Consider the following 57,487-nt stretch of genomic DNA (forward strand, 5'->3'; position numbering starts at 1 on the left):
CGATCAGCCTGATCGCGGGCAGCCTGCCCCTGCAGGCCGGCGCACAGTCGAATCAGCAGCAGAACCGCCGACAGCCGGCCGTGCGCGCGAGCACGCCGGTCACGCTGAATTTCGTCAACACCGACATCGAGGCGGTCTCGCGCGCGATGTCCGCCGCGCTGGGCAAGCCGATCCTGGTCGATCCCCGGGTCAAGGGCACGATGACGCTGACCGCCGAGCAGCCGGTGCCGGTGCAGGAGGCCTACCTGAGCTACCTGGCGGCGCTGCGCGGCATGGGCTTCTCGATGGTGGAGTCCGGCGGGCTGCTCAAGCTCGTGCCCGAGGCCGAGGCCAAGCTGCAGACCGGCGCGGTGACCATCGCCGGCGAATCGCGCGCCCGCGGCGACCAGGTCATGACGCAGATCTTCAAGCTCAACCACGAGAACGCGAACAACCTCGTGGCGGTGCTGCGCCCGCTGATCACGCCCAACAACACGATCAACGCCAACCCGGGCAACAACAGCCTGGTGATCACCGATTACGCCGAGAACCTGCAGCGCATCAGCCGCATCGTCGCGGCGCTGGACCAGCCCTCCAACACCGACATCGAGGTGATCCCGCTGCGCAACGCGGTGGCCTCGGACATCGTGCAGCTGGTGCAGCGGCTCTCCGACGGCGTCGGCGGCGCGCAGGGCGTGGTGACGCCGCAGGGCGCGGCCGGCGGCGGCAGCAGCAGCGTCATGGCCGATCCGCGCAGCAACGCGCTGATCGTGCGCGCGTCCAACCCGGCCAAGCTGATGCAGCTGCGCGCGATGATCGCCAAGCTCGACCAGCCCAGCACCGACACCGGAGGCAGCATCCGGGTGATCTACCTGAAGAACGCCGACGCGGTGCGCCTGGCCACGGTGCTGCGCGCGGCCTACACGAACAATGCCGGCCCGGGCGCGGGCGGCGGATCGAACAGCAACTCGGGCAGCGGCACCGGCAGCTTCGCCGGTGCGCAGACCGGCAGCGCCGGCACCAGCGGCGGTTTCGCGGGCAACAGCTCGTCCTTCGGCGGCAGCTCGACGAGCTCCGGCAGCAGCGGCTCCTCGAGCAGCGGCAGCGCGTCGACGCAGGTCAGCCAGACGGCGCAGGTCAACACCGGCGGCTTCGTGCAGGCGGACCCGGCGACCAACTCGCTGATCATCACGGCGCCCGAGCCGATGTACCGCCAGATCCGCGCCGTCGTCGAGCAGCTCGACACGCGCCGCGCGCAGATCTACGTCGAGGCGCTGATCGTCAAGGTCGACGCCTCCAAGGCCGGCCAGTTCGGCGTGCAGTTCCAGCAGCTCTTCGGCGAAGGCGCGATCGGCACCAACTTCGGCGCCGGCTACGCCAACATCCTCAACCTGACCGCGGCCACCGCCGGCGGCACCTCGGGCGTCAGCACCGCGATCCAGAGCGGCCAGATCCCGACCGGCCTGAACGTGGGCATCATCAAGAAGGTCGGCAGCCTCTACACGCTGGGCGCCATCGCCAACGTGCTGGGCTCGGTCAGCGGCACCAACGTGCTGTCGACGCCGTCGATGATCGTCCAGGACAACGAGGAAGCCGACCTGCTGATCGGCAGCAACGTGCCGGTGCTGACCGGCAACTCGACGACCACCTCGGGCACCACCACCAGTCCCTTCCAGACCTTCGAGCGCCGCGACGTCGGCCTGCGGCTGAAGGTGCGCGCGACCGTCGGCGAGAACGGCACGGTGCGCATGAAGGTCTACCAGGAGAATTCCAGCGTCGTCGCCTCGGCCAACTCGGCCACCCAGGGCCCGACCTTCGACAAGAGCGCGGTGGAGACCTCGGTGACGCTGGAGGACGGCCAGGTGCTGGTGCTGGGCGGCCTGCTCAAGGACGAGTACGTCGACGGCGAGGACAAGGTGCCGGGCCTGGGCGACATCCCGCTGCTGGGCAACCTGTTCAAGAACCAGACCCGCAAGCGGACCAAGTCCAACCAGATGATCTTCCTGCGGCCGGTGCTGCTGCGCACGCCGGAGAGCGCGCTGGCGCTGACGATGGACCGCTACGACGCGATCCGCGCCTACCAGCAGGAGTCGCAGCCCAAGGCGTCCATGGTGCTGCCCGACACCGGCGCGCCGATCCTGCCGGAGAAGCCGGCCTCGGCGCCGCCGGCCCAGCTGCCGCTGCCGGTCTATCCGGCCTCGTCGCCGGTGCCGGGCCCCGCCGCGCCGGCCAGCGCGCCGCAGGGCCGCTGAGCCGGGAGCCGCCATGGCCAGCCGCCATCCCCTTCCCTACGCCGTCGCGAAGTCGCAGCAGGTGCTGCTCGAGGACGACGGCCAGCAGCGCACCCTGTGGGCCACGCCGGCGCTGTCGCTGCCGGTGCTGTCGGAACTGCAGCGCGTGTACGCGCCCTCGCGCATCGAATGCCTGAGCGTGGCCGAGCTGTCGCAGCGCGTCCAGGCGGCCTACGCGGGCGGCGAGGACAGCGCCGCGCTGGTGGTGGGCGAGGTCGAGAGCGCCGTCGACCTGTCGCGCCTGATGCAGGACTTGCCCGCGGTCGAGGACCTGCTCGAGACCGCCGACGACGCGCCCATCATCCGCATGCTCAATGCGCTGCTGACGCAGGCCGCCAACAACGGCGCCAGCGACATCCACATCGAGCCCTACGAGCGCGAGAGCTCGGTGCGCTTCCGCGTCGACGGCACGCTGCGCGAGGTGGTGCGCCCGAACCGCGCGCTGCATGCGGCGCTGATCTCACGGCTGAAGATCATGGCGGAGCTCGACATCGCCGAGAAGCGCCTGCCGCAGGACGGCCGCATCTCGCTGCGCATCGGCGGCCGCGCGATCGACGTGCGGGTGAGCACGCTGCCGTCGGCGCACGGCGAGCGCGCGGTGCTGCGCCTGCTGGACAAGTCGGAGTCGCGCTTCACGCTGGCGGCGCTGGGCATGGACGGCGAGCGGCTGGAGCGCTTCCAGCGCCTGGCGCAGCAGCCGCACGGCATCGTGCTCGTGACCGGCCCGACGGGCTCGGGCAAGACGACGACGCTGTACGCGGCGCTGCAGACGGTCGACACCTCGACGACCAACGTGCTGACCGTCGAGGACCCGATCGAATACGAGCTGCCCGGCATCGGCCAGACCCAGGTCAACGCGCGCATCGACCTGACCTTCGCCAAGGCGCTGCGGGCCATCCTGCGCCAGGACCCGGACGTGATCATGATCGGCGAGATCCGCGATTACGAGACGGCGCAGATCGCGATCCAGGCCTCGCTGACCGGTCACCTGGTGCTGGCGACGCTGCACACCAACGACGCGGTCAGCGCGGTGACGCGCCTGACCGACATGGGCGTGGAGCCCTTCCTGCTGAGCTCGTCGCTGCTGGGCGTGCTGGCGCAGCGGCTGGTGCGCAAGCTCTGCCCGGTGTGCAAGTCGCCGGAGCCGCTGCCCGAGGGCGGCGCGCGCTACCACCCGGTCGGCTGCCCGGCCTGCGCCAGCAGCGGCTACAAGGGCCGGACCGGCGTGTACGAGCTGATGGTCTGCGACGACACCATCCGCGGCCTGATCCACAACCAGGCGGCGGAGTCCGAGCTGCTGGCCGCGGCGCGCGCCAACGGCCTGCGCTCGATGCGCGAGGATGGCGACCGGCTGGTGGCCGCGGGCGTGACGTCCGAAGAGGAAGTGCTGCGGGTCACGCGCGAGTGAGCGCGGCCGATCAAGACCGCGCGCCCTGACGCTACCCCCGACGCCGCACGACGCAGTCAATCACGAGGTTCCCAGCGATGCCCGCCTTCAAGTACGACGCCCTCGACGCGTCCGGCAAGTCCCAGCAGGGCCTGCTGGAGGCCGACACCGCGAAAGCCGCGCGCACGCAGCTGCGCGCGCAGGGGCTGGTGCCGATGGACGTGAAGCCGGTGGCGGCACCGGCCGGCAAGCAGTCGCGCTTCGCGCGGCGCGCCTTCAAGGCGGCAGGGCTGACGGTGTGGACGCGGCAGCTGGCGGGCTTGGTCTCGGCGGGCCTGCCGCTGGAGCGCTCGCTGTCGGCGCTGGCCGACGAGGCCGAGGATCCGCGCCAGCGCGAGCTGATGTCGCAGCTGAAGTCCGAGGTCAATGCGGGCTCGTCCTTCGCACGGGCGCTGGCGATCGCGCCGCGCGAGTTCGACGACGTCTACCGCGCGGTGGTCGCCGCCGGCGAGCAGAGCGGCGCGCTGGGCCCGGTGCTGGAGAGCCTGGCGGACGACCTCGAGGAGCAGCAGCGGCTGCGCTCGGAGCTGTTCGGCGCGCTGGCCTATCCGGTGATCGTCTGCATCATCGCGGTGCTGGCGGTGAGCTTCCTGCTGACCTACGTCGTGCCGCAGGTGGCGGCGGTCTTCACGCAGACCAAGCAGACGCTGCCGCTGCTGACGCGGATCATGATGGGCCTGTCCGACCTGATGCGGACCTGGGGCCTGGCGATCGTGGCGGTGCTGGCGGCGGTGTTCTTCGGCGCGCGCCAGATCCTCAAGCGCGAAGGTCCGCGGCAGCGTTTCGACGCCGCATGGCTGAACCTGCCGCTGCTGGGCCGGCTCTCGCGCGGCTACAACGCGGCGCGGTTCTCGGGAACGCTGGCGATGCTGGCCGGCGCCGGCGTGCCCATCCTGAAGGCGCTGCAGGCGGCGGCCGAGACGCTGTCCAACCAGGCGATGCGCGCCGACGCGCTGGACGCGCTGGCGCAGGTCCGCGAGGGCGCGCCGCTGGGCGCGGCGCTCGCCGGCAAGAAGCGCTTCCCGGGGCTGCTGTCGATGTTCGCGCGCCTGGGCGAGCAGACTGGCCAGTTGCCCGACATGCTGCAGCGCGCCGCGCGCCAGCTCGGCAACGAGGTCAAGCGCCGCGCGATGACGCTGGCCACGCTGCTGGAGCCGCTGCTGATCGTGGCCATGGGCGGCGTGGTGATGCTGATCGTGCTGTCGGTGCTGCTGCCGATCATGGACATGAACAAGCTGGCGGCGCAGTAGCCGGGCGCGGCGCGGCGCTTCGTCCAGCGGCAAGCAGCGGCCTCGGCCGCTTCTGCTGCTTCGGCTGCTTTGCCGCGTCGGCCGCTTCCGACCGCTAACGGACGAACGGCCGGACCGGCTCGGCCGCCGGGACCGCCGCCGTGTCGATCACCTGATCGACGAGATCAGCGAATCGACCCAGCGGGCACCCCCAAGCGCCGCCACACCCGGGTATCGCCACCGGCTTCACGGCCATGTCGCCCGGCGCATCGAAGCGGCCGCGGCGCAGCGCGCTCAAGGTCGGCATCGCGATGCCCAGCCGCACCTCGGCACTGGCCGCCCCGGCGACGAGATCGAAGACCAGCGCGCCGCCTGGCGGATAGTCATCCGGCCGTGCCGGGTCGTGCCAGTCCAGGCCCAGCAGTCCGGCCACCGCCGCCAGGTTGGTGTCGTGCCCGACCAAGAACACCGTGCCGGCGCCCACCCCCTGCGCATCGCCCGCGAGCGGTCGCGCGTTGCCCGCGCGCAGCGCCGCAGAGATCCGCGCCAGCAGATCGGAGGCGCGCCGCCGCGCCGCGACCGGATCGTCCTTCCACTGCTGCGCGAACGCCGCGTTGTGCAGTTCAACGACCCGACCGATGCCGGACTCGTCCAGGCGCCCCCAGGCTGGCGCCGGCAGGCCCTCGACGTACTCCAGCATCAGGTTCTCCGCCAGCGTCCCCATCGGCTTGCGCGGATCCGCCTGGTCGACCAGCAGCTGGTGCCCCGACGCGCGGGCCGCTTGCCGATCCGCTTCGCCAGCGCCGCCGATGAGCACGGCCTGGAGCTCGTCCAGCCCGTCCTTGGGAATGCGGTCCCGGCGCTTGACCGCGTCGGGGGAGACCTCCTCGTCCGACCCGGCGCTGCCCTGGAAGAGCGGATCGTGCTGCCCCGCCGGCAGGCCGAAGTGGCCAGCCTCCGGGCAACCGGGCAGCAGCCCCTCCATCAGCGCCTTCGCGCTCGCGTGGTTCCTGGGCGTGCTATCCGAAATCACGAGCAGCGGCGCCCCGGCACCGGCCGATGCCGGACATCTCGCCGCGAGCCGATCGAGGCCGAGCTCGTTTCGCCACCAGCCGCCCAGGGCCTTCATCGCCGCGATGCCATGCGGCGTCAGCTGTCCCGGCGCGACCGGCCACCGCGCCCAGGGCTCGGTGGCGAAGGGCGCGAGCGCCTCGGGCGACTTCGTCGGCGAGCGCACGCCGTGCCGCATCAGCACGATGCGCAGCACCGGCGCCTGCGCGGGCCGCGAGACCGGCGTTCCGGCGTCCTGCGCCTGCGCCTGCGCCGTCGGCATCGTCAGCATCAAGGCCGCCACCGCGGCGGCGACCGCGCTCGCGACGCGCGCGCCCATCAGAACTTCACCGCCATGTCGACGAACGCGCCCCGGCCCGGCAGGCCGAAGTACAGCGGCGCGCCGCTCACCGACTGGTTGCCGGCGAACGCGGTGAGCTTCCTCGCGTTGAACAGGTTGTTGACGTCGAGGCTGACGGAGAAGCCCTTCGTGCCCCAGGGCCCCTGGTCCGCGCGATAGCCGAGCGAGGCGTCCACGCTGCTGTAGCCCCCCAGGCGCTGGCTGTTGGCGAAGACGGTGGTGCCCTTGGCATCGGTCGTGTTGTCGACGCCGTATTGCGCGCCGACCATCTTGGTCATCAGCGAACCGAACAGCCCTTGCTTGTCGCCGTAGATCAGGCCGATGGCCGCGGTCGCCCGCGGCGTGCCGGCGACCCGCACCGACCCGCCCTTGTAGGTCGCGTGGTTGAGGCTGGCGTTGGCGTACAGGCTGAGCTGGCGCGTGAAGGCATAGGTGCCCTCGACCTCGATGCCCTTGTAGACCGCGCCGCCCGCGTTGACGTACACGCTCTCGCTGCCCGCGCCGCTGTCGATCGTCGTCTGGCTGATGTAGTTGCCGAAGTCGACGCGATAGACGTCGGCGCCGAAGTTGAACTCGCGCGTCGCATAGGCGGTGCCCAGCTGGTAGTTCGTCGTCAGCTCCGGATCCAGCCCGCGCGCGCCGTTGAGTTGGATCACGTTGACCGGCGGCGCGAGGAAGCCCTTGGCGACCTGCGCGTAGGCGGACCAGTCGTGGCTCAGCTGGTCGTGCACGCTGATCGAGGGCAGCCAGGCGTCGTAGGTCGCGCTGGCCTTGAGCGGCGCCGGCGGCGTCGACTTGTTGAGCTCGGCATCGATGCCGCGGCGCACGCTCGAGTAGCGCAGGCCCGGGCTCACCGTCACGCCCTCGGCCGCCTTCCAGTCGTACTGAACGTAGGGCTGGACGGTGTCGGTCGTGTCCTTCAGCCGGTAGTTGTCGGCATAGCCGTACTTCGTGCCGGTGGCCGCGCCCGTGGTGAAGTCGACCGGCGTCTGCCAGCGCGCGTCGTCGTTGCGCTCCACCCAGGCACCGACCTGCAAGCGCCCCGGCCCCGCTTCGCGCGCCAGGCGCAGCACGTCGCCATAGGCATGGAAGCCGTTGTCGGCCCGCTTGCCGGGGACGTCGGTCGCGACCTTGGTGGTCTTCTTTCCCGCCGCGTCGTAGAACTGCACGCCGTTGTGGGACGGATCGGTGTCGGTGGGATCGCTGGTCTTGTCCGACGCGTGGTCGAAGTCGTTGAAGTAGACCTTGTTGTCGACCGTCCAGCCGCCCAGCGTCGAGGTCACGCCGAGGTAGGTGAAGCTGGACCGGTAGCTCGCGCCGTTGTAGCCGGCATAGGTCTGCAGCGACGGGTCGTCGCCCAGGCCGAAGCGCCAGCCGTGCTGCGCGATCTGGTCGAGCGTCGCGCCTTGCACCGTGTTCTGGCGTTCGCGGTTGACGCTGGTGACGAAGGTCAAGGTCGTGTCGTCGCCCAGCGCGCTGACGGTCTTGAGGAACAGGTGCTTGCGGTCATCGCGCGTGTGCGACAGGAAGGTGTCGCTGGACTCCTTGGAGACCTCCGCGAAGACGCCGGTATCGCCGAAGTTGTGGTCCACCGACAGCCCGGCCGCGCGGGTGTTCCAGCTGCCCAGGGTGAAGTACGGCGTGATGCCGTCGACGCTGGCCGGATCGCGCGTGCGCAGTGCGATGGTGCCGCCGAAGGTGGCGTTGCCGATCGACGCGCCGCCGCCCGGACCGCGGTCGATCTGCGCCTGGCCCAGCACGTGGTTGCTGAAGTAGGCCGAGGTGGTGTGATGCAGGTCGCTCGCGTCGCCGAACGGGATGCCGTCGAAGGTGATGTTGAACTGGCCGTCCTGGAAGCCGCGCAGGCTGATGCCTTCGCTCTTGCCCAGGCCGGGGCCTTCCGGCGAGCTCACCGTCATGCTGGGCGCGTACTTGACGATGTCGTCGAAGTTGGCGTTGAAGCGCAGCGCGTCGCGGATGAAGCGCTCATCGATCACCGAGGTCGGCTGGCTGGCATTGAGCGGCGCGGCGCTGGGTGCGAGCGTGTTCACCGAATTGCCGGTGACGCTGACGACGTCCAGTGTCTGCACGCGCTTGTCGTCGTCGGCATGGGCGGACGGCAGGCAACTCAGCACCGCGGCGGCGGCGATCAATCGGCGCGCAGACAGGCGGGCGGACAGGCGGGCGGGGCGGACGAGCGGCATGGAGAGCGTCTGGCGGATGAAAAGCCGGCGATGCTGGGGCGCCCGGATGTCCGGTCGATGACAGTCGGGCGGCTGTCTCGGATCACCAAATCGACAAGAAGTGTCTGATTCATTGCGCCATCAATGCCGCGTCAACGCCTGATCACGACGACCTCACGCCGCCATGTCCGATCCGGCGGCGGCCCCCGGGACCCCTATCATCCCCACCCATGCCCGCCTCCCTCGACGGCCGCCTGGTGGTGGCCCTTTCCTCCCGCGCGCTGTTCGACTTCGAAGAGGAGAACCAGCTCTTCGAGAACAGCGACGACCGCGCCTACATGCGGCTGCAGCAGCAGCGCCTGGACGAGCCGGCCAAGCCCGGCACCGCCTTCTCGCTGGCGCGCAAGCTGCTCGCCTTCAACGCCCTGGGCGAGACGCCCCGCGTCGAGGTCGTCGTCCTGTCCCGCAACGATCCGATCTCCGGCATGCGCGTGTTCCGCTCCGCGCAGCATTACGGACTGACCATCGAGCGCGGCGTCTTCACCCGCGGGCAGAGCCCCTGGCGCTACCTGCGCCCGCTCAAGGCCGACCTGTTCCTCTCCGCCAACGAGGACGACGTGCGCTCCGCCCTCGCCGCCGGCGTGGCCGCGGCACGCGTCTTCCCGCAGTCGGCGCGCGCCTCGGCCGCCTATCCCGATGAGCTGCGCATCGCCTTCGACGGCGATGCCGTGCTGTTCTCCGACGAGGCCGAACAGATCTACCAGCGCGATGGCCTGGACGCCTTCCAGGCCCATGAACGCGAACGCAAGCTGACGCCCTTGCCCGCCGGTCCGTTCAAGGAAGTCCTGCACGCGCTGCAGCGCCTGCAGGCCGCGCCCGCCGCGCCGATGCGCCTGCGCACCGCGCTGGTCACCGCCCGCAGCGCCCCCGCCCATGAGCGCGCCATCCGCACGCTGATGGACTGGGACGTCGAGGTCGACGAGGCGATGTTCCTCGGCGGCCTGGCCAAGGGCGAATTCCTGCGCGAGTTCGAGCCCGACTTCTTCTTCGACGACCAGCACGGCCACATCCAGAACGCCGTCCCCCATGTGCCCGCCGGCCACGTCACGATGGGGGTGACGAACCGCTGACGCCCCGCCCGGCGCCAGAATCCGCGCCGCATGACTTCCGGCTGCCGTCCGGCCGGTTCCCTTCTCGTTCCAACGCTCCGTCCCCGGACTCCCACAAGGAAGACCTCGATGCGCATCACGCTCCGCCGCCTGGCCATCGCCTCGGCCTGCTCGATGGCCACCCTGGCCATCGCCGCAGAATCCACCGCCACCTCGGCCGCGACCTCGGCTGCCGCCCTCGGCGCCGCCGACGCCGTCGCCCGCGGCGCGGCCGCCCGTGCGGCGCTCGTCGATCCGGCGCTGGGCTTCTACCGCCAGCCCGCGCTGCGTGGCGACCGGCTGGTCTTCGTGGCCGAGGGCGACCTGTGGCAGGCCTCCGCCGCCGGCGGCACCGCCCAGCGCCTGACCACCCATGGCGGCGTCGAGACCTATCCCGCCCTGTCCGCCGATGGCCGCTGGATCGCGTTCACCGGCCAGCAGGAAAGCGCGAGCGACGTCTTCGTCATGCCGGCCGCCGGCGGCGTGCCCCGCCGCCTGACCTGGGACACCGGCGCGGTGCGCGTCTGGGGCATCACCGCGCAGAACGAGGTGCTCTACACCGGCAACACCGAGCGCGGCGAGCCCGGCACCCAGTTGCACCTGGTCGACATCGCCACCGGCAAGCACCGCGCGCTGCCGGTCGGCCAGGCCAGCGACGGCGCGCTCAGCGCCGACGGCAAGACCCTGTACTTCACCCGCAACGGCCTGCGCGGCGACAACGCCCGCCAGTACCGCGGCGGCGCCCTGGCCCGGCTGTGGGTGATGGACCTCACCGGCAGCGCCGAGGCCCGGCCGCTGGTCCCCGAAGGCGCCAACGACCGCCGGCCGATGCCCTACGTCGACGCCGGCGGCAACGCCCGCATCGCGTTCCTGTCCGACCGGGACGGGACCTTCAACCTCTGGTCGGTCAAGGCCGACGGCTCCGACCCGCGCCAGCACACCCGCCTCAAGGGATGGGACATCCGCCATGCGAGCCTGGACGGCGCGCAGGCGGTCTTCGCCGTCGGCGCGGACCTCTACCGCCTCGACCTGAACGGCAGCGCCGCCGAGCAGAAGCTGTCCATCGCCCTGGGCGGCGACTTCGACCAGCAGCGCAAGCGCTGGGTCAGCCGCCCGCAGGACTTCCTGACCGCGGTCTCGCTGTCGCCCAATGGCGAGCAGGTCGTGCTGACCGCGCGCGGCCGCCTGGCCACGCAAGGCGTCGGCCCGCTGCGCCGCGCCGAACTGCCGGTGCCCGCTAGCCTCGGCGACGCCGGCCGCTGCCGCGACACCGCCTTCAGCAGCGACAGCCGCGACGTCTTCGCGCTGTGCGACTACAGCGGCGAACTCGAGATCTGGCGCCTGGCCGCCAACGGCGCCGGCCAGCCGCGGCAGGTCACCGAAGGCGCCACCGCGATGCGCCGCAGCCTGTCGCCCTCGCCCGACGGCCGCTGGATCGCCCACACCGACAAGGAAGGCCGCCTCTTCCTCACCGACCTCAAGAACCCCAGCCGCGCCGCCGCGACCCGCGAGGTCGACCACGACACGCTCGGCGACGGCGCGGCCTCGCTGTCCTGGTCCGCCGACGGCAAGGCGCTGGCCTTCGTCCGCGCCACCAGCAACCCCTATCGCGAGCAGCTGATGCTGCTGACCGTCGCCGACGGCAAGGTCCACCAGCTCGGCAGCGACCGCTACGCCGCGACCGCGCCGGCCTTCAGCCCCGATGGCCAGTGGCTCTACTTCCTGTCGCGCCGCAGCTTCGACGTGACCGGCAACCCCGGCCCCTGGGGCGACCGCAACATGGGCCCGTTCTTCGACAAGGGCTGGAAGGTCTACGCGCTGGCGCTGCAGCCGGGCCTGCGCTTCCCGTTCGCGCAGCCGGATGAGCTCCAGGGCCTGAAGGCCAAGGAGGAGGCCGAGGTCCGCGAGCAGGAGAAGGACAAGCCCGACAACAAGGAATCGAAGCAGAAGGTCGACCAGGCCAAGGCCGCCGCGGTGAAGGAAGAGAAGCCCGCGGCCAAGGGCAAGCCCGAGATCCAGATCCCCGGCCTGTCGCTGCGCCTGTTCGAAGTGCCCATCGCCGCCGGCAACTACAGCGGCCTGGCCGTGGACTCCAAGCGCCTGTACCTGCACGAGGGCACCACGCTGCGCCAGCTGCCGATCGGTCCCGGCGAAACCAAGGTCGAGACCTTCGCCGAACAGGTCGGCGCCTTCGACCTGAGCGCCGACGGCAAGAAGCTGCTGATCCGCCGCCCCGCGGCACCAGGCGCCGCGCCGGAGATCCTGATCGTCGACGCCGGACCGAAGATCCCCGGCGACCTGGACAAGTCGCGCGTGCGCTGGACCGACTGGCAGATCGCCGTCGATCCCAAGGCCGAATGGCGCCAGATGTTCAACGACGCCTGGCGCATGCAGCGCGACTTCTTCTACGACAAGGACATGCACGGCGTGGACTGGACCGCGATGCGCGCCAAGTACGCGCCGCTGGTGGAACGCGTCACCGAGCGCAGCGAGCTGGCCGAGGTCATGGCGCAGATGGTGGGCGAGCTCAGCCTGCTGCACAGCCAGGTCGCGCCGGGCGAGCTGCGCAAGGGTGCCGAGGAACCCGGTTTCGCCGGGCTGGGCGCGCAACTCGAGCGCGACGCCAAGGGCTGGAAGATCGCCCGCATCTTCAGCGGCGATCCGGAACTGCCGGCCGACGCCGGCCCGCTGGCCGCGCCGGGGCTGAACATCCCGGTGGGCAGCGTGATCACGCAGATCAACGGCCGCGACGCGACCCAGGCCCCCGATCCCAGCGAACTGATGCGCGGCCAGGCCGGCAAGCAGGTGCTGCTGCAGGTGCGCGAGCCCTCCGGCAAGGAGCGCCCCGTCGTCGTCACGCCGGTCGACCTGCGCCGCGAAGGCCAGCTGCGCATCAACGACTGGCGCTACGGCCGCGCCCGGATCGTCGACACCGCCAGCAACGGCAAGATCGGCTACCTGCACCTGCGCGCGATGACTCGCGACGACATCGGCGACTTCGCCCGCGAGTTCTACGCGCAGAGCGAGCGCGAGGGGCTCATCATCGACGTCCGCCACAACAACGGCGGCAACATCGACAGCTGGATCCTGCAGACGCTGCTGCGCCGCGCCTGGGCCTTCTGGCAACCGCGCTCGCCTTACGGCAGCAAGCCCTATCCCAACATGCAGCAGGTGTTCCGCGGCAAGGTCGTCGTGCTGGCCAACGAGGAAACCTACTCCGACGGCGAAACCTTCTCCGAAGGCTTCAAGCGCCTGGGCCTGGGACCGGTCATCGGCAAGACGACCTCGGGCGCCGGGGTGTGGCTGTCCGACCAGAACCGGTTGATGGACAACGGGCTGATGCGCGCTGCGGAGAACGGACAGATCACCGTCGACGGCCAGTTCCTCGTCGAGGGCAAGGGCGTGACGCCGGACATCGAGGTCGACAATCCGCCGCGCGCGACCGCCAATGGGCAGGATGCGCAGCTGGATGCGGCGATCGCCTGGCTCAAGGATGCGATCGCGAAGGATCCCGTCAAGACGCCGAAGCCGGGGCCTTATCTGCGGCCGATCAAGCAGTGAGGCGTATGGGCAACCGGCGCTGCGCGACTGCGCGTCAGCCAGCGCGGCCCATCACAGGGTAGGAGGCCTCGCGTCCGCGAACCTCCCACCCTGTTCCGGGCCCGGAGGCACTCGCTGACTCCAAGCAGAACGGGAGGCCTCGGCCTCCCGTTTTGCATGGCGTGAGTCGGTCAGGTCAGATCAGGTGAGCGTCACGCGCGCGAACTGGCGCTTGCCGACCTGCAGCACCATCGTGCCGGCCTCGACCTTCAAGGCCTTGTCGCTGATGGTGACGCCATCGATCTTGACGCCACCCTGCTCGATCTTGCGGTTGCCCTCGCCGTTGGACGGCACCAGGTTGGCCGCCTTCAGCAGCGCGGCAATGCCCATCGGCGCGCCGCTCAGCGTCAGCTCGGGGATGTCGTCCGGAATGCCGCCGCGGGCCCGGTTGTTGAAGTCCGCCTCCGCGTCCTCCGCGGCCTGCGCGCTGTGGAAACGCGCGGTGATCTCCTTGGCGAGCATCACCTTCGCTTCCTTCGGGTTGCGGCCGCCCTCGATCTCGCGCTTCAGCGCCGCGATCTCCTCGATCGACTTGAAGCTCAGCAGGTCGAACCACTTCCACATCTGCAGGTCGCTGATCGACAGGATCTTGGCGAACATGCTGTTGGCCGGCTCGGTGATGCCCACGTAGTTGTTCTTGGACTTGGACATCTTCTCGACGCCGTCCAGGCCCTCCAGCAGCGGCATGGTGAGGATGCACTGCGGCTCCTGGCCGTACTCGGCCTGCAGGTGCCGGCCCATCAGCAGGTTGAACTTCTGGTCGGTGCCGCCCAGTTCCAGGTCGGCCTTCAGCGCCACCGAGTCGTAACCCTGCATCAGCGGGTAGAGGAATTCATGCACCGAGATCGGCGTGCCGGCCGCGTAGCGCTTGGTGAAGTCGTCGCGCTCCATCATGCGGGCCACCGTGTACTTGGCGGCCAGCTGGATCAGGCCGCGCGCGCCCAGCGGGTCGGACCATTCGCTGTTGTAGCGGATCTCGGTGCGCGCCGGATCCAGCACCAGGCTGGCCTGCTTGTAATAGGTCTCGGCGTTGTGCTTGATCTGCTCCGGCGTCAGCGGTGGGCGCGTGGCGTTGCGACCCGACGGGTCGCCGATCATCGAGGTGAAGTCACCGATCAGGAAGATCACCTGGTGCCCCAGGTCCTGCAGCTGGCGCATCTTGTTCAGCACCACGGTGTGGCCAACGTGGATGTCCGGCGCCGTCGGGTCCAGGCCCAGCTTGATCCGCAGCGGCTGGCCGGTGGCCTCGGACCGGGCCAGCTTCTTCAGCCATTCGTCCTGCGGCAGCAGTTCCTCGCAGCCCCGCAGCGATTGCTGCATCGCATGACGGACCCGGTCGGTGATCGGAAATTCAGCGGCCGGCGAGGACTGGGTTCGAATGTCAGACATGGCACTTCGGAGCCCGCACGGGCTTACGTAAAGTCTTGATTTATCGGGTTTTCTAGCACTTGCAACCCGGGCGCGCCGGTATACTGCCGGCTGTTTTTGCGGGGCGCCAGGAGGGCAAATCTCATGCCCGATGGGACGCTGCAACGCAAGACGGCGATTCTAGTGGACGCTCCCCGCAGCATCAGGACGCCCCCGGCGTCCTTCGCTGGCCGGCACGTCGAATCGCCGGCCCGGGCCCTCCGGGTCACGCCCTGCGGCGTGGCGATGGGCGGCACTCCTCAGGCTCCAGAAAGAAGGTCTTCGGCGCGTGATGAATTGGACTGACGAATGGCAGCGCGTGCAGCGCACGCTCGCTCGCGCCGAATCCTTCGCGGCCAAGCACCCGCGCACCCTGACCGGCACCGTCGTCGGTGTCCTGAGCTGCTTCGCGGTGACCGCCTTCGGCGTCGCCCCGATGGCCCCTGACGCAGCGGACCTGCCGCAGCGCATCGTTTCCGAATCCATCCCGCTGCAATCGCTGGACGAGCAACTGGCCGAACTGGCCGCGTTCGATCCCGGCCTGTCCCGCAGCGACATCACCCGCGCCGCCGACACCGCCGACTCGCTGCTCAAGCGCATGGGCGCGGCCGACGTCGCCGCCGCCGCCTTCCTGCGCAGCGACGAGACCGCCAAAAAGCTGCTGACCGGCCGCGTCGGCAAGCGCGTGCAGGTCGTCGCGACCGCCAGCGGCGAGGTCCAGTCCCTCGTCGCCCGCTACGCCGCCGAGGCCAGCGAGCAGCAGGACACCCACTTCACCCGCCTGAGCATCACCCGCGAAGGCGACAAGTTCGTCTCGAAGCTGGAGACCGTGCCGTTCGAGACCCAGACCCGCCTGGGCAGCGGCTCGATCCAGTCCTCGCTGTTCGCCGCGACCGACGAGGCCAACGTGCCCGACGCGATCGCCACCCAGCTGGCGGACATGTTCTCCGGCGACATCGACTTCCACCGCGAACTGCGCAAGGGCGACCGCTTCTCGCTGGTCTACGAAACCCTGACCGCCGACGGCGAGCCCATCACCTGGGGCAACCGCGCCGGCCGCCTGCTGGCCGCGGAGTTCGTCAACAACGGCAAGAGCTACCAGTCGGTGCTGTTCCGGGATCCGGCCAGCGGCAAGAGCAACTACTACGGCTTCGACGGCGAGAGCAAGCGCCGCTCGTTCCTGGCGAGCCCGATGGAGTTCTCCCGCGTGACCTCCGGTTTCGCGATGCGCTTCCATCCGATCCTGCAGACCTGGCGCCAGCACCAGGGCATCGATTACGGCGCCCCCACCGGCACCCCGGTGCGCAGCGTCGGCGACGGCAATGTTGAGTTCGCCGGCTGGCAGAACGGCTTCGGCAACGTGGTGCAGCTCAAGCACAGCGGCAACCGCATGACGGTCTACGCGCACCTGAGCCGCATCGACGTCAAGAAAGGCCAGAAGGTCGACCAGGGCCAGAAGATCGGCGCCGTCGGCTCGACCGGCTGGGCCACCGGCCCGCACCTGCATTTCGAATTCCGCGTGAACGGCAAGCAGCAGGATCCGCGCGTGATCGCGCGCTCGTCGGAAGCCGTCACGCTGCCCGCGACCGCCAAGGCCGCGTTCAAGGCCCAGGTCGCCAGCGCCAAGATCGCGCTCGACGCGGCCTCATCCATCCACGAGGGCGTCGTCGGCGAATAAGCCGGCGGTCGCTCGCGACCTCCACGCTGCGGCGATGACGATGGCCGGCGCCGAGCTCTACATCGGACTGATGTCCGGCACCTCGCTGGACGGCGTCGATGCCGTCCTGTTGCGCGTCGAGGCCGATGGCAGCGTTCAGGCCCTCGCCCATGAATACCAGCCCTTCGGCGCCGAATTGCGCGCCGAACTGCTGGCGCTGAACAGCCCCGGCGACAACGAACTGCAACGCGCCGCCCTCGCCGGCAATGCCGTCGCTCGCGCCTATGCGCAGGTGTGCCGCGCGCTGCTGAATGCGCAGCGCCGGGTCCCGCAGGACATTCGCGCGCTCGGCGCGCATGGCCAGACCGTCCGGCATCGCCCCGGCGAATTCGACGGCACCGGCTTCACCCTGCAGGTGCTGAATGCGTCATTGCTGGCCGAGCTCACCGGCATCGCCGTGGTCCACGACCTGCGCAGCCGGGACCTGGCCGTCGGCGGCCAGGGCGCGCCGCTGGTGCCGGCCTTCCATCGTGCGGCATTGGCGCAGCCGGGTGAGGACGTCGCCGTGCTGAACGTCGGCGGCATCAGCAATGTCAGCCTGCTGTGGGCCGACGGTCGCAGTGGCGGGTTCGATTGCGGTCCCGGCAACTGCCTGATGGACGGCTGGATCCATCGGCATCAAGGCGCGAGCTATGACGCGGGCGGCCAATGGGCGGCCCAGGGACAGGTGCATGCCGGACTGCTCGCCGCGCTGCTCGCGGAGCCCTACTTCCATCAGGCGCCGCCTCGCAGCACGGGACGGGACCTTTTCCACCTCGGATGGTTGGATGAACGCATCGCGGCGCATGCGCCGCAGGTCTCCGCGGTGGACGTGCAAGCCACGCTGCTCGAGTTGAGCGCGCGCTGCGTGACCGACAGCCTGGCGGCTCACGCTCCGGGCGCCTGGCGCGAATTGCTGGTCTGCGGCGGTGGCGCGTTCAACGATGCGCTACTTGGACGCCTGCGCGCGCTGCTGCCCATGACGGTAGCAAGCACCGATCGTCGCGGCCTGCCGCCGATGCAGGTCGAAGGCGCCGCGTTCGCTTGGCTGGCGATGCGCCATGTGCGCGGGCTCCCGGGCAACCTCCCCGCCGCGACCGGTGGCACCGGACTCCGCGTCCTGGGCAGCTACACCCCGGCGTGAGCCAGAAACGACAAGACCGCCCGAAGGCGGTCTTGGTCATGGCGCCCGACACGCGTCGGGCAGTGGGGTCGTGCCGGCCGATCAGACCGAGAAGCTCGAACCGCAACCGCAGGTCGTCTGCGCGTTCGGATTCTTGATCACGAACTGGGCGCCTTGCAGGTCTTCCTTGTAGTCGATCTCGGCGCCGACCAGGTATTGCAGGCTCATCGCGTCGATCAACAGCGTCACGCCGTTCTTGGCCATCTGCGTGTCGTCGTCGTTGACGGCCTCGTCGAAGGTGAAGCCGTACTGGAAGCCGGAGCAGCCGCCGCCCTGGACGAACACCCGCAGCTTCAAGTCGGGGTTGCCTTCTTCCAGCACCAGTTCGCGCACCTTTTCAGCCGCGCTGTCGGTGAAGACCAGCGGAGCCGGCATGTCGCCCATGCCGGTGGTTTGGGTTTCGAGGACTGCGCTCATCGTGGATCCTGTTGTGTCGGAGGAATGGCGGGAATTATCTCAAAGCACCCGCTGCATGGGCAGGCACTTGGAGATAGCCCCTTCGGCGGGAGGTGCAGCCCACCGGATAAAAAAACAAGGCCGCTGAAAACAGCGGCCTTGTTCTGGAGCTTGCGTCGCTGACGAAATCCCAACCCGGATTCCACCAGCGAACGAAAGTCGATCAGCGCTTGCTGAACTGCTTCCGGCGACGGGCGCCGTGCAGACCGACCTTCTTACGCTCAACTTCACGCGCGTCACGCGTGACGAAGCCGGCGCGGCTCAGTTCGGGCTTCAGGGCCGCGTCGTAGTCGATCAGCGCGCGGGTGATGCCCAGACGGACAGCACCGGCCTGGCCGGACTCGCCGCCGCCGTGCACGTTGATCTTGATGTCGAAGGCCTCGCCATTGTTCGTCAGCAGCAGGGGCTGGCGCGAAATCATGATCGAGGTCTGACGGCCGAAGTACTGCTCGATCGAGCGGCCGTTCACCGTGATTTGGCCGGTGCCCTTCTTGATGAAGACACGCGCCACCGACGACTTGCGACGGCCGGTACCGTAGTTCCAGTTTCCGATCATCACGGCTCCTTAGATTTCCAGCGCCTTGGGCTGCTGGGCGGTGTGCGGATGCGTGTCGCCCGCGTACACCTTCAGCTTCTTGATCATCGCGTAGCCCAGCGGACCCTTGGGCAGCATGCCCTTGACGGCCTTCTCCAGGGCGCGGCCCGGATGCTTGGCTTGCATGTCCTTGAACTTGGTGGCGTAGATGCCGCCCGGGAAACCCGAGTGACGGTAGTACACCTTGTCCGTGGCCTTGTTGCCGGTGACACGCAGCTTCTCGGCGTTGATGATGACGATGAAGTCACCGGTGTCGACGTGAGGCGTGTAGATGGCCTTGTGCTTGCCGCGCAAACGGAGTGCCACTTCGCTGGCAACACGTCCGAGCACCTTGTCGGTGGCGTCAATCACAAACCACTCGTGCGTCACTTCGGCCGGCTTGGCGCTGAAGGTCTTCATGAGATTCTTTCAAAAGGCGAAACTTCGGGCGATCTGCCCCCGTACGTTCGGTGCACGCTTGTCGGCGATGTGAATCGCGCGGCCTCTCACGGACGTTCCCCCGCTGCCTTGGAAACGGGAAAGCCGGCGAGTCTAGCAGAACACGCCCGAAAGGCCAAATCCACGCGCCCGCCGGTCCGGCGCAAGCGCCGCGACGGCGCCCCGCCATGCCGGTTCCGACACGCATTCGGCAGGGAACGACCCGCCGCCCGCTTTCCCCGCTAGCATCCGACCCCATCTCCCAGCGCGCCATGACCACCCCGCCCGATCCCCGGCCCACCCCGACGCCCGGCCCCGTGCCGGACGAGGCACCGCGCTCGCGCTGGCACCCTCGCGCGATGCTGGCGCGCTGGACCAGTTGGGTGCCGATCCGCTCGCTGGGGCGGCGCCACCGCAAGCGCATCCTGCAGCACCTGCTGTCGCTGGGGGAACGCGACCGCTACCTGCGCTTCGGCTACCCGGCGCGCGACGAGCAGATCCAGAAGTACGTGGCCGGGCTGGATTTCGTCCGGGACGAGGTCCTGGGCATCTTCAACCGCCGGCTGCAGCTGATCGCGGTGGCCCACCTGGCCTACGCCCCGGCGCCGCAGATCAAGGGCCGGCCGGCGATGGCCGAGTTCGGCGTCTCGGTCGCCACCACGGCGCGAGGCAAGGGTTTCGGCGGCCGGCTGTTCGAGCGCGCCGCGCTGCACGCCCGCAACCGCGGCATCGACACCCTGTTCATCCACGCCCTCAGCGAAAACGCCCCGATGCTGAAGATCGCCCGCAACGCCGGCGCGACGGTGGAGCGCGACGGCGGCGAATCCGAAGCCTGGCTTCGGCTGCCGCCGGACTCGGTGTCCTCGCACGTGGACGAGGCCCTGGAGCGCCACATGGCCGAATGGGACTTCCAGTTCAAGCGCCACATGCGCACCGTCGGCGATTTCCTGGATGGCGTGGCCGAGGTGAAATCCCGCATCCGCAAGGTCCGGGACCGGTCGGACGACCGCCACGCCGGCCCCGGATCGAAACGCTGATCGCACGGACGACGACGGCATTCCACGGTGCCCCACCCGATTCCAGGGGGGAATCCGGATGCATTTTGTAACGCCTTTCCGCTACATTCGCCCGATTCGCCGGTCCGTTGCGCGCTGTCCTTGCCACCTCCGAGCGACCCTCGGCGCCTCGTCGCGCCATCCGTCCGGTCCGTCCAGTTCGTTGGGATATGCAGAACCTGCTTCCGTGGATCATCGCGGGACTGTCGGCGCTGGCGGTCCTGGGACTGCTCGCCGCGCTGCTGCTGCGGCGCCCCCGGCGCGAGCGCAAGCCGCTGCCCACCGAGTGGTCGCTGAGCCCGCGCCCGGTCTTCAGCGCGGATGAACGCCGCGTCTTCCGCCTGCTGCGCGAGGCGCTCCCCCACCACGTCGTGATGTGCAAGCTGCCGGTGGTGCGCTTCTGCCAGCCGACCGAGGCCCGCGACGTCCGCTACTGGTATGAGCTGCTGGGCGGCATCAGCGTGAACTTCGCCATCTGCAGCCCCAACGGCCGCGTGCTGGCCGCCATCGACCTGGAAACCGACCGCCCCGGCTCGTCCCGCAGCCTGCAGATCAAGCAGGCCGTGCTGGCCGCGTGCCGGATCCGCTACCTCCGCACCTCGGTCGACCAGCTCCCCAGCGCGACCGAGCTGCAGCTGCTCGTGCCCTACAGCAACCAGGGCAGCCGCGCCAGCATGGCGCCGATGCCGCGCGCCAGCGCGCATGCGCCGGTCGCGAGCGCCGCCGCGGCGCGGCGCGCGGCACCGGTGGCCCCGGCCGCGCGCAACACGCTGTGGAACGACTCGCCCGTCTTCAGCGATTCCTTCTTCGCGCCCGACAGCCGCTATGACGCCTTCGGCGGCGGCGAGTCGATGCACGCGCCCCTGCCGCCGATGGCCGCCCCGATGTCCGCCGCCATGGCCCCGCTGCCGCCCGCCGAACCCCGCACCCGCGGCTACCGGCCGCGCGCCGGCGCGCACGAGGCCAGCGGCTTCCGCGACTCGCAGCTCGGCCGGGAGTCCCAGTTCGGCCACGACTTCCCGCCCCTGCCCGGCGAATCGCCGGACGCCGACATCGGCGGCGTGGTCGTCGATTCGCCGCGCTACGGGCGGCGCTAAGCTACGCGCCTGCTCCGCTTCCTCGAGGACACACGACGGCGCTCCGGCGCCGTTTTCGTTGCCTCCGCGACTCCATGACTGACACGACGGCCGGGTTCGGCCTCCTGACGCCCGAGCTGATGCTCGATGCCCTCGAGCACGCGGGCCTGCGCCCCGACGGCCGCCTGCTGCAGCTGAACTCCTACGAGAACCGCGTGCTGCTGGCCCACCTGGAGGACGGCGCGGCGGTGGTCGCGAAGTTCTACCGGCCCGGCCGCTGGACCGACGCGCAGATCCTGGAGGAGCACGCCTTCGCGCAGGCGCTGGCCGCGGCCGAGGTCCCGGTGGTCGCGCCGCTGACGCTGACCATCGACGGCGCCACCGGCACCCTGGGCCATTTCCAGGACCAGCGCTTCGCGGTCACGCCGCGCCAGGGCGGCCGTGCGCCGGAACTCGAGGACCCGGAGGTGCTGCGCTGGATCGGCCGTTTCCTCGCGCGCATGCACGACGTCGGCCAGGCCCAGCCCTTCCAGGCGCGGCTCGCCTGGAACAGCGCCGCGCCGGCGCGCGATGCCCGCGACTGGCTGCGCGCCCACGACACCCTGCCGCCGGAGCTCTCGGCCCACTGGCACGATGCCGCGGCGCGCTGCATCGACGCGATCGACGCTGCCTTCGACAGCCTGCCGGACCGGCGCTCGCTGCGGCTGCACGGCGATTGCCATCCCGGCAACATCCTGTGGACGCCGGACCGCGGCCCGCACTTCGTCGACCTCGACGACGCCGCCCAGGGGCCGGCGGTGCAGGACCTGTGGATGCTGCTGTCCGGCGATCCGGAAGCGGCGCGGATCCAGCGCGACGCGCTGCTGGACGGCTACGAGAGCGTGCGCGAATTCGACTGGCGCGAACTGCGCCTGGTGGAAGCGCTGCGCACGCAGCGCATGATCCACCACAGCGCCTGGCTCGCGCGGCGCTGGGACGACCCGGCCTTCCCGCTGGCCTTCCCGTGGTTCGGGACGCCCAACTACTGGAGCGACCAGGTCGTCAAGCTGCGCGAGCAGCTCGAGGCCATGCAGGTGGCCGCCGAGCGCTTCTGACCGCTGCTGACCGCTGCTGACGGCGCTCAGCCCAGCAACAGCGCGTTGACGCGGCGCACGTAGGCGGCCGGGTCCTCCAGCACGCCACCCTCGGCCAGCAGCGCCTGGTCGAACAGCACCTGCGCCAGGTCGCCGAAGCGCGATTCGTCGCCCTCGATCGCGCCGAGCTTCTTCACCAGCGCGTGATCGGGGTTGATCTCCAGCGTCGGCAACGCGGTCGGCGCGGTCTGGCCAGCCTGCTTGAGCATGCGGGCCAGATGGCCGCTGATGTCGCCCTCCTCGACGACCACGCAGGCCGGCGAGTCCACCAGGCGGGTGGTCACGCGCACGTCCTTGGCGCGGCCCTCGAGCGCGGTCTTCAGGCGGTCCAGCACCGGCTTGAACTGCTCGGCGGCTTCCTCGGCCTTCTTCTTCTCTTCCTCGTCCTGGAGCTGGCCCAGGTCGACCGCGCCCTTGGCGACCGACTGCAGCGACTTGCCCTCGAACTCGTAGAGGTGGGACAGCATCCACTCGTCGACCCGCTCGGTCAGCAGCAGCACCTCGATGCCCTTCTTGCGGAAGATCTCCAGCTGCGGGCTGTTCTTCGCGGCGGCCAGGCTGTCGGCGGTGATGTAGTAGATGGCCTCCTGGCCCTCCTTCATGCGCGACACATAGTCGGCGAAGGAGACGTTCTGGTCGGCATGCGTCGAGGCGAAGCGCAGCAGCTTGACCAGGCGCTCCTGGTTGGCATGGTCCTCGCCGACGCCTTCCTTCAGCACCTGGCCGAAGTCGGTCCAGAAACGGGCGTACTTGTCGCGCTCGGCGGCGTCCTCGCTGTTGGCCAGCGACTCCAGCATCGACAGCACGCGCTTGGTCGAGCCCTCGCGGATCGCCTTCACGTCGCGGCTTTCCTGCAGCAGTTCGCGGCTGACGTTCAGCGGCAGGTCGGCCGAGTCGATCACGCCCTTGACGAAGCGCAGGTAGACCGGCATCAGCGCCTCGGCGTCGTCCATGATGAAGACGCGCTTGACGTACAGCTTCACACCGCCGCGCTTGTCGCGGTTCCACAGGTCGAAGGGGGCCTTGGCCGGGATGTAGAGCAGCTGCGTGTATTCGCTGCGGCCCTCGACGCGGTTGTGGGTGAAGGCCAGCGGCGGCTCGGTGTCGTAGCTGATCTGCTGGTAGAACGCGTCGTACTCGGCCTGGGTGATGTCGCTCTTGGAGCGCGTCCACAGCGCGGAGGCCTTGTTCACCGGCTCCCACTCGTCCTTGAGGACCTGCGTCGCCTTCTCCGCGTCCCACTCCTCCTTGCGCATCAGGATGGGCAGCGAGATGTGGTCGGAATACTTCGCGATCGTCGACTTCAGGCGCCAGGTCTTGAGGAATTCATCCTCGCCCTCGCGTAGATGGAGGATCACATCGGTGCCGCGGCCCGGCTTGGTGATGGTCTCGACCTCGAAATCGCCGGTGCCTTCGGAGCTCCAGCGCACGCCCTGGTCGGCCGGCAGGCCGGCACGGCGGGACTCGACGGTGATGCGGTCGGCGACGATGAAGCCGGAGTAGAACCCCACGCCAAACTGGCCGATCAGGTGCGCATCCTTCTTCTGGTCACCCTCGAGCTTGGCCATGAACTCGCGGGTGCCGCTCTTGGCGATCGTGCCCAGGTGCGCGATGGCTTCTTCCGCGGACAGGCCGATGCCGTTGTCGCTGATGGTGACGGTGCGGGCCTCGGCGTCGAAGGAGACGCGGACCTCGAGGTTGGGCTGGTCTTCCAGGAACTGGGGATGATCCAGGGCCTCGAAGCGCAGCTTGTCGCAGGCGTCGGAGGCGTTGCTGACCAGCTCGCGCAGGAAAATTTCCTTGTTCGAGTAGAGCGAGTGCGTCACCAGATGCAGGATCTGCTTGACCTCGGCCTGGAAGGAATGAGTTTGCTTGTCCATCGTTCGAAAGAAGGGTGGATGAGAGAAACGGGTGGGAGCGCCACCCCGATTGGGGGCGGATTATCGCGGCGGGGCACATGGGCGCGGCGGCGCCGATTTCAAGGGGCCGCCTCTACACTCCCGGCCCTATGCCGATGATCTACTGGTTCGATTTGCTGGGCGTGGCGGTGTTTGCCGTGAGCGGAGCGCTGGCCGCGATGCAGGCCGGGCTGGACCTGTTCGGGCTGCTGGTCATCGCGGCGATGACGGCGGTCGGCGGCGGCACGCTGCGCGACCTGCTGCTGAACCGGCATCCGGTGTTCTGGATGAAGGACACCCGCTACCTGCTGGTGATCGTGGCCAGCGCGCTGGCGGCGCTGGTGGTCGGCCCCTTCCCGGGGCATGCGATCGCGGTGCTCAAGATCGCGGACGCCTTGGGCCTGGCGCTGTTCGCGCTCTGCGGCACGGAGATCGCCGAGGAACACGGCGTGAGGCCGATGCCCGCGCTGCTGATGGGCACGCTGACCGCCTGCGGGGGCGGCGTGCTGCGCGACCTGCTGAGCGGGCAGGCACCGCTGCTGCTGCGCAAGGACATCTACGCGACGGCGGCGATCGGCGGCATCGCGCTGTACTTCGCGCTCAAGGCGATGGGCTTGCCGATGCGCTGGGCCTTCGTGCTGGGGATGGTCGGGGTGGCCGCGCTACGCCTGGCGGCGCTGTACTTCGGTTGGCAGCTGCCGGCGCTGCAGATGCTGCAGCTTCACTGACGGCGGTCGCCGCCGTCGTCTTCGTCGAGGTCGTCGTCCGGGTCCTCGTCCTCGTCCTCGTCGCCGGACGCGTCCGCGTCACGCGTGCCGCGCTTGGCCAGCGCGGCGCGGGCTTCCTTCTCCGCCAGCTTGGCCGCTTCGGCGGCCTCGGCCGCCGCGGTCCATTCGGCGAATTCGGCCGGCGTCTCCAGCGTGATCCGGCCGAGCTGCCCCTGGCGCAGGTCGTACAGCAGGATCTCGGCCGCCTTCTGCGTGTTGATGCGCCCCCCCGACAGCACCGCGCCGCGCCGCTTGCCGATCAAGGCCAGCACCTCGCCGTCCAGCAGGCTGGCGTCCGGCTCGAGCTGGTAACGGCTCTTGAGCGACTGCGGATAGTGCCGGCGCAGATAACCCAACAGGTCCAGCGCGACGACTTCCTCCTCGAAGGCATTGCGGCCGACCGCGCCGCTGGCGGCCAGGTTGATGCCAGCCTCGGGCACGCGGATCTTGGGCCACAGCATGCCCGGGGTGTCGAAGAGGTAGACACCCTTGTCGAGCAGGATCTTCTGCTCGATCTTGGTGATGCCCGGTTCGTCGCCGGTGGCGGCGGCACGCTTGCCCACGATCGTGTTGATCAGCGTCGACTTGCCGACGTTGGGAATGCCGCAGATCAGCACCCGCAGCGGCTTGTCCAGCCCGCCCCGGTGCGGCGCCAGCGCGCGGCACTCGGCCGCCATCAGCTTGGCCAGGCCGGGCTGACCCTGGTGGATCGCCACCGCCTGCGTGTCCGGACGGGAGCGGTAGAAGGCCAGCCACTCCGCCGTGCGGGCGGGATCCGCCAGATCCTGCTTGTTGAGCAGCTTCAGCGCCGGCCGGCCGGCCGTCAGCTGCGCGATCAGCGGATTGGCACTGCTCGCGGGCACGCGGGCATCGAGCATCTCGATGACCACGTCGATGCCGCTCTTCATGCGCTCGCGGATCGCGCCCCGGGTCTTGTGCATGTGCCCGGGAAACCATTGAATCGCCATGGGGCGGGATTGTCGGTGATCTGGTGGGGGGTGTGTTCCACCTGCCGCGGGCGAGCGCTTGGCCGCCAGAGCGCAGGGCCTTGGCGGCAAGCGCCAAGACCCCGCGCCCTGCCGTCCCCGAACCACCGAGGCGGGCGCCGAAGTCGTGCCTCAGTTCGGGGCCGGCGCCGGGCGAAGCTCAACGATCGTCGGGGCACCGTCGCGCGACTCGATGCGCACCTCGACCTTGTCGCCAGCCTTCATCGCCGTCAGCTGCGCAGCGCTCAGCACACCAGGCGCCAGCTTGAAAGGCATCGTCATGCCCGGCATGTCCAGATGACGGATCTCGCCATGCTTGAGCGTCAACTTCTGCTGCGCCGCGTCGACACGACGGACCTCGGCGGCAATCCAGTCCTGCGACGACGCCGTGGCGTCGGCACTCGCGGCCGGCGAGGCAGCAGGCGAGGGCTGGCCGTGGCCCTCATGGCCCTCGTGCCCTTCATGCTGAGCGCGCGCGGGCGAGGCCGCGGCGATCACGCTCAGCGCGATGGCGGCAAGGAGGGTGGGAAAACGGTTCATGGTGATCTCCTGGTGAGCGTTTGAATCGAGGTCGACGGCGCGCGGATCGCACGTCGCGGATCGCGCGCCGATGTTGTGATGAGCAATGGGTCAATGGCCTTGATGGCCGTGGCCATCGGGCTTGCGCACGCGCAGCGGTTCGGGCGCGGGCGCCGACGAGGGCGCAGCGGTCCTCGGTGCGGGAGCCGACGGCGCTCCGAGCGGGGCATCGACCGCGCGAGCGACCGTGCCGCGCGGCGCGGCGTACCAGCCCGGATCGCGGTAGTCGCCGGGCTTCTGGTCCTTGCGGACCTTGAGGACGCTGAACATGCCGCCCATCTCCAGCGCGCCATGCGGCCCCCGCCCGGCCATCATCGGGATGGTGTTCTCCGGCAGCGGCATCTCCATCTCGGCCATGTCGGCCATGCCGCGCTCGCCCATCGCCATGTAGTCGGGGATGACCTTGTTGATGCGCGCGGCCAGTCCGCGGTGGTCGACGCCGATCAGCGTGTCGACCTCATGGCCCATGGCGTTCATCGTGTGGTGGCTCTTGTGGCAGTGGATGGCCCAGTCGCCGGGCTCGTCGGCGATGAATTCGATCTGCCGCATCTGGCCCACCGCGACGTCGGTGGTGACCTCGGGCCAGCGCGCGGACCTGGGCACCGGACCGCCATCGGTGCCGGTGACCTCGAACTCGTGCCCGTGCAGGTGGATGGGGTGGTTGGTCATGGTGAGGTTGCCGACCCGCACCCGCACGCGGTCGCCCTGGCGCACGTTGAGCGTGTCGATGCCCGGGAAGACGCGGCTGTTCCAGGTCCACAGGTTGAAGTCGGTCATCGTCATCGTGCGCGGCGTGTAGCTGCCGGGATCGATGTCGTAGCTCGAGAGCAGGAAGCAGAAGTCGCGCTGCACCTCGGCGATCTGCGGATGCCGCGCCTTCGGATGGGTGACCCAGAAGCCCATCATGCCCATCGCCATCTGCGTCATTTCGTCCGCATGCGGGTGGTACATGAAGGTGCCGGGCCGGCGGGCGACGAACTCGTAGACGAAGGTCTCGCCCGGCTTGATCGCCGGCTGCGTGAGCCCGGAGACGCCGTCCATGCCGTTGGGCAGGCGCTGGCCATGCCAGTGGACGCTGGTGTGCTCGGGCAGCTTGTTGGTGACGTAGATGCGCACGCGGTCGCCTTCGACGACCTCGATGGTGGGACCGGGCGACTGGCCGTTGTAGCCCCACAGGTGGGCGGTGCAGCCCGGCGCGAGTTCGCGCAGGACCGGCTCGGCGACGAGGTGGAATTCCTTGACGCCGTCGCGCATGCGCCAGGGCAGCGTCCAGCCGTTGAGGGTGACGACGGGGTTGTAGGGGCGGCCGTCCGGCGGCGTCAGCGGCGGCGCGGTGTCGGGCGTGTCGCGCTGGGCGGGCTCGGGCAGCGCCGCCATCGCGACGCGCGAGACACCGCTCGCGTTGACCGCGCCGGCCGCGCCGAGCGCCGCACCCGCGGCGGCGCGGGCGAACAGGTTGCGTCGGGAAATCATCGGGAATCCTTTCAGGACCGCGCGCTCAATGCGCGGCGGCGCCGGCGGCTTCGGGCGCCGCGGCGGTCGGAGTCGGGGAAGCGGCCGTGGCGCCGTCGCGCACGGGGCCGAGCAGGCTCTGCGACAGCATCGATTCGGCGAGCCAGTAGTCGCGCCGCGCGTCGAGCGCGGCGGCGACGGCGCGGGCCTGGGCCCGCGCGTCGGCGAGCAGGTCCATGACGCCGACCAGCATGCCGTTGTAGCGCAGCAGGGTTTCGTCGGAGACCTGACGGGCCAGCGGCAGCACCTCGTCGTGATGACGCCGGGCGATGCGCCAGGCGGTCTCCGCGCGGGCCCGCGCGACGCGGACTTCGGAGCGCGCGTCGATCGCCACCTGCGCGGTCCGCTCGAGCGACTGCCCGTAGGCCTCGCGGGCACCGGCCACGCGCGCCTGGCCCCAGTCGAAGAGCGGCAGCTCGACGCTGAGCTCGACGCCCCGCTGGGTGGGTTCCTCGTTGCTGCTGTTGCGCTGCAGGCCGAGTTCGAGCACGTTGATCCGGCCGGTCCGGCGCGTCAGGCCCAGCTGCGCGGCGAGCTGCTCCGAGTCGCGCTTCGCGGCCTGGATGTCGAGCCGCTGCGCCACCGCCTGCCGCTCGAGGTCGTCGGCGGCGCGGAAGTCGGTCGGCACGTCGGGCAGGCGCTCCGGCAGCGTCAACCTCGTCACGTCGTCGCCCCACAGGCCGATCGCGCGGATCAGCGCCTCGCGGTCACCGGTCGCCTGCAGCTCGGCCTGCTCCAGCGCGAGCTGGGCCTCGGCCAGCACCGCGCGCTCGCGGGCGAGCCGCAGCGCGCTGACATTGCCGGCCTGGCGCATCCGCAGCGCCAGTTCCGCACCGGCGGAGGCGGAGTCCAGCACCGTGCGCGCCTGCAGCAGGCGCTCCTGCGCGGCGACGGCCTGGACCCAGCTGCGACGCGCCTGGGAGGCGACGTCGAGCAGCTGCTGCCCGACGCGCGCCTGCTCGCGGGCCAGGGCCTGGGCGGCGGCGTCCTGGCGGGCACCGCGGCCGAGCAGGCTCAGCAGGTTGAACTCGAGACCGCGCTCGATCTCGCGCTCGTCGCCGCGCACGAGGCGGCCCAGGCTCAGGACCGGGTTCGGCCAGAGCAGCGTCTGCACGCGCTCGGCGTCGGCCATGCCCAGGCCGTAAAGGCCGGCCTGCAGGCCGCGGTGGTTCAGCAGCGCGAGCTGCACCGCGCCCTGGGCATCGAGCGGCCGGGCCAGCAGGGCGTCGGTGCGCGCGCGGGCGGCGGCGCGCTGGTCGTCGGTGCGCTGCAGCGGCAGGTCGCTGCCCAGCCAGTCGCGGCTCTGCCGCTGGATCGGCTCGGCCGCCTGCTCCGGCGAGAGCGACGCGCAGGCCGAAAGGCCCAGCGCCAGCAGCACGGGCAGGGCCAGGCGCAGGGAAGTCATCGTCGAGGACATCGGGGGCTCCTCAATGGTGGTGATGGCCGCCGGCCGGGGCCGAGGTGGCGCTGGCGGGGACCGAGGCGGCGCCGGCCGCAGACGCGGCGCTCGCCGGGGCGGAGGAGGCAGCGGCCGGTCGGGCGGGCGACGCTGGCGGCGGGGCGGGTGCGTTAGCGGCTTGGCTTTCGCGCAGTAGCGCGCGCCAGCCGCCGGCCTCGTGGACACGGCGGTTGGCCTGGCGCCAGTCGCCGACACCGGGGTCGGCGACGGCGGCGCCGGAGGCGGGCACGGGCGGCTTGACGATCGGCGCGGGCGTGGTCGCCCGTGGGTCGGCGGGATCGGGGGGCGCGGCCGCGGCAGACCCGAGGGTCGCGGCCACGGCCAGCAGGCAGAGCAATCGAGAAGACATGGCTTCCTCGCGGAGGATCGGGAGCAGGGAGGACTGCCCAGACCCCTCACCCCTGCCCTCTCCCCGCCAGCGGGGAGAGGGAGTCAGTCAGACCGATCTCCAGCGCCACCAGCGGGGCGAAGGATCGGATCGGACTCCCCCTCCCGCTTGCGGGAGAGGGTGGGGGTGAGGGTCAGTGCAGGCCGCCGGCCGGGCCGTCATCAGACGGAACCCGGCACGATGGCGACGCTCACGGCGGCTCGTCCAGGACGAGCGCCGGCGTTCAGGCGAGGAAGGTTTTTGGCGGCCGCTCGAGCGGCTGCGGCGTCTGCTCGGGCGCGTCGATGGCGCGGAGCGTGGGGGTGGCGTCGCGCAGGTCCTGCGCGGCGAGCATCAGCGGCGCGATCGGCATCGCGGCGCCGATGCAGCACTGCAGGCAGATGCCGCAGTGGTGATCGGTGGCGGCATCCCCGCCGTCATCGTGCGGCGCAGCGGCGTCCGTCGGCGACAGGTCCGTCGAGGCCCCGTCATGGCCGCCGTGCGTCATGCCGCCCATGCCGGTCCCGTCGTGGCCCATCGCGCCCATGTGCATGGCGCCCATGTCCATGCCGGCCATCTCATGGCAATCGGTGGGCATCGTCGCGACGCCGCCGCCGCCGTGCGCGGACATCAGCGCCATGCCGATGCCCATCGTGGCCGCGAGCGCCCCCTGCAGCGGCAGGGTCAGGGCCAGGACGGCCAGCACCAGCCAGCGGCTCCAGAGGAGCCGGCGCGGACCGGTGGCGTTCAAACGGGACATGGGGCCGGAGTGTAGGCGAGGCGAGGCCCGGGCGCTCATCTCGGCCCTGGCGGCCACAGGGCCTCCCGACCTCCCGGCTCAGTCCTCGTTCTTGAAGACCAGCTTGACCTCGTGCGTCTCCTTCTGGCCGCTGGGCTCGAACTTCCAGTCCATCAGCGCGCGGGTGACGGCCTTGTCGAAGACCTTGCGCGGCTCGGCCTCCAGGATCTCGACGCCCGAGACCTTGCCGTCCGGCTCGATGTTCATCTTGGCGCGCACCGAGCCCTGCGAGATCGACTGGCGGGCGGCTTCGGCCGGAAACTCCGGCGGCACCTTCTTGACGATCTTCGGCGTGGCATGGGCGCCGGCGGCCAGGACCAGCGCGGCGGCCAGGCCCAGCAGGCTGCGGGAAACGGTGGGGATCAGGTTCTTGCTCATCTTGGGACCTCGTACGTCTTGGGTGAGGAAAGCGGGATTTCCGGTAGGAACTGGGCGACTCGCGCAGCCGGGACTTCAGGTCGCGGAGCGGGCGGTGCTGAAGAAGCCCACGGCCTGCACCAGGCGCGAGCTGCTGTCGCGCAGCGAGTCGGTGGAGCGGGTCAGTTCGTCGACCAGCGTGGTGTTCTGCTGCGTCGCGCGGTCCAGCTCGTTCATCGCGTTGTTCACGACGCCGACGCCGGCCGCCTGCTCCTGGGCCGAATGCGAGATCTCCTCGATCAGCTGGCCCATGTTGTTGACCTCGTCCACCACCGAGCGGATCGTCGCGCCGGCGTTGTTGACCAGCGCCGTGCCGTTCTCGACCTTGACGGACGATTCCTGGATCAGGACCTTGATCTCCTTGGCGGCCTGCGCCGAGCGCGAGGCCAGCGCCCGCACTTCCGACGCGACCACCGCGAAGCCCTTGCCGTGCTCGCCGGCACGGGCCGCTTCCACCGCGGCGTTCAGCGCCAGGATGTTGGTCTGGAAGGCGATGCCGTCGATGACGCCGATGATGTCGCCGATCTTGCGCGAGCTCGCGCTGATCTCCTCCATCGTCGAGACGACCTGGCTCACCACCGTGCCGCCGGCCGAGGCCGACTGGCGCGCCTTGCTGGCGATGCTGGCGGCCTTGCGGGTCAGCTCGCTGGCGCCGTTCAGGTTGGAGGCGATCTGCTCCACCGACGCGGCGGTGTTCTGCAGGCTCTCGGCGGAACGCGCGGTGCGGTCCGACAGGTCGACGTTGCTGCCGGCGATCTCGTTGGAGTTCTGGGCCACCTCGCCCGCCGCGGCGCTCACGCTGGCCACCACGCCCGACAGCGCGGTCTGCATGTCGCGCATCGCGTGCAGCATCTGCGCCAGTTCGTCGGAGCCCTGCACGTCGATGTGCTGCGACAGGTCGCCCGAGCTGATCGCCTGCGCCGCGTCCTTGGCCTTGCGCGCCGGCACGATGATCGACCGCGCGATCGTCAGGCCGCCGACACCCCCGATGACCACGGCGATCACGACCAGCAGGCCGGTGATGACGATGGACTGGTTGGCCAGCTTCGCGCCGCCTTCGGCCAGCGCGCGGCCACCGGCGAACTGCAGCTCGACCAGGCTCTTGAGCGTGTCCTGGTAATCCTTCTGCGCCGGACGCACATCCTTGATCAGGGCCTCGCGGGCCTCGTCCGGGCTGCCGTCCTGCTGCACCGTCAGGAACTTGGACACGGCGGCGGCGAACCTTGTCTGGTGCTCGCGCACCTTGGCCACGACTTCCTTGTCCTCCTTGACATCGGCGACCTTGGCCTCGAGCTCGGCCAACTGCTTCTGGCCCTCCTCGAGCGCGGCGGCGATGTCGTTCTTCTGGCGCTTGATCGCGTTGGCCGTGTCCAGCAGCAGCAGGTCGCGGGAGGCGCGCGCGATGATGTTGACGTCGCTCTCCAGCGTGTTGGCCAGGGCGATCTTCACGAGGCTGGAGTCGGCCGTCGTGCTCAGGTCATGGGAGAGGCGGCTGGCGTTGTGGGCGCCGAAAGCGCCGATCACGATCAGCAGCAGGATCAGCAGCGCATAGCTCAGCGTCAGGCGCTGGCCGATGCGCAGGCGGGATAGAAACGACATCGATTCCCTCGCAACGATTCAGTTGTTGTTGATTGGCCGGACAGCGCGGGCACGTCGGCGCTCGTGGCGTCGTCGCTGCGGTCCGACCATCGGATTCGGCGCGATCATCGTTGGACTTGATCCGGGGCATCGATGCCGGTTCCGAGGGCCCGTGAATTCTGACGCGGCACTTGCAACTGAATGCAAACGGCGTTTTCACTGGCTCGGTAGAAGCCCTAATGCGGCGCTCGGCGCGGTTTCATGATTCCTGCACATTCCTTCGCGAGTCGCCCGCGTCGCGCCCGTATCCGCGCCGTAACCGCCTCGCGGCCAGCGCGCCTCGTCGCATCGAGGGTCAGGGCTTGCCGCTCTCCGGCAGCGGCAGGAGGGTCAGGGCTTGTCGGGCGCGGATGACGCCGACGGCGCGGCCGCCACGTCCTCGCGATCCAGCTCGACACGGTTGCGCCCGCCCTGCTTGGCGCGGTACATCGCGGCGTCGGCGCGACGCAGCGGGTCCTCGACGCCGGCGTCGTCGCCCCGCAGCAAGGTCACCCCGATGCTGACGGTGTACGAGATCGACGCCGCGCCGCCGTCCTTCGCGTCGAGCGCCACCGGCGTCGCGGCGATGCGCTCGCGCAGGCGCTCGGCGAAGCGGCGCGCGCCGGCCAGGTCAGTGTGGGCGAGCCCGATGACGAACTCCTCGCCGCCGAAGCGCCCCGGCAGGTCGACGTCCCGCGAGGCGTCCTTCAGCACCTGCGCCAGGGCGCGGATCACCGCGTCGCCGGCGGCATGGCCGTGGTGGTCGTTGACCTGCTTGAAGTGGTCGATGTCAAGCATCAGCAGCGCGGACGGCGTGCGGTAGCGCCGCACCGTGCGCAGCAGCGCGCGCAGGCCCTCCTCGGTCGCCATCCGATTGGCCAGCCCCGTGAGGCCGTCGGTGCGCGAGCGCTGCTCGAGTTCCGCGTTGACCTTGGCGAGCTGGGTCACCAGCGCCTCGGTCGAGCGCAGCCAGCGCGACAGCGCCTGGTACCCGAACTGCGCCACGAACAGCACGATCAGTGTGAACACCCAGAAGAACACCCAGGCGGTGCTGAGCATCACCCGCGACGCTTCCTCCAGCCGGCGCCAGTCCCCGCTCGCCAGCGCGGCGCGCAGCTGCAGCGATCCCAGGCCCAGGCTCACCAGCCCATAGCCCTGCACCGCCAGCACGATCGCGAACAGCAGGCCCAGGCCCATCGCGCGGCGGCCGCTGGGCGGCGGCGTGAACAGCGCCGGCCGGCGCGCGATCCAGCGCGAGAGCCGCGGCCAGCTCAGCGCCATCAGTGGCCCGCCGAGCAGCACGCTCTGCAGGAAGGCGCCCAGCCACCAGCCCTGCCAGATCGGCAACTGGCGCTCGGCGGCGAGGTCGTGGTTGAAATTCCAGATCAGCGCGCCGGCGGAGCTGAACACCGCGCCGACGAAACACAGCGGCACGAAGAACAGCCAGGCTCTGAGGCTGCGCAGCCCGCGCGCCGCGCCGACGGCCCGGTAGCCCAGCGCCAGCACGCCCAGCCCGAGCGGATTGGCGCAGGCGAAGACCGCCGCCCAGCCCGGCGCCATGCCGGCGTCGACCGCCAGCACGAAGGTGGCCGCCCAGGCGGGCACCGCGCCCCAGCGCCAGCCGAAGCACAGCGTCCACCACAGGCACAGCGGGATCGGCGGGTAGAAGGTCAGGAAGGCGACCGCGCCGCCCAGGTCGACGGGAATCCCGGACCAGCCCTCGCGGACCGTGAGCAGGCCCAGCACGACGCAGGCGACGACGGTCGCCAGCCAGCCGCCCAGCAGCCAGCGCCGCTCGACCGCCCGGCCCTCGCGCCACAGCGCCCGGACCGACAGGCTGCCCGGCGTGTCGGGCATCAGGTCGGCCAGGCGCTGCAGCGGCTCCATTCAGCCCCCCGGCGGGGTCGGACGGGTCCGCGCGCCGAAGATCGCCGAGCCCACGCGCACCATCGTGGCGCCTTCCAGGATCGCGGCGTCCATGTCGGCGCTCATGCCCATGCTCAGGGTGTCCAGGCTCAGCCCGAGGTCCCGGTTGAGCGCGGCCAGCAGCCCGGCCAGCGCCCGGTGCGGAACCCGCTGCGCCTCCAGCGTGGCGGCCGGCTCCGGGATCGCCATCAGGCCGCGCAGCCGCAGCCTCGGCAGCGCGGCGACCGCGCGCGCCACCTCGGCCACCTCGGCCGGCGCCAGGCCGCTCTTGGACGCCTCGCCGCTGATGTTGACCTGCAGGCAGACGTCCAGCGGCGGGAGCGCCGCCGGCCGCTGCTCGGCCAGCCGCTGGGCGATCTTGAGCCGGTCGACGCTGTGCACCCAGTCGAAGCGCTCCGCCACCACCCGCGTCTTGTTGCTCTGCAGCGGCCCGATCAGGTGCCACTCGACGCGCTCGCGCAGGTCGGCCAGCGCATCGATCTTGTCGACGGCCTCCTGCACGTAGTTCTCACCGAAGCGGCACTCGCCGGCCTCGAACGCTTCTCTCACATCCGAAGCCGGGAAAGTCTTTGTTACCACCAGCAGCGTGACGCTGTGCACGGGCCGCGACGCCTGCAGGCAAGCCCTCTCAATGCGGCCATGGAGCTGTTGTATGTTCTCGGAGATCGTCGCCATAATCGCCAACGCTTTTCCCTATCCCATGGACATCACCCAACTGCTGGCATTCTCGGTCAAGAACAAGGCCTCCGACCTTCACTTGTCCGCTGGTCTGCCCCCCATGATCCGCGTCCATGGCGACGTGCGCCGCATCAACGTCGAGGCCCTCGAGCACCGCCAGGTGCACGACATGGTCTACGACATCATGAGCGACGCCCAGCGCAAGACCTACGAGGAGACGCTGGAGTGCGACTTCTCGTTCGAGATCCAGGGCCTGGCGCGCTTCCGCGTCAACGCGTTCAACCAGAACCGCGGCGCCGGCGCCGTGTTCCGGACCATCCCGAGCAAGATCCTGACGCTGGAGCAGCTCAACTGCCCCAAGGTCTTCGCGGACCTGGCGATGAAGCCGCGCGGCATGGTGCTGGTCACCGGCCCGACCGGCTCGGGCAAGTCGACGACGCTGGCCGCGATGATCAACCACCTCAACGAGAACGAGTACGGTCACATCCTGACCGTCGAGGACCCGATCGAGTTCGTGCACGAGTCCAAGAAGTGCCTGGTCAACCAGCGCGAGGTGGGCCCGCACACGATGAGCTTCTCCAACGCGCTGCGCTCGGCGCTGCGCGAGGACCCGGACTGCATCCTGGTGGGCGAAATGCGCGACCTGGAAACCATCCGCCTGGCGCTGACCGCCGCGGAGACGGGCCACCTGGTCTTCGGCACGCTGCACACCTCCTCGGCCGCCAAGACGGTGGACCGGATCGTGGACGTGTTCCCCGCGGCGGAGAAGGAAATGGTCCGCGCGATGCTGTCGGAATCGCTGCAGGCGGTGATCTCGCAGACGCTGTGCAAGACCAAGGACGGCAACGGCCGGCTGGCGGCGCACGAGATCATGCTGGGCACCTCGGCGATCCGGAACCTGATCCGCGAGAACAAGATCGCGCAGATGTACTCCTCGATCCAGACCGGCAACAACCTGGGCATGCAGACGCTGGACCAGAACCTCACCGACCTGGTCCGCCGCAACATGATCAGCCCGGCCGAGGCCCGGCTGAAGGCCAAGTTCCCCGAGAACTTCCCCGGCTGACCCGCCCCCCAACGACAAACACGACCGGGACCCGGGCGACTGAGCGACGGCGCCCCGGCATAAGGACAGGACCTCGCCATGGAACGCGATCAGGCCACCAAGTTCATCAACGACCTGCTGCGCCTGATGGTGTCGCGCAAGGGCTCCGACCTGTTCCTGACGGCGGACTTCCCGCCCGCGGTCAAGGTCGACGGCAAGGTGACCAAGGTGTCGCCCCAGCCGCTGACCGGCCAGCACACGCTGCAGCTGGCGCGGGCCATCATGAACGACAAGCAGGCGGCCGATTTCGAGCGCACCAAGGAGTGCAACTTCGCGATCTCGCCGCAGGGCATCGGCCGCTTCCGCGTCAACGCCTACATCCAGCAGGGCCACGTGGCGCTGGTGCTGCGGACCATCCCCCAGACCCTGCCGACGATCGAATCGCTGGACCTGCCCGTGGTCCTGAAGGACGTCACCCAGACCAAGCGCGGCCTGGTGATCCTGGTGGGCGCCACCGGCTCGGGCAAGAGCACGACGCTGGCGGCGATGGTCGACCACCGCAACGAGACCACCTACGGCCACATCATCACGATCGAGGACCCGGTCGAGTTCGTCCACCCGCACAAGAACTGCATCGTCAGCCAGCGCGAGGTCGGCCTGGACACCGAAGGCTGGGAGCAGGCGCTGAAGAACACGCTGCGCCAGGCGCCGGACGTGATCCTGATGGGCGAGATCCGTGACCGCGAGACGATGGAGCACGCCGTCGCCTTCGCCGAGACCGGCCACCTGTGCATGGCCACGCTGCACGCCAACAGCGCCAACCAGGCGCTGGACCGGATCATCAACTTCTTCCCCGAAGAGCGCCGCGCCCAACTGCTGATGGACCTGTCGCTCAACCTGAAGGCGCTGGTCTCGCAGCGGCTGCTGCCGCGCCAGGAGGGCAAGGGCCGGATCGCCGCGGTCGAGATCCTGCTGAACACGCCGCTGATCAGCGACCTGATCTTCAAGGGCGAGGTGGGCGAGATCAAGGAAATCATGAAGCGCTCGCGCGAGCTCGGCATGCAGACCTTCGACCAGGCGCTGTTCGACCTCTATGAATTCGGCAAGGTCACCTACGAGGACGCGCTGCGCAATGCCGACTCGGTCAACGACCTGCGGCTGCAGATCAAGCTCAACAGCGAGCGGGCGCGCAGCGGCGACCTGGCGTCGGGCACCGAACACCTGACCATCGTCTGAGCGCGCGGGAGGGACACAATCGGCGGGTCTTCATCCACCCACCGACAGGTTCCTCCATGAGCAGCATCGGCCAGCGTTCCTACGACTCCCTCCCTCCCCTGCGCGTCGCCTTCCTCGGCCTCGGCGTCATGGGCTTCCCGATGGCGGGCCATCTCGCCAGGGCCGGGCATGGGGTCGTCGCCTACAACCGGTCGCCCGCGAAGGCGCAGGCCTGGGTCGCCGAGTTCGGCGGGCAGTCGGCCGCGACGCCGCGTGAGGCGGCCCAGGGCGCCGACATCGTCTTCTGCTGCGTCGGCAACGACGCCGACCTGCGCTCGGTCGTGCTGGGCACCGACGGCGCCTTCGCCGGCATGAAGCCCGGCGCGGTCCTCGTCGACCACACCACCGCCTCGGCGGAAGTCGCCCGCGAGCTCGCGGCCGAAGCGACGCGACAGGGCCTGCACTTCATCGACGCCCCCGTCTCCGGCGGCCAGGCCGGCGCAGTGAACGGCGCGCTGACCGTCATGTGCGGCGGCGACGAGGCGGTCTTCGGGCGCATCCAGCCGGTCGCGATGCACTTCGCCAAGGCGGTGACCCGCGTGGGCGAGGCCGGCGCCGGCCAGCTCGCGAAGATGGTCAACCAGATCTGCATCGCCGGCATCGTCCAGGGCCTGTCCGAGGCGATCGCCTTCGGCCAGAAGAGCGGCCTGCCGATGCCGCTGGTGCTCGAGGTCATCGGCAAGGGCGCCGCCCAGAGCTGGCAGATGGACAACCGCGGCAAGACCATGGTCGAGGACAAGTTCGACTTCGGCTTCGCCGTGGACTGGATGCGCAAGGACCTCGGGCTGGTGCTCGACGAGGCGCGCCGCAACGGCGCGCGCCTGCCGCTGACCGCCCTGGTGGACCAGTTCTATGCCGACGTGCAGGCCGAGGGCGGCGGCCGCCTCGACACCTCCAGCCTGATCAAGCGCCTGCGCTGAAGCGCGCCCGGCGCCGGTTGCGGGCGCGGCGCGCCTAGGCTTCGCCCAGCGCGCGGGCGACCAGTTCCACCTGCTCCAGCTGATGGATGGCGTGCGAGGAGGTGGCGCCCGAGCCGTTCGGCCGGCGCGCCACGCAGCGCAGCCGCGCATGCGGCGGCAGCAGCTCATCCATCTGCTCGCGGATGAAGGACCAGGCGCCCTGCTGCCGGTGCTCCTCCTGCACCCAAGTGATTTCCACCAGCGCCGGATACCGCGCCAGCAAGGCCTCCAGCGCCTGCGCCGGGAACGGATAGAACTGCTCGATCCGCGCCACCGCCAGGTCCGCCCGCGCGACCGAGCGCCGCCCGCGGTCCAGGTCGTAATAGACCTTGCCGCTGCACAGCAGCAGGCGCTCGACCTGGCGCGGGTCCTCGACCGTCGTGTCGTCGATGACCGTCTGGAAGCTGCCCCCGGTGAGTTCCTCGATCCCGGCGTGCGAGGCCTTCTCCCAATAGAGCGTGCCCTTGGGCGACATCACGATCAGCGGCTTGCGCAGCGTGTCGAAGGCCTGCCGGCGCAGCAGGTGGAACCACTGCGCCGCCGTCGACGGGCAGGCCACGCGCAGGTTGTCCTCGCCGCACAGCTGCAGGAAGCGGCTCAGGTAACCGCTCGAGTGGTCCGGCCCGATGCCCTCGTTGCCATGCGGCAGCAGCACCGCCAGCGAGGAGGTGTCGCCCCACTTCTCCTCGCCGGAGCTGATGTACTGGTCGACGAAGACCTGCGCGCCGTTGACGAAGTCGCCGAACTGCGCTTCCCACACCGTCAGCGTGCGCGCGGCGCCGACGCTGTAGCCGTACTCGAAGCCCAGCACCGCCTCCTCGGACAGCGGCGAGTTGTGGATGTCGAAGCGGCCGCTGGGGCCGTCGCCGGCCGCCACCTGGCGCAGCGGCACGAACTCCGCGGCCGTGCCGTCGCGCGCGCCGCCAGCCTCCTGCGAGGTCCAGACCGCCTGGCGGTGCAGGAAGGTGCCGCGGCGCACGTCCATGCCGGAGACCCGCACGTTCAGTCCGCCGCGCAGGATGGTGGCGTAGGCCAGGTTCTCGGCGAAGCACCAGTCGGCCCGCAGCGGCGGCTCGGCCAGCCCGGCCATGCGTCGCCAGTGGTCGACCAGCGTGCGCACCATCGCATGCGGCTCGAAGCCGTCGGGCAGGCTCGTCATCGGGTCGATCAGCGCCTGCACGCCGGCCGCGTCCAGGGCCGGCACCGTGCCCGGCCGGCGCAGCGGCGACGGCGTCTCGTCCTCGGCCGGCAGCGCGGGATCGGAGAAGGCCTGGTGGGCCCGCACCCGGCTACGCGTCACGTGCGAGGCCAGGTCGGTGTCGGGCGGCACGACGCGATCGGCGCGCAGCGCCGCGGCGTAGCGATCGACGATGGTCGGGTGCGACTGCGTCAGCGCATGGATGCGCGGCCGCGTCAGCGCCGGCACGTCGCTTTCCGAATGGCCGAGCCGGCGGTAGCCGATCAGGTCGATGACGATGTCGGAACCGAAGCGCGCGCGCCAGGCCATCGCGATCGCGGCGGCCCGCAGCGCCTGCTCGGGCTCGTCCGCGTTCACGCGCAGGACCGGCGCATCGATCATGCGGGTGACGTCGGTGCAGTACTGCGCGGGCCAGGCGCTCATCGGGTTGGGCTCGGTGAAGCCGACCTGGTTGTTGATGATCACGTGCACCGTGCCGCCGACGGTGTAACCCGGCTTGCCGCCCAGCATCAGCGTCTCCATCACCACGCCCTGCCCCGCGAAGGCGGCGTCGCCATGCAGCATCAGCGGCAGCACCAGGCGCCGGCCGTCCTGGTCGGCGCGCTCGCGGCTGAGCGCGTCCTGGCAGGCGCGCGCCAGGCCGGTCAGCACCGGATGCACGCTCTGCAGATGGGACGGGTTGTGCGCCAGCGTCAGCGTCAGGCGGCCGCGCGGCGTGTCCAGCTCGCGCTCGCCGCCCAGGTGATAGACCAGGTCGGTGTGGCGCTCCGGATGCGGCGACTTCGGATCGAAGTGGTCCAGCACCCGCGCCGGCGGGAAGCCCATCAGGTTGACCAGCACGTTGACCCGCCCGCGGTGCGGCATGCCCAGGAAGATCCGCCGCACGCCGTGGTCGGCCGCCTCGGCGCAGAGCGCGTCCAGCAGCGGGATCAGCGTCTCGTTGCCTTCCAGCGAGAAGCGCTTCGCATGCGGGAAGGCCTGGGCGACATGCTCCTCCCAGCCCTGCGCGCGGATCAGCCGGTCCAGCAGCGCGAGCCGCTCCGCGGCGCCGCCCGGCACCGGCGGCGAGGCCTCCATCTCGTGATGCAGCCAGTCGCGCCGCGACGCGTCGCGCACCGCGCTGGCGTCCAAGGCCAGGCCGCCGCAGTAGATGGCCTTGAGCGCGCGGTCCAGGTCACCGACGGTGCGCGCGCTCCACAGCGGCGCGCCGGCCGGCGACAGCCATTCGCCGGGCTGCAGGCCGAAGCACTGCGGATCGAGCAGCCCCGGATCGGCGGGCCTCGACACGCCCAGCGGGTCGAGCCGCGCGCTGCGGTGGCCGTCGCGGCGGTGCGCCTCGATGAAGGCCAGCACCTCGGGGCGCCAGCGCGCCGCGGCGGGCGGCGAGACCGGCGACGAAGCGGACGGTGCGGGGGAAAGGGATGCGGGCGCCGTCGCGCCCTCCTGGATCCTGTCGTTCATGCGGGTCGCTCCCTGGTGAGTCGACGAAGACGGCGCGGCGATGACAGTGCCGCGGGCACGGGGCGCGCCGGCGCTACAGCACGAAGGCGCGGACCGCGTTGTTCAGATGGGCGGCCTCGTCCTCCAGCGCCTTGGCCGAGGCGGTGCTCTGCTCGACCATCGCCGCGTTCTTCTGCGTGGTGTCGTCCATCTGCATGATGGCCATGTTGACCTGCTCGATGCCCATGCTCTGCTCGCGGCTGGAGGCGCTGATCTCGGCGACGACGCCGCTGACCTGCTGGATGCCGGTGACGACCTGGGTCATGGTAGCGCCGGCCTGCTCGACCAGCCGGCTGCCGGCGCCGACCTGCTCGGTGGACGCGACGATCAGGTCCTTGATCTCGCGCGCGGCACCGGCCGAGCGCTGCGCCAGCGCCCGGACCTCCGAGGCGACGACCGCGAAGCCGCGGCCGTGCTCGCCGGCCCGGGCGGCCTCGACCGCGGCGTTCAGCGCCAGGATGTTGGTCTGGAAGGCGATGCCGTCGATCGTGCCGATGATCTCGCCGATGCGCTGCGAGGACGCGGAGATCGAGCTCATCGTCGCGACCACCTCGCCCACCGCCTTGCCGCCCGCGCTCGCCACCTGCGACGCGGACGCGGCGCTGGCATTGGCCTGGTCGGCGTTGTCGGCGCTCATGCGCACCGCGGCGGTGAGCTGCTCCATCGCGGACGCCGTCTGCTGCAGCGCGCTGGCCTGGGCCTCGGTGCGCGCCGACAGGTCGGCGTTGCCCTGCGCCACCTCGCGGGCGGCGGCCGAGATCGTGTCCGCGCCCTGTCGCACCTCGGAGACGATCCGGTGCAGGCTGCGCACCATGTGCTGCAGCGCGGCGATCAGGCGGCCGATCTCGTCGCTGCTCTGCGGCAGCTCGCGGGGCGTGAGATCGCCCTTGGCGACGTCCTCCGCCAGCGCGATGGCGCCGTGGATGCGCTGCGTGATCGAGCGGGTGATGCTGTAGGCGGTGACCACGCCCAGCAGCACGGCGATCGCGGCCACCACGCTCATCCAGAGCTTGGAGCGCTGCGCGTCCGCCTTGGCCCGGGCGACGTCGTCGGCCATGGCCTTGGACTGGTACTCGACCATCTTGTCGATCAGCGCGTAGTAGCGCACCTGCAGCTGCGCCATGTCGCCCTGGTAGACGGCCATGGCCTCCTCGCGCTGGCCCGCGGCGATCAGGTCGAAGAGCTTGCGCACCGCCGCCCCGTAGGCTTTGCGGGCCTCCGACTGCTCGGCGAAGATCGCCTTGGCCTCGTCGGTGTTGAGCATCTTCTCGAAGCGCGCGAAGTTCTCGGTGTTGGCGGCGCGGACGAGGGCGTACTCGTCCATGTAGCGCTTGACCTGCGCGGGATCGGTGGCCATCAGCAGCCGGCCGATCACGATCACGCCGCGGTCGCCGACATTCTTGATGTCGTCGCTCACGGCGATCTGGGCGTAGCGGTCATCGACCACCCGGTCCATGGTGCCGCTGGTGCGATTGAGCACCGAAACGGCGACGGCCAGCACCAGCAGCAGCAAGGCGATCACGATCGCGAACGCGGCGGCCAGCCGCGTTCCGATCTTGAAGTTGGACAACGTCGGCATGTTCTTTTCTCCCTGAAAGCCCACGGTCAGTCCTGGACGGGGCAATGCGCGGGCCGGCAAGCGACCGGATGAACCGGCCCCGGACCCATGGGCGGAGCGGCGTGGGCAAGCAGGATGCCCACGGGCCGGCGGCCCGCGTCATTGCGCGCTTCGATTCGTCAGGAAGGGCCGGCGCGGCGCGCATGCCCCCGCCACAGGCGCCGCACGCGCCGAATTGGGGCCGGGCACGCGGCTTGGCGGAGTGGGCGACTCGCGTGTTTGCTCACGCTTGTTCCGCAAAGGTGGCGATGTACTGGCAGGCCACCCGGTCGGCGTGGGCGACGGCCTCGTCGGGTGACGGGAACTCGTCCTCCAGCTCATGCCAGGCGGTGACGCCCGGCCGGCCATCCTCTTCGCCCTTGACGACGAAGCGGCCCCGCCACGGCCCGGCGCCCTGCCCGAGCGTGTCGAGAACATAGGTGCGGCCTCTGTGCTGGCGGACGGAAGGCGTGGTCGTCATGGTCGGCAACGGTCGGACGGACGCTGGGATGCCGGGTCGACGGGCGCGAGGGGAGGCGCGCACGGACACGGGTGACGCGGTGTCCGTGGTTGTACACCCTTGCTCGCTTCACGGGAATGAAATCCTTGCGGCCGAACAGGGCCGCATCCCCCTGGCAGAGGACGCGCCGGCTACCGACGCGCCTGCGTGGGGGCCAGTCGTCGCCCCGGCGCCGCCCCCCGCCGACGCCTCAACGCACGCGGTTGCGCCCGTCGCGCTTGGCGGCGTAGAGCGCGTCGTCGGCCTCGGCGATGAGGCTCTCCAGCCCGCGCTCGTCGTCGGGCACGCAGGCGGCGACGCCCAGGCTGACGGTGATCACCGGCCCCACCGGCGAGGCCGGGTGCGCGATCGCCAGCGACTCGATGGCGGCGCGGATGTGCTCGGCCACCCGGAGCGCCGCGTCGCGGTCGGCGCCGGGCAGCAGCACGACGAATTCCTCGCCGCCATAACGCGCCGCGAGGTCACCCGCCCGCCCGATGGAAGCCCCCAACACCGCGCCGACCGCCGCCAGGCACTCGTCGCCCTTGAGGTGGCCCAGCTGGTCGTTGTAGGGCTTGAAGGCGTCGACATCCGCCAGCACCAGCGCCAGGGAGGTGCCGGCGCGGCGCGCGCGGCGCCATTCCTCGTCGGCCGCCTCGTTGAAGCGGCGGCGGTTGGGCAGGCCGGTGACGGCGTCGAGGAAGGACAGCTGCTTCAGATGCTCATTGGCCTGGCGCAGTTCCTCGGTGCGCCGGGCCACCAGGCGTTCCATCTCGACCTGACGACGGCGCAGCTGGCGCATCCGCAGCATCACGGCGCCGGCGAAGCCGCCGATCGCCGCCAGGCCGACCAGAAGATGGAACCAGCCGGTCTCGTGGAAGCGCGGCCGCACGGTGACGGGCAGCGGCGCCTGCGCCTCGCGCCAGCGCTGACCATCCGCCGAGGCGGCCAGCCGCAGCCGGTACTCGCCATGCGACAGCGCCGGGAAGGTCAGTTCGCGGTCCTGGCCCACGTCGGTCCAGCCGCGCGACAGGCCTTCCATCCAGAAGCGGAAGCGCACCCGGTCGGCCTCGCGCAGCGTGGAGGCGGCCAGGCTGACCGACAGCGCCACCGGGCCGGGCGGCAGGTCCAGCGGGCGGCCGTCCAGCGGCACGGGCGCGCCGTCGACCTTGATCTGCTCGATGCGCACGGCCGGGGGCTCGCCGCCGCCGGGCAGGCGCGCCGGATCCACGACGACCAGCCCCGACGACGAGGGCAGCCAGGCGCGTCCGGCCGCGTCGATCGCGCCGGCGGCCTGCAGGTTGCCGGCGAAGCTGGTGGCGCGCAGCGCGTCGCCCGGGCCGAAGCCGAGCGAGCGGACCTGCTTGAGCCGGCCGTCGATCAGGCCGTCCAGGTCGTCGCGGGCGACGCGGTAGAAACCGCGGTTGCAGGTGATCCAGAAGTTGCCGGCGCGGTCCTCCAGGAGCACCTGCGACAGCCCGTCCCACAGGCCGTCGGCCGGGCGCACCGCGCCGATCTTCCCGTCCTTGAGGCGGTTGATGCCCTCGCCGTTCGTGCCGATCCAGAGCGCGCCGCGCGCGTCCTCCTTGAGCGCGATGACCCAGTCGGACAGCAGGCCGTCGGCGGTGCTGAAGTGCCGTGCCTTGCCGTCGCGCCAGCGCACCAGGCCCTGGCCGGTGGTGCCGAACCAGAGCGTGCCGGCGCGGTCCTGCAGGATCGCGGCGACGCCCTCGTCGGGCAGTCCGGGCGCGCGGACCTGCTCGAAGCCGCGGCCGTTGAAGCGCGCCAGCGCCGAGCGCGTGCCGACCCACACGGTGCCGTCGCGGTCCTCGTAGAGGGCGCGCACCTCGACGCCGGGCAGGCCGCTGTCCGGGCCGAAGCGCTCGATGCGGCCGTCGGGCAGCCGCCGCGCGACGCCGGCGGTGTAGGTGCCGATCCACAGCGTGCCGTCGCGCGCCTCGTGCATGGTCGAGACCTCGTCGGTGGGCAGGCCGTCGGCCTGGCGCAACGTCGTGATGCGGCCGTCCCGCAGGCGGTTGATGCCGCCGCCGGCGGTCGCGGCCCAGATCGCGCCGTCGCGCGCGGCGACGACGGAGCGGACGTTGTCGTGGCTCAGGCCCTCCGGCGTGCCGATCGCGGTGAAGGCGCGGTTGCGCAGTCGGTTCAGGCCGTCGACCCAGGTGCCGACCCAGATGCTGCCCTCGCGGTCCGCCATCAGGGACCAGACCTGGCTCCCGGCGAGCCCGCCGGCCGGCCCCGGCCCGGCGGAGATCGTGCTGAAGCGTCCGTCGTGGAGGCGGCTGACGCCCGCGCCCCAGCTGCCGATCCACAGGTCGCCGCGGAGGTCGCGGGCGAGCGCGGTGAGGTGGTCGCTGGGCAGGCCGTCGGCGGTGGTGTAGACGCGCATGTCCGGGCGATCGACCGCATGCAGGCGCACCAGCCCGCCGCCGGCGGTCGCGGCCCAGACGCCGCCGGAAGGATCCGGCAGCACGAAGCGCACCTGGGGATGCGGGAAGCCGGTCGACGCGTCGAAGACATGGAACTTGCCGTCCGTCGTCATCGCGAACAGGCCGGCGCCGGTGGTCGCGATCCAGAGCGTGCCCGCCGTGTCGAAGGCGACGGTGCGCAGCCGCGCGGCGGGCAGGCCGTCGGCGGCGCCGAAGGTCTTGACCGCGCCGTCCTTCCAGCGGACCAGCGCGCCGTCGCCAGCGGCCCAGATCGCGCCGGACTTGTCTTCGGCGAGCGACCAGATCCGGCGGCCACCGGCCTGCGCCTTCGAGATCGCCGCGCTGAAGCGCCCCTGCGCGTAGACCGCGACGCCGCCGGGGTGCCCGATCCACAACCGGCCCTGGCGGTCCTCCAGCAGCGCGAAGACCGGCTGCGAGGCGACGTCCGGGGCCTGCGCGGCGTCGAAGCTGATGAAGCGCCGGCCGTCGAAACGGGCCAGGCCGCCGGCGGTGCCGATCCACAGGCCGCCGTCGCGCGATTGCAGCAGCGCCTGGACGGTGTTGAGCGGCAGGCCCTGCTCGGTCTGCCAGAGGTCGACCTTGTACTGGCTCACCTCGCGGACCGGATCCGCCAGGTCGCCCGGGGTGATCGCGCTGGCGGCGCCGGCCGGCGCGCTCGCGCCACGCGCCGCCGCGACCGGTGCCGCCGTCGCCGGGACCAAGGCGGCCGCCAACAGCATGGCCATCGCCGCGAACGAGCGTCGCAAGAACGCGGCAGGCGTGATGGACGCAGCACGCGCGGCAAGCGCGCGCTCGGCGAAGGCGGTGGGGGCGGACCGGTCGACTGTCATGGGCGGAATCGCCGATTGTGACTGTTGCTGACGGACGGGCCACGCCGGCGCGTAAGGCAGGGGGCGGTGGGCGTGAAGCCTTGCCGGGCATGACGCGAGCCAGCCCCGTCCCGGCGCCGGGCGATGAAACCGCGCTGAAACGCCTCGCCCGCCCGTCGCGTCACAATCCCGCACCGCGCGCCTGACGAAGGCGCCTCCACCGCATCGCGCCCTCCCGGGCGCGATGTCCGTTTCCGCCACGACGCAGGTCCCGCCATGAGCTCCGTGAACCCCGCGATCCCCGCCCTTCCACTGCAGCAGCACCTCCCGACCGCCAGCCCGCTCGCCTACGGCTGCATGGGCCTGGGCGGCGGCTGGGACCGGCAGCCGTGGAGCGACGCGGATGTCGACCACGCGCAGGCCGCCGTGGAGGCGGCGATGGAGATCGGCGTCACCCTGTTCGACCACGCCGACATCTACACCTTCGGCAAGGCCGAGTCGGTCTTCGGCGCGCTGTTCAAGCGCCAGCCTTCGCTGCGCGACCGCCTCGTGCTGCAGAGCAAGTGCGGCATACGCTTCGCCGACGACGAGGGCCCCAAGCGCTACGACCTGTCCGGCGGCTACATCGTCGAGGCGGTCGAGGCGAGCCTGCAGCGCCTGGGCACCGAGCGCTTGGACATCCTGCTGCTGCACCGCCCCGATCCGCTGATGCAGCCCGACGAGATCGCCGAGGCCTTCCAGCGCCTGCGCGCGGCGGGCAAGGTCGCGCATTTCGGCGTGTCCAACATGAACGGCGGCCAGATGGCCTGGCTGGGTCACGCGCTGGCGCAACCGCTGGTCGTCAACCAGCTGGAGCTGGGCCTAGGCCACCTGGAGCCGCTGGACGCGGCCACCTGCTTCAACGACCGTCAGGCCGGCGCCCGCCCTGGCGCGCTGGCCTGGGCCGGCACGATGGAGCATTGCCAGCAGCACGGCATCCAGCTGCAGGCCTGGAGCGCGCTGGCCCGCGGCCGCTTCAGCGGCGACACCGCGCAGGACCCGGCCGACGAGGCGGCACGCGCGCTCGTGCGGCAACTGGCCCAGCGGCACGAGGTCAGCACCGAAGGCATCCTGCTCGCCTGGCTGATGAAGCACCCGGCGCGCATCCAGCCCGTCATCGGCAGCGCCAATCCGGATCGCATCCGCGCCTGCGGCGATGCGCTGCGGGTGCAGCTCAGCCGCGGCGAGTGGTACGCGCTCTACGAAGCGGCCCGCGGCGCGCCGCTGCCTTGAGCGCGACGAGCGTCAGAAGGCCGCGCTGAGCTCGGTCACCAGCGCGGCGGCGCCGATCTCGCGCAGCGCCGCGAAGTTCTGTCCGGCCCACAGCGGCGAGAAGTCGCCACTGCCCTGCGCCTCCGCCTTCGCGCGCAGCGGCGCGATGCTCGCGGTGGCCAGCGGGAAGCGCGGCGCCGCCTCGTTCAGCGGGCCGACCTCGCGCATCACGCGGTTGACGACACCACGCGCCGGACGGCCGGTGAAGAGGTTGGTGACCGCCGTGTGGTGATGCGCGGGATCGCGCAGCACCGCGCGGTGGACGGCGCTGGTGGTCGCCTCCTCGCACAGCAGGAAGGCCGTGCCCAACTGCACCGCCGACGCCCCCAGCGCCAGCGCGGCGCGGATGCCGCGGGCCTCGGCGATGCCGCCCGCCGCGATGACCGGCACCTGCACCGCGCGCACGATCTGCGGCAGCAGCGCCATCGTGCCGGGCTGGCGCGTCAGGTCGTCGCTGAGGAAATGGCCGCGATGGCCCCCGGCCTCCCAGCCCTGCGCGATCACGCCGTCCACGCCGTGGGCCTCGAGCCAGCGTGCCTCGTCGACGGTGGTGGCGCTGCCCAGCACCAGGCTGCCCCACCCTTTCACCCGCGCGACCAGTTCCTGCGACGGCAAGCCGAAATGGAAACTCACGACCGGCGGCTTGAAGGGCTCGACCAGGTCGGCGATCTCCGCGGTGAAGGGCTGACGGCCCGGTCCTGCCGGGATCTGCGCGGCGTCGATGCCGAACTCGGCGTAATACCGGCCGAGGCGATCGCGCCAGCGCGTCTCGCCCGCCTCGTCCGGCGGCGGCGGCGTGTGGGCGAAGAAGTTGACGTTGAACGGCTTGTCGGTGCCGTCGCGCAGCGCCTGCAGCTCCTTGAGCAGGGCGTCCGGTGCCAGCATCGCCGCGGGTAGCGAGCCCAGCCCGCCGGCGTTGCTGACCGCGATCGCCAGCCGCGCGTCCTGCACGCCGGCCATCGGCGCCTGGATCAGCGGCAGGCGGGTGCCGAGGAAGAACGGGGCGAAGGGCGCGCTGGAGGTGGGCATGGCGGCGGATCCTGGACTCGACGGAACGAGCCGCGATGATCGCGCAAGCGCAATGCCCCTGTCAGCCCGCGTCCAACTCGAAGGGCGGAATGCGGCGGCCGTCGATGTCGGTGAAGCCGTACTCGGCGGCCAGGTCGCCGACGCGCCAGACCCGACCGCTGCGCGCCATCACCGCCGGGTCCGCCGCCAGCGCGACGACCGCGCGGCCGACATACCGCGGCGACTCGGTGCCCGCGAGCTCGGGGCGCTCGCGCCAGTGCGCCTCGTCGGTGTGATGGCCGGCGAGCACGAACTCGGTCCGCATCCAGCCCGGCGACACCGCCACCGACGCCACGCCATGCGGCTTCAGGTCCTGCGCCATCGCGCCGGCCAGCCGCGTCATCGTCGCCTTGGCCAGGTCGTAGACCAGGTTGCCCTTGAGGAAGCGGTCCCGGTCCCAGAAGGTGGTGGTGACGATCAGGCCGCTGCCGCGCGCGATCATCAGCGGCGCCGCGGCGCGGCTGGCCAGCAGGTGGTTGCGCGCGCCGCGGTCCAGCATCGCGTCCCACTCGTCCATCGAGCGCTCCCAGAACGGCGCGTCAAAGACGCCGCTGAAGACCTCGTGGCCGCCCCAGGCGTTGTTGACCAGCAGGTCCAGCCGGCCCTGCTCCGCCTGCACCCGCTCGAACAGCGCGCGCACCTGCGCCTCGTCGGTATGGTCGCAGCGGGCGGCGATGCCGCGACCGCCCAGCGCGGTGAGCTCGTCGGCGGTGTCGTCGATGGTGCCGGGAATGCGGTCCAGGCCCGACAGCGCCTGGATGCGGCCGTATTGCGTCGCCGGTTCCGCGCGGGTGCTGCGGCCGGTGACGTAGACCGTCGCGCCGGCGGCGCCCAGTTCCAGCGCGATGCCCCGGCCCGCGCCCCGGCTCCCGCCGGTCACCACGGCCACGCGGCCGGCCAGCGGCCGTTCGATCCGTTCAGGGCTCATGTCGTCTCCCGTTGCTGCGAGCGGAAACGATACGCGGCCCTCGAGGGGCCGCGCGTCAAGTCCTGTCAGGAGACGGGGGCAAGCGCTCGAGGCGCCGCCCCGCCTTCCGGCTCACTTGCAGGTGAAGCTCTTCGCGTTCACTTCCTTGACGTTGCCCGCGCCGCAGGTGGCGGTGGCCTGGTCGCTCATCCGGCGCACGTCGTCCATGCGCTGCGTGCTGGCCTCGGTGGAGTTGGGCGCGATCACGCAACCGGTGCTCAGCATGGCGGCCGCGGCGGCCAGCAGCAGGGTCAGGGGACGAAGGGCGGAAACGGTCATGACGGGGGTCCCTCTCGGGGGTTGGAATCGGCGCAGTCTAGGCAGCGGTCCCCGGCGACCAAGTCGCGGCCGACGGGCCGTCGTCCGGCAGGGACGAACTGCACCGTCGCGCGACAGGCCGGGGAACCCCTCTCAGGGTCGCGCCAGCGCCTCCACCGGATCCAGCCGCGCGGCGCTGCGCGCGGGCAGGAAACCGAAGATCACCCCGATCAGCGAGGACACCGCGAAGGCGCCGGCGATCGCCGTCATCGAGACGATCATCCGGAACCCCATTCCCGCGGCGAAGTGGTTGAACAGCAGGCTGGCGCCGACCGCCAGCGACACGCCCAGCCCGCCGCCGATCAGGCAGACCAGCACGGCCTCGATCAGGAACTGGCGCAGGATGTCGCTCTGGCGCGCGCCGACGGCCATGCGCACGCCGATCTCGCCGGTGCGCTCGGTCACCGACACCAGCATGATGTTCATCACCCCGATGCCGCCGACCAGCAGCGAGATCAGCGCGATCGACGAGATCAGCAGCGTGATCGTGGCCGTCGTCTGTTCCACCGTCTGCCGGATGCTGTCGGTGTTGAACAGGAAGAAGTCGGTCGCGCCATGGCGCTGCGCCAGCAGGGTGCGGATGCCCTGCTCCGCCGCCGCGTTGGGCACCGCGTCGCTGACCCGCACGGTGATGCTGCGCAGGTAGTCCTGGCCGGTCATGCGGCTCATCGCCGTCGTGTAGGGCACCCAGACGTTGATCGCATCGTCGTTGCCGAAGGCGCTGGCCTTCTTCGCCGTCACGCCGACGATGCGCACCGGCACGTTGCCCAGCAGGATGACCTCGCCCAGCGCCGGCTCGCCATTCGGGAACAGCGTCTTGCGCGCGTTCTCGTCGATCACCGCGTCCTGCGCCCGGGCGCGCACCGCCGCCGCGTCGAAGGCCCGGCCCTGCGCCATCGTGTAGCCGCGCACGCGGAAGAACTGCTCGCCGACGCCGGTGACGGTCGCGCTCACGTCGACGCTGCGATAGCGCAGCCCCGCGGCCACGGCGACCGACGGCGTCACGCTGTCCACGTAGTCGAGCTGCGCCAGCGCGTCGGCGTCACCGGCCCGCAGCGTCCGGATGGCGCTGGCGCGCCGGTCACCGAAACCCTCGCCCGGCATGACGTCGATGGTGTTGGTGCCCATCGCGCTGATGTCGGCCAGCACTTTCTCTCGCGTGCCCTGCCCCAGCCCGACGACCGACACCACCGAGGCGATGCCGATGATGATGCCCAGCATCGTCAGCAGCGTGCGCAGGCGGTGCGCCAGCATGGCCTTGAGCGCCATGCCGGTGGCCTCCGCCACGCGCCCCAGCACCGCCGCCCAGGCCGCGCCGGGCGGCGCCGGATCGGGCTTGGCCAGCACCGCCGGCGGCGCCGCGTCCGGCCGGCGCCGGTCGGCGACGATGACGCCGTCGCTGATCTCGATCACCCGCTGCGCATGCGCCGCCACCTGCGCGTCGTGCGTCACCAGGATCACTGTGTGGCCGTCGGCATGCAGTTCCTCGAGGATGGTCATGACCTCGCGCCCGCTGGCCTGGTCGAGCGCGCCGGTGGGTTCGTCGGCCAGGATCACGTCGCCGCCGTTCATCAGCGCCCGCGCGATCGACACCCGCTGCTGCTGGCCGCCGGACAGCTGGCCGGGCCGGTGATGCAGGCGCTCCGCCAGGCCCAGCCGCGCCAGCAGCGAGCGGGCGCGCGCATGCCGATGCGCGGTGCCCGCGCCGGCGTAGATCGACGGGATCTCGACGTTGCCGACCGCGTCCAGGTCGCCCAGCAGCTGGTAGCGCTGGAAGATGAAGCCGAAGTGCTCGCGCCGCAGGCGGGCGAGCTCGTCCGGTCCCATCGCGCCGGTCTCCTGGCCCGCGACGCGATAGCTGCCGCGCGTGGGCCGGTCCAGGCAGCCGAGGATGTTCATCAGCGTCGATTTGCCGGAGCCCGACGGACCGATGATGGCCACCATCTCGCCGGCCTCGATCGTCAGGTCCACATCGCGCAGGACGGCGACGGTGCCTTCGCCGGCCGGGTATTCGCGGACCAGGCCGCGCAGTTCGAGCAGGGCCGCCATGCTCACATCCGCGGCGGCGGACGACGACCGTCGCTCGCCGCGCCGGGGGGCGCCGCCTCGGCGGTCACGACACGCTCGCCTTCCTTCAGGCCGTCCAGCACCTGCGCGCGCACCCGGTTGTTCAGACCGACGCGGACGACGCGATCCTCGATGCGGCCGTCGGCGCCGAGCACGCGGACCTTGTGGCGATCGCCGCTGCTGCCCTCGCGCGCACCGAGCGCCGCCACCGGGATCGTCAGCGCCGCCTTCGCCTGCGCCAGCACGATGGTCGCCTGCGCGGTCATGTTGATGCGCAGCGTGCCGTCCGGATTGGGCACGTCGAAGATGCCGTTGTAGTAGATCGCGTTGGTCGTGCCCGACGTGGAACTGGAAGTGGAGGTGGTCGCCGAGCTGTCCGCCAGCGTGGTGTCGCCGGGCTCGACCGCGCGCAGCGTCGCCTGGATGCGGCGATCCGGCTCGCCCAGCAGCGAGAAGTGGACCGGCATGCCGGGCTTCACGCGCGGCACGTCGGCTTCGGAGATGCGGGCCTTGATCGTCATCGTGTCCAGGCGCGCGAGCTTGATGATCGTGGGCGCCGTCTGCGCCGCGTTCACCGTCTGGCCCTGTTCCGTCACGATCGCGACGACGGTGCCGTCCATCGGCGCCAGCACGCGGGCGTAGCCGAGGTTCAGCTGCGCGGTGTCGACGTTGATCCGCGCCTGCGCCACCATCGCGCGCTGCGACTCGACATCGGCGCGCGCGGTGTTCAGCGTGGCCTCGGCGGCCTCCAGGTCGGCGCGGGCGCCGGCGTCACCGGCGGCCAGTTCGCGCTGCCGTTTCGCGGCCAGCTCCGCCTGGACCAGCGTCGCCTGCCGGGCGCCGAGCAGCGCCTCCGCGCTGCGCAGCGAGGCCTGCGCGTCGCGCAGCGCGTTCTGCTGCGTCAGCGCATCGATCTCGGCGATCAGCTGGCCTTCCTTGACCTTGTCGCCCAGCGCCACCGCCAGCCGCTTGACCTCGCCGGTCGCGCGCGCGCCGACGCTCACCAGCTTGTACGCATTGATCGTGCCGGTGGCCAGCACGCTGACCTCCAGGTCGCCGCGCTCGACCGCCGCCGAGGTCACCTGCGGCGGCGCAGGCGGGCTGAACCAGACCGCCTTCACGATCAGCGCCATCACCACCAAGCCCGCCGCGACCGCCACCAGCCGGCCCGGCTTCATCCACTGCTTCATCGGATCTCCCTCAATCCCTGGTCATTCACGGGCGCTGCCGGCCGTCGCTCTCGTCACGGCCGTTGCTGTCGTCCCGGTCAAGGCAGCAGCCGGCGCGACTGGCCCGTCCGACGGCGCCTGCCAGCCACCACCCAGCACCTTGTAGAGCGTGAGGCGGTTGAGCTGCTCGCTCAGCCGCAGCGTCACCAGCGCCTGCTGCGCGCTCACCAGCGAGCGCTGCGCGTCGAGCAGGTCCAGCTGCGTCGTGCTGCCGGCGCGGTACTGCGTTTCCGCCAGGCGCAGCTGCCGCTCCGAGGACGCGAGCAGCGATTGCTGCAGCGCGAGCCGGTCGGCCAGCGTCGCGCGCACGGCGAGCGCGTCCGCCACCTCGCGGAACGCGGTCTGGATGGCCTTGTCGTAGCTGGCCAGCGCGATGTCGCGGCCGACCTCGGCCTGGCGCAGCGCCGCATCGCGCGCGCCGCCGTCGAAGATCGGCAGCGACGCCGACGGACCGAGGCTCCAGCTCCCGCTGCCCGCCTTGAACAGGCCCGACAAGGCGCTGCTGCCGGTGCCGGCGCTCGCGGTCAGGCTGATCGTCGGGAACATCGCGGCGCGCGCGGCGCCGATGTCGGCATGGCGGGCGATCAGCGCGTGCTCGGCGGCCTGCACGTCGGGCCGGCGCTGCAGCACCGACGACGGCACGCCGCCGGGCAGGTCCACCAGCAGGCTGACCGTGGCGAGCGCATCGGTCGCTTGCGGCTCGAGCGCTGCGGGCAAGCTCGCGCCGAGCAGCAGTTCCAGCGCATGCCGGTCCTGGGCGATCGTCGCCGGCCACGCGGCCACGTCGGCCCGCGCGCTGTCCAGCGCCGTGCGCGCCTGCGCGAGCACCAGGCCCGAGACGGCGCCGGCCGCATGCCGGCGCTGCGTCAGCGCGAAGGAGCGCTCCTGGCTCTCCAGCGTCTGCTGGGCCAGCCGCTGGCGCTCGAGGTCCGCGGCCCAGGTGAGCCACGCGCTGGCGCTCTCGGCCACCAGGCTGATCTGCACGCTGCGCCGCGTCTCGTCGGCGGCCAGCAGCGACTGCTCCGCCGACGCGCTCAGGTTGCGGACGCGGCTGAAGACATCGAGTTCATAGCTGGCCAGCGCCAGTTGCAGCGACACCTGCTGCGTCACCTGCCCAGCGCTGCCGCCGCGACTGGCGCCGGCCGAGGCAGTCAGCGTCGGCAGCCGCTGCGCCTCGGTCTGGCGGAAGGCGGCGCGCGCCTGGTCGACCTGCAGCGCGGCCACGCGCAGGTCGCGGTTCTCGCGCACGGCCAGCTCGACAACGCCGCGCAGGCGCTCGTCCAGGAACACCGCATGCCAGTCGAGCGCGGCGGCGTCGGTCGCGGCCGGTGTGGCGGCGGTGCCCCGCGACGGCACGGCGGCGTCGGGCCGGCGGTAGTCCGGCGCGAGGTTGACGCAGCCGGCCAGCGTCAGCGCGGCGGCCAGCACGGCGATCGGCGCCCGGATCGGAGAGCGGGATGAAGGACGGTGCGAGGCAGACGGGCGGGCGGATCGTGGCCCCGGAGACGGGAGTCGGGTCATCGGCAAGCGGACGGACGGACTGGACGGAACGGGGACGGCCGCCGGCGCGAGGGGCGCGGGCCGGTGGCGTCAACGGTGCCGCGCATCATGCATCAGCGACCGGCGCGCGGATTTACGCGGCGGTAAATCGCGATGTCAGAACTGATGCATGTGGACACAGGACCCGTCGCACATCGCCGATGGGACCGGCGCTGTCGGGGTGTGAGTTCCGTCGTCCCCGAGATCAGGGGCGGTGCGCATCGCGCGCATAAACCCCATTCACACGCGCTTGACGTGACAGGGCTAGGCTGTCGACTTCGCCCTGCGAGGCGAACCAGGAGTTGCCGTGACTGACCTTTCCTCGATCCAGCGCCCTGCGACCGCGGTCCGCGCCGCGATCGCGGTGGCGGTCCTGGGCGCCCTGCTGAGCGCCTGCGGCGCTGACCGCGTCCCGGGCAAGCCGGCGATGAGCGCCCATGAAGCCACCCAGCATGATCGCTGCATCGCGCTGCTGCGTCCGATGCTGCTTGGGCAGCCGGTGCGCTCGACCTCGATCGAGCGCGGCCCGAACGGGCTGGACTACGTGTGGATCAATGCCGAGGTGCATGACGACGCGGACGACGTCGAGCGCCGGGTTGCCAAGGGCGCGCGCTTCGCGGGCCACTGCCAGTTCGATGCCGGTGGAGAATCCGTGCACCTGCACGCCTACGCGCTGGAGGCCGGCGACGCCCCCGCGACGCCGGCGGTGGACTACCGCTTCGTCGCCGGTTCCCGCGAGCGGGTCGCGAGCGCCGATCCGCGATGAGCCCACCCATGCTGCTGCGCATCCACCATGCCGCGATCATCTGCGCCGACTACGAGCGCTCGCGCCGCTTCTACACCGAGGTCCTGGGCCTGCGCGTGATCGCGGAGACCTACCGCGAGGCGCGGCGCTCCCACAAGCTGGACCTGGCGCTGCCGGACGGCTCGCAGATCGAGCTGTTCAGCTTTCCCGGCGCGCCGCCGCGGCCGTCCTATCCGGAGGCCCAGGGGCTGCGCCATCTGGCCTTCGAGGTGGACGACGTCGAGCGCGGCAAGGCCGAGCTCGAAGCGCGGGGCGTGAGCGTCGAGGCGGTGCGCGTCGACGAGCTCACCGGCAAGCGCTTTACCTTCTTCGCCGACCCGGACGGGTTGCCGCTCGAGCTTTACGAGCGCTGAGCGCCATCCGCGCCATCGCGGCGCGGACCCATGGCGCTCAGTTCAGCCGGTAGTTCAGTCGCAGCCAGGTGACCGTGCCCTCGGGGCGATTGCGCACCGAGAACTCCTTCATCACCTTGAAGTCGACGCCCCAGTCGCCGCTTTCCGCCAGGTAGGCGATCAGCGGGCCCGCGGACAGTGCCTGGACCTTGTTGGCACCGGCATCGCCGCCGCGGTCCGCGGTGAACTGCTTGAGCACGTAGCCCTGCACGCCGAACTTCCACTGGTCGTTCAGCTGGTAGGTGCCGGACCAGTCCGCATGCAGGTACTGGCCGGAGCGAACGCCGGTGTCGTCATTGCGGGTGTTGAAGGAGTAGGTCGCGCGCAGGCCGACGGCGAAGCCGTTCTCCCACACGCGCGAGGCCACCAGCAGCGGCTTGAAGGTCCAGTACTTGCCGGCGCCCGGATTGACCGGACGGTCCGCGTCGTAAGAGCCCATCGGCGGGTTGAACGCGACGCCCAGCGCCACGCGCGATTCGTCCTGCTGCCAGTCGAGGTAGGCCGCCAGTTCCGGATCGGCCATGCCGCTGCGCTTGCCCGACAGCGCGCCGCCCGCGGCGGCCAGCTGCTGGTTGACGGCCGCGGCGACATTGGCCGGCACGCCGGCCGGCAGCACCGTGGTCAGCGTGAAGTCATTGGTCTGGCGGACCAGCGGGAAGGCGGCGGAGAAGCCCAGGCGGCCGTCCATCACGATCTTCTCGGTGACCCAGGTCAGTCGCGGCACGAAGACGTCGGCCTTGATCGAGCCGTTCACCGTCAGCGGCAGCGTGCCGACACCCGGGATCGTCAGCGCCTGGGTCGGCGTCTTGCCATCGGCGTCGCGCAGCTTGTCGGCCTCGTAGTGCTGGTACCAGAACTGCGCATAGAGACCGGGGAACTGCGGCGTCGAGATCTCGTACGACGGCGCGCCCAGCAGGGCACGCACCTGGCTGTTCTCGGTGGCGTGGGCGGCGCCCGCAGCGGCGAGCGAGGCGACGGCCACGGCGACGAGCGCGCGCGGCATCAGGCAAAGACGGTCGATGGACACGGGGATCCCTCCGGGGTGCTTGGAATAAGGTCTGCGGTGTTCGGGCGCCTGCATCGTGTCGGACCACCGGTCTTGAGGCGGACTGCAACTGGTGCCGTGCCCG

45 protein-coding genes (1 of these 45 running past the window's edge) are annotated in these 57,487 nt (G+C 70.9%); 17 read left to right on the forward strand and 28 right to left on the reverse strand.

The annotated features are described in order from the left end of the window. The 3 genes from gspD to gspF all read left to right on the forward strand — a co-directional run. A protein-coding gene (gene gspD, locus BM393_RS14410; protein ID WP_254783450.1) for a type II secretion system secretin GspD crosses the window boundary here: on the forward strand, positions 1–2,231 show its 3' portion. Its footprint begins 40 nt before the window's first position; only the last 2,231 of its 2,271 coding nucleotides appear in the window; its start codon lies off the left edge, out of view; the stop codon is at positions 2,229–2,231. 13 nt (positions 2,232–2,244) lie between these two features. Continuing rightward, complete coding sequence (gene gspE, locus BM393_RS14415) at positions 2,245–3,678, forward strand: type II secretion system ATPase GspE (protein ID WP_091727319.1); 1,434 nt, start codon at positions 2,245–2,247, stop codon at positions 3,676–3,678. Between the two features lie 77 nt (positions 3,679–3,755). After that, positions 3,756–4,967: a type II secretion system inner membrane protein GspF gene (gene gspF / locus BM393_RS14420; RefSeq protein WP_091727322.1), complete on the forward strand. Its 1,212-nt coding sequence runs from the start codon at positions 3,756–3,758 to the stop codon at positions 4,965–4,967. 94 nt (positions 4,968–5,061) lie between these two features. Here gspF and BM393_RS14425 read toward each other — a convergent pair whose 3' ends face one another. Both BM393_RS14425 and BM393_RS14430 read right to left on the reverse strand, forming a co-directional pair. Further along, positions 5,062–6,336 carry a histidine-type phosphatase gene (locus BM393_RS14425; RefSeq protein WP_091727325.1) on the reverse strand — a complete coding sequence of 425 codons (1,275 nt, stop codon included), beginning with the start codon at positions 6,334–6,336 and terminating at the stop codon, positions 5,062–5,064. Then, a complete protein-coding gene (locus BM393_RS14430; protein ID WP_091727329.1) occupies positions 6,336–8,561 on the reverse strand; it encodes a TonB-dependent receptor in 2,226 nt (741 codons plus the stop codon). Before BM393_RS14430 ends, BM393_RS14425 begins: the two co-directional genes overlap by 1 nt. Positions 8,562–8,770: 209 nt before the next feature. Between BM393_RS14430 and BM393_RS14435 the strand changes: the two genes are divergently transcribed. Then, entirely contained in the window at positions 8,771–9,670 is a 900-nt protein-coding gene (locus BM393_RS14435) for a 5'-nucleotidase (protein ID WP_091727332.1), read from the forward strand. Between the two features lie 108 nt (positions 9,671–9,778). After that, positions 9,779–13,249, forward strand: a complete 3,471-nt coding sequence (locus tag BM393_RS14440) for a S41 family peptidase (protein WP_141225337.1) — start codon at positions 9,779–9,781, stop codon at positions 13,247–13,249. A gap of 180 nt (positions 13,250–13,429) precedes the next feature. Here the strand turns inward: BM393_RS14440 and tyrS are convergent, their stop codons facing one another. Continuing rightward, entirely contained in the window at positions 13,430–14,608 is a 1,179-nt protein-coding gene (gene tyrS, locus BM393_RS14445) for a tyrosine--tRNA ligase (RefSeq protein WP_404932665.1), read from the reverse strand. 379 nt (positions 14,609–14,987) lie between these two features. Between tyrS and BM393_RS14450 the strand changes: the two genes are divergently transcribed. Beyond that, positions 14,988–16,373: a M23 family metallopeptidase gene (locus BM393_RS14450; protein WP_091727345.1), complete on the forward strand. Its 1,386-nt coding sequence runs from the start codon at positions 14,988–14,990 to the stop codon at positions 16,371–16,373. A 34-nt stretch (positions 16,374–16,407) separates the two neighbouring features. Beyond that, positions 16,408–17,535: an anhydro-N-acetylmuramic acid kinase gene (locus BM393_RS14455; protein WP_091727350.1), complete on the forward strand. Its 1,128-nt coding sequence runs from the start codon at positions 16,408–16,410 to the stop codon at positions 17,533–17,535. 81 nt (positions 17,536–17,616) lie between these two features. Here BM393_RS14455 and erpA read toward each other — a convergent pair whose 3' ends face one another. From erpA to rplM, 3 genes are all read right to left on the reverse strand, one after another. Beyond that, positions 17,617–17,991 (reverse strand): iron-sulfur cluster insertion protein ErpA, encoded by a 375-nt coding sequence (gene erpA, locus BM393_RS14460; RefSeq protein WP_091727353.1) that lies wholly within the window; start codon positions 17,989–17,991, stop codon positions 17,617–17,619. 202 nt (positions 17,992–18,193) lie between these two features. Then, on the reverse strand, positions 18,194–18,586 hold the full coding sequence (gene rpsI, locus BM393_RS14465) for a 30S ribosomal protein S9 (protein ID WP_091727356.1): 393 nt from the start codon (positions 18,584–18,586) through the stop codon (positions 18,194–18,196). Between the two features lie 9 nt (positions 18,587–18,595). After that, complete coding sequence (gene rplM / locus BM393_RS14470) at positions 18,596–19,024, reverse strand: 50S ribosomal protein L13 (protein WP_067065533.1); 429 nt, start codon at positions 19,022–19,024, stop codon at positions 18,596–18,598. A gap of 290 nt (positions 19,025–19,314) precedes the next feature. Between rplM and BM393_RS14475 the strand changes: the two genes are divergently transcribed. From BM393_RS14475 to BM393_RS14485, 3 genes are all read left to right on the forward strand, one after another. Beyond that, positions 19,315–20,079: a GNAT family N-acetyltransferase gene (locus BM393_RS14475; RefSeq protein ID WP_254783451.1), complete on the forward strand. Its 765-nt coding sequence runs from the start codon at positions 19,315–19,317 to the stop codon at positions 20,077–20,079. A 188-nt stretch (positions 20,080–20,267) separates the two neighbouring features. Continuing rightward, entirely contained in the window at positions 20,268–21,194 is a 927-nt protein-coding gene (locus tag BM393_RS14480) for a DUF2726 domain-containing protein (RefSeq protein WP_091727363.1), read from the forward strand. A gap of 74 nt (positions 21,195–21,268) precedes the next feature. Further along, a complete protein-coding gene (locus tag BM393_RS14485) occupies positions 21,269–22,267 on the forward strand; it encodes a serine/threonine protein kinase (RefSeq protein ID WP_091727366.1) in 999 nt (332 codons plus the stop codon). 26 nt (positions 22,268–22,293) lie between these two features. On the opposite strand, the gene htpG is transcribed toward BM393_RS14485, so the two are convergent. Further along, on the reverse strand, positions 22,294–24,186 hold the full coding sequence (gene htpG / locus BM393_RS14490) for a molecular chaperone HtpG (protein WP_091727371.1): 1,893 nt from the start codon (positions 24,184–24,186) through the stop codon (positions 22,294–22,296). Positions 24,187–24,314: 128 nt separating this feature from the next. On the opposite strand from htpG, the gene BM393_RS14495 reads away from it, so the two are divergent. Then, positions 24,315–24,932: a trimeric intracellular cation channel family protein gene (locus BM393_RS14495; RefSeq protein ID WP_254783452.1), complete on the forward strand. Its 618-nt coding sequence runs from the start codon at positions 24,315–24,317 to the stop codon at positions 24,930–24,932. On the opposite strand, the gene ylqF is transcribed toward BM393_RS14495, so the two are convergent. The 10 genes from ylqF to BM393_RS14540 form a co-directional block, all read right to left on the reverse strand. Continuing rightward, entirely contained in the window at positions 24,926–25,939 is a 1,014-nt protein-coding gene (gene ylqF / locus BM393_RS14500; RefSeq protein WP_091727375.1) for a ribosome biogenesis GTPase YlqF, read from the reverse strand. The two genes, BM393_RS14495 and ylqF, sit on opposite strands and share 7 nt — an antisense overlap. Before the next feature lie 150 nt (positions 25,940–26,089). Further along, positions 26,090–26,497 carry a copper-binding protein gene (locus tag BM393_RS14505; RefSeq protein ID WP_091727379.1) on the reverse strand — a complete coding sequence of 136 codons (408 nt, stop codon included), beginning with the start codon at positions 26,495–26,497 and terminating at the stop codon, positions 26,090–26,092. A 90-nt stretch (positions 26,498–26,587) separates the two neighbouring features. Then, positions 26,588–28,009: a multicopper oxidase family protein gene (locus BM393_RS14510; RefSeq protein WP_091727382.1), complete on the reverse strand. Its 1,422-nt coding sequence runs from the start codon at positions 28,007–28,009 to the stop codon at positions 26,588–26,590. 25 nt (positions 28,010–28,034) lie between these two features. Beyond that, a complete protein-coding gene (locus tag BM393_RS14515) occupies positions 28,035–29,465 on the reverse strand; it encodes a TolC family protein (RefSeq protein WP_091727385.1) in 1,431 nt (476 codons plus the stop codon). A 10-nt stretch (positions 29,466–29,475) separates the two neighbouring features. Then, positions 29,476–29,856, reverse strand: coding sequence for a hypothetical protein (locus tag BM393_RS25295; RefSeq protein WP_141225338.1), 381 nt, complete (start codon positions 29,854–29,856; stop codon positions 29,476–29,478). A 262-nt stretch (positions 29,857–30,118) separates the two neighbouring features. Then, positions 30,119–30,634 carry a hypothetical protein gene (locus BM393_RS14520; protein ID WP_141225339.1) on the reverse strand — a complete coding sequence of 172 codons (516 nt, stop codon included), beginning with the start codon at positions 30,632–30,634 and terminating at the stop codon, positions 30,119–30,121. A 78-nt stretch (positions 30,635–30,712) separates the two neighbouring features. After that, positions 30,713–31,051, reverse strand: coding sequence for an energy transducer TonB (locus BM393_RS14525; protein WP_091727391.1), 339 nt, complete (start codon positions 31,049–31,051; stop codon positions 30,713–30,715). Between the two features lie 75 nt (positions 31,052–31,126). Next, positions 31,127–32,689, reverse strand: a complete 1,563-nt coding sequence (locus BM393_RS14530; RefSeq protein ID WP_091727394.1) for a methyl-accepting chemotaxis protein — start codon at positions 32,687–32,689, stop codon at positions 31,127–31,129. A gap of 369 nt (positions 32,690–33,058) precedes the next feature. Then, positions 33,059–34,594, reverse strand: a complete 1,536-nt coding sequence (locus BM393_RS14535; protein WP_091727398.1) for a diguanylate cyclase — start codon at positions 34,592–34,594, stop codon at positions 33,059–33,061. Further along, positions 34,595–35,308, reverse strand: coding sequence for a YggS family pyridoxal phosphate-dependent enzyme (locus BM393_RS14540; protein ID WP_091727402.1), 714 nt, complete (start codon positions 35,306–35,308; stop codon positions 34,595–34,597). A 25-nt stretch (positions 35,309–35,333) separates the two neighbouring features. Here BM393_RS14540 and BM393_RS14545 point away from each other — a divergent pair, with 25 nt between their 5' ends. From BM393_RS14545 to BM393_RS14555, 3 genes are all read left to right on the forward strand, one after another. Beyond that, positions 35,334–36,377, forward strand: a complete 1,044-nt coding sequence (locus tag BM393_RS14545) for a type IV pilus twitching motility protein PilT (protein ID WP_091731552.1) — start codon at positions 35,334–35,336, stop codon at positions 36,375–36,377. Positions 36,378–36,455: 78 nt separating this feature from the next. Beyond that, entirely contained in the window at positions 36,456–37,592 is a 1,137-nt protein-coding gene (locus tag BM393_RS14550; protein WP_091727406.1) for a PilT/PilU family type 4a pilus ATPase, read from the forward strand. A gap of 56 nt (positions 37,593–37,648) precedes the next feature. Then, on the forward strand, positions 37,649–38,551 hold the full coding sequence (locus BM393_RS14555) for an NAD(P)-dependent oxidoreductase (protein ID WP_091727410.1): 903 nt from the start codon (positions 37,649–37,651) through the stop codon (positions 38,549–38,551). Positions 38,552–38,585: 34 nt separating this feature from the next. Here BM393_RS14555 and BM393_RS14560 read toward each other — a convergent pair whose 3' ends face one another. The 4 genes from BM393_RS14560 to BM393_RS14575 all read right to left on the reverse strand — a co-directional run bounded on the left by BM393_RS14560 (position 38,586) and on the right by BM393_RS14575 (position 46,598). Beyond that, on the reverse strand, positions 38,586–41,249 hold the full coding sequence (locus BM393_RS14560; RefSeq protein WP_091727413.1) for a 2-oxoglutarate dehydrogenase E1 component: 2,664 nt from the start codon (positions 41,247–41,249) through the stop codon (positions 38,586–38,588). 73 nt (positions 41,250–41,322) lie between these two features. After that, positions 41,323–42,867: a methyl-accepting chemotaxis protein gene (locus BM393_RS26380; RefSeq protein WP_091727417.1), complete on the reverse strand. Its 1,545-nt coding sequence runs from the start codon at positions 42,865–42,867 to the stop codon at positions 41,323–41,325. 262 nt (positions 42,868–43,129) lie between these two features. Then, positions 43,130–43,366: a hypothetical protein gene (locus BM393_RS14570; RefSeq protein ID WP_091727421.1), complete on the reverse strand. Its 237-nt coding sequence runs from the start codon at positions 43,364–43,366 to the stop codon at positions 43,130–43,132. A 229-nt stretch (positions 43,367–43,595) separates the two neighbouring features. Next, positions 43,596–46,598 (reverse strand): two-component regulator propeller domain-containing protein, encoded by a 3,003-nt coding sequence (locus tag BM393_RS14575; protein ID WP_217648447.1) that lies wholly within the window; start codon positions 46,596–46,598, stop codon positions 43,596–43,598. A 339-nt stretch (positions 46,599–46,937) separates the two neighbouring features. On the opposite strand from BM393_RS14575, the gene BM393_RS14580 reads away from it, so the two are divergent. Next, on the forward strand, positions 46,938–47,933 hold the full coding sequence (locus BM393_RS14580) for an aldo/keto reductase family oxidoreductase (protein ID WP_091727428.1): 996 nt from the start codon (positions 46,938–46,940) through the stop codon (positions 47,931–47,933). A 12-nt stretch (positions 47,934–47,945) separates the two neighbouring features. Here the strand turns inward: BM393_RS14580 and BM393_RS14585 are convergent, their stop codons facing one another. From BM393_RS14585 to BM393_RS14610, 6 genes are all read right to left on the reverse strand, one after another. Beyond that, positions 47,946–49,001, reverse strand: coding sequence for a nitronate monooxygenase family protein (locus BM393_RS14585; protein WP_091727431.1), 1,056 nt, complete (start codon positions 48,999–49,001; stop codon positions 47,946–47,948). Between the two features lie 61 nt (positions 49,002–49,062). Beyond that, positions 49,063–49,968 (reverse strand): SDR family NAD(P)-dependent oxidoreductase, encoded by a 906-nt coding sequence (locus BM393_RS14590; RefSeq protein WP_091727436.1) that lies wholly within the window; start codon positions 49,966–49,968, stop codon positions 49,063–49,065. Between the two features lie 111 nt (positions 49,969–50,079). Beyond that, a complete protein-coding gene (locus BM393_RS14595) occupies positions 50,080–50,286 on the reverse strand; it encodes a hypothetical protein (protein WP_091727440.1) in 207 nt (68 codons plus the stop codon). 132 nt (positions 50,287–50,418) lie between these two features. Further along, positions 50,419–52,374 (reverse strand): MacB family efflux pump subunit, encoded by a 1,956-nt coding sequence (locus tag BM393_RS14600; RefSeq protein WP_091727445.1) that lies wholly within the window; start codon positions 52,372–52,374, stop codon positions 50,419–50,421. A 2-nt stretch (positions 52,375–52,376) separates the two neighbouring features. After that, positions 52,377–53,582: an efflux RND transporter periplasmic adaptor subunit gene (locus tag BM393_RS14605; protein WP_091727449.1), complete on the reverse strand. Its 1,206-nt coding sequence runs from the start codon at positions 53,580–53,582 to the stop codon at positions 52,377–52,379. A gap of 21 nt (positions 53,583–53,603) precedes the next feature. Further along, positions 53,604–55,049 carry an efflux transporter outer membrane subunit gene (locus BM393_RS14610; RefSeq protein ID WP_254783453.1) on the reverse strand — a complete coding sequence of 482 codons (1,446 nt, stop codon included), beginning with the start codon at positions 55,047–55,049 and terminating at the stop codon, positions 53,604–53,606. 418 nt (positions 55,050–55,467) lie between these two features. Between BM393_RS14610 and BM393_RS14615 the strand changes: the two genes are divergently transcribed. Both BM393_RS14615 and BM393_RS14620 read left to right on the forward strand, forming a co-directional pair. Next, entirely contained in the window at positions 55,468–55,926 is a 459-nt protein-coding gene (locus BM393_RS14615; protein ID WP_091727455.1) for a hypothetical protein, read from the forward strand. Between the two features lie 8 nt (positions 55,927–55,934). Next, a complete protein-coding gene (locus BM393_RS14620; RefSeq protein WP_091727460.1) occupies positions 55,935–56,318 on the forward strand; it encodes a VOC family protein in 384 nt (127 codons plus the stop codon). Positions 56,319–56,355: 37 nt separating this feature from the next. Here BM393_RS14620 and BM393_RS14625 read toward each other — a convergent pair whose 3' ends face one another. Then, positions 56,356–57,384, reverse strand: coding sequence for a transporter (locus tag BM393_RS14625; protein ID WP_141225340.1), 1,029 nt, complete (start codon positions 57,382–57,384; stop codon positions 56,356–56,358). Positions 57,385–57,487: the final 103 nt, after the last annotated feature.

It is taken from the genome of Mitsuaria sp. PDC51, assembly GCF_900113225.1.
GTDB lineage: Bacteria > Pseudomonadota > Gammaproteobacteria > Burkholderiales > Burkholderiaceae_C > Roseateles.

Excerpts from the sequence above, each read along its gene's own strand:
- gspE (WP_091727319.1), top strand. The coding sequence starts at position 2,245 with ATGGCCAGCCGCCATCCCCTTCCCTACGCCGTCGCGAAGTCGCAGCAG.
- gspF (WP_091727322.1), top strand. The coding sequence starts at position 3,756 with ATGCCCGCCTTCAAGTACGACGCCCTCGACGCGTCCGGCAAGTCCCAG.
- BM393_RS14425 (WP_091727325.1), bottom strand. The coding sequence starts at position 6,336 with ATGGGCGCGCGCGTCGCGAGCGCGGTCGCCGCCGCGGTGGCGGCCTTG.
- BM393_RS14430 (WP_091727329.1), bottom strand. The coding sequence starts at position 8,561 with ATGCCGCTCGTCCGCCCCGCCCGCCTGTCCGCCCGCCTGTCTGCGCGC.
- BM393_RS14435 (WP_091727332.1), top strand. The coding sequence starts at position 8,771 with ATGCCCGCCTCCCTCGACGGCCGCCTGGTGGTGGCCCTTTCCTCCCGC.
- BM393_RS14440 (WP_141225337.1), top strand. The coding sequence starts at position 9,779 with ATGCGCATCACGCTCCGCCGCCTGGCCATCGCCTCGGCCTGCTCGATG.
- tyrS (WP_404932665.1), bottom strand. The coding sequence starts at position 14,608 with ATGCAGCAATCGCTGCGGGGCTGCGAGGAACTGCTGCCGCAGGACGAA.
- BM393_RS14450 (WP_091727345.1), top strand. The coding sequence starts at position 14,988 with ATGAATTGGACTGACGAATGGCAGCGCGTGCAGCGCACGCTCGCTCGC.
- BM393_RS14455 (WP_091727350.1), top strand. The coding sequence starts at position 16,408 with ATGACGATGGCCGGCGCCGAGCTCTACATCGGACTGATGTCCGGCACC.
- erpA (WP_091727353.1), bottom strand. The coding sequence starts at position 17,991 with ATGAGCGCAGTCCTCGAAACCCAAACCACCGGCATGGGCGACATGCCG.
- rpsI (WP_091727356.1), bottom strand. The coding sequence starts at position 18,586 with ATGATCGGAAACTGGAACTACGGTACCGGCCGTCGCAAGTCGTCGGTG.
- rplM (WP_067065533.1), bottom strand. The coding sequence starts at position 19,024 with ATGAAGACCTTCAGCGCCAAGCCGGCCGAAGTGACGCACGAGTGGTTT.
- BM393_RS14475 (WP_254783451.1), top strand. The coding sequence starts at position 19,315 with ATGACCACCCCGCCCGATCCCCGGCCCACCCCGACGCCCGGCCCCGTG.
- BM393_RS14480 (WP_091727363.1), top strand. The coding sequence starts at position 20,268 with ATGCAGAACCTGCTTCCGTGGATCATCGCGGGACTGTCGGCGCTGGCG.
- BM393_RS14485 (WP_091727366.1), top strand. The coding sequence starts at position 21,269 with ATGACTGACACGACGGCCGGGTTCGGCCTCCTGACGCCCGAGCTGATG.
- htpG (WP_091727371.1), bottom strand. The coding sequence starts at position 24,186 with ATGGACAAGCAAACTCATTCCTTCCAGGCCGAGGTCAAGCAGATCCTG.
- BM393_RS14495 (WP_254783452.1), top strand. The coding sequence starts at position 24,315 with ATGCCGATGATCTACTGGTTCGATTTGCTGGGCGTGGCGGTGTTTGCC.
- ylqF (WP_091727375.1), bottom strand. The coding sequence starts at position 25,939 with ATGGCGATTCAATGGTTTCCCGGGCACATGCACAAGACCCGGGGCGCG.
- BM393_RS14505 (WP_091727379.1), bottom strand. The coding sequence starts at position 26,497 with ATGAACCGTTTTCCCACCCTCCTTGCCGCCATCGCGCTGAGCGTGATC.
- BM393_RS14510 (WP_091727382.1), bottom strand. The coding sequence starts at position 28,009 with ATGATTTCCCGACGCAACCTGTTCGCCCGCGCCGCCGCGGGTGCGGCG.
- BM393_RS14515 (WP_091727385.1), bottom strand. The coding sequence starts at position 29,465 with ATGTCCTCGACGATGACTTCCCTGCGCCTGGCCCTGCCCGTGCTGCTG.
- BM393_RS25295 (WP_141225338.1), bottom strand. The coding sequence starts at position 29,856 with ATGTCTTCTCGATTGCTCTGCCTGCTGGCCGTGGCCGCGACCCTCGGG.
- BM393_RS14520 (WP_141225339.1), bottom strand. The coding sequence starts at position 30,634 with ATGTCCCGTTTGAACGCCACCGGTCCGCGCCGGCTCCTCTGGAGCCGC.
- BM393_RS14525 (WP_091727391.1), bottom strand. The coding sequence starts at position 31,051 with ATGAGCAAGAACCTGATCCCCACCGTTTCCCGCAGCCTGCTGGGCCTG.
- BM393_RS14530 (WP_091727394.1), bottom strand. The coding sequence starts at position 32,689 with ATGTCGTTTCTATCCCGCCTGCGCATCGGCCAGCGCCTGACGCTGAGC.
- BM393_RS14535 (WP_091727398.1), bottom strand. The coding sequence starts at position 34,594 with ATGGAGCCGCTGCAGCGCCTGGCCGACCTGATGCCCGACACGCCGGGC.
- BM393_RS14540 (WP_091727402.1), bottom strand. The coding sequence starts at position 35,308 with ATGGCGACGATCTCCGAGAACATACAACAGCTCCATGGCCGCATTGAG.
- BM393_RS14545 (WP_091731552.1), top strand. The coding sequence starts at position 35,334 with ATGGACATCACCCAACTGCTGGCATTCTCGGTCAAGAACAAGGCCTCC.
- BM393_RS14550 (WP_091727406.1), top strand. The coding sequence starts at position 36,456 with ATGGAACGCGATCAGGCCACCAAGTTCATCAACGACCTGCTGCGCCTG.
- BM393_RS14555 (WP_091727410.1), top strand. The coding sequence starts at position 37,649 with ATGAGCAGCATCGGCCAGCGTTCCTACGACTCCCTCCCTCCCCTGCGC.
- BM393_RS14560 (WP_091727413.1), bottom strand. The coding sequence starts at position 41,249 with ATGAACGACAGGATCCAGGAGGGCGCGACGGCGCCCGCATCCCTTTCC.
- BM393_RS26380 (WP_091727417.1), bottom strand. The coding sequence starts at position 42,867 with ATGCCGACGTTGTCCAACTTCAAGATCGGAACGCGGCTGGCCGCCGCG.
- BM393_RS14570 (WP_091727421.1), bottom strand. The coding sequence starts at position 43,366 with ATGACGACCACGCCTTCCGTCCGCCAGCACAGAGGCCGCACCTATGTT.
- BM393_RS14580 (WP_091727428.1), top strand. The coding sequence starts at position 46,938 with ATGAGCTCCGTGAACCCCGCGATCCCCGCCCTTCCACTGCAGCAGCAC.
- BM393_RS14585 (WP_091727431.1), bottom strand. The coding sequence starts at position 49,001 with ATGCCCACCTCCAGCGCGCCCTTCGCCCCGTTCTTCCTCGGCACCCGC.
- BM393_RS14590 (WP_091727436.1), bottom strand. The coding sequence starts at position 49,968 with ATGAGCCCTGAACGGATCGAACGGCCGCTGGCCGGCCGCGTGGCCGTG.
- BM393_RS14595 (WP_091727440.1), bottom strand. The coding sequence starts at position 50,286 with ATGACCGTTTCCGCCCTTCGTCCCCTGACCCTGCTGCTGGCCGCCGCG.
- BM393_RS14600 (WP_091727445.1), bottom strand. The coding sequence starts at position 52,374 with ATGGCGGCCCTGCTCGAACTGCGCGGCCTGGTCCGCGAATACCCGGCC.
- BM393_RS14605 (WP_091727449.1), bottom strand. The coding sequence starts at position 53,582 with ATGAAGCAGTGGATGAAGCCGGGCCGGCTGGTGGCGGTCGCGGCGGGC.
- BM393_RS14620 (WP_091727460.1), top strand. The coding sequence starts at position 55,935 with ATGCTGCTGCGCATCCACCATGCCGCGATCATCTGCGCCGACTACGAG.